We start from the raw sequence: 55,133 nt of genomic DNA, 5'->3' as shown, positions 1-55,133 counted from the left end.
AAAAAAGTTGCGCGTACAATCATGGGCCTGAACGCGTCGCTTGCGGCGCGGCCTCCCGTCTTCACCGCCACGCGCGCCGCGATGCGCGCGGGCTCCACTCCGGATACCCATGTCTCACGTCGTCCGCCGCCGGCCCGATGCCCGGCTGATCCTGTTGCTCGGCGCGCTCGCGGCCTGCGGGCCGATCGCCACCGACATGTACCTGCCGAGCCTGCCGTCGATCGCCGACGGCTTCTCCGTCAGCCCCGGCGCCGCGCAGCGCACGCTGACGAGCTTCATGGCCGGCTTCTCGGTCGGCATGCTGCTGTACGGCCCGCTGTCCGATACGTGGGGCCGTCGTCCCGTGCTGCTCGGCGGCATCGCGCTGTTCACGCTCGCGAGCATCGGCTGCTTCGTGTCAGGCTCGATCGACATGCTGATCGTCGTGCGCTTCCTGCAGGCGCTCGGCGCCGGCGCCGCATCGGTGCTCGCGCGGGCGATCGCGCGCGACGCGCACGAGCCGAGCGACGCGGCGAAGGTGCTGTCGATGGTCGCGATCGTCACCGCGGTCGGGCCGTTGCTCGCGCCCCTGATCGGCGGCCAGATCCTGCGCTTCTCGGGCTGGCGCGGCGTGTTCGTCGTGCTAGCCGTGTTCGGCGCGATCTGCGCGGCGACTGCCTACCTGCGCGTGCCCGAAACCTGGCCCAAGGAGCGACGCAAGAGCACGGCCGTGCTCGCGTCGTTCGCGTCGTACGGACGCATCCTGTCGGATCCCGTCGCGTGGGGGCACATGCTGTGCGGCGGGATGGCGTTCGCGGCGATGTTCTCGTACATCACCGCGACGCCGTTCGTGTACATCGAGTATTTCCACGTATCGCCGCAACACTACGGGCTGCTGTTCGGCCTGAACGTCGTCGGGATCATGATCGGCAACTTCGCGAACACGCGCCTCGTCGGCCGCATCGGCTCGCTGCGCATCATCGCGGCCGCATCGCTCGTGAGCGCCATCGCGTCGCTCGCGGTCGCGCTCGTCGCGCTGACTGGGTGGGGCGGACTGTGGTCGATCGTCGTGTGCCTGTTCTTCGTCGTCGGCGTGGTCGGGATCCTGTCCGCGAACTGCACGACCGACCTCATGCACCGCTATCCGCACAACGCGGGCGCGTCGGCGGCCGTGTTCGGTGCGATGCAGCTCGCGCTCGGCGCGCTCGCGAGCGTCGCGATCGGCGCACTCGCGGACGGCACGCCGTTCGCGATGGGCGTGACGATCGGCGTGTCGGGCGTGCTGTGTTTCGCCGGACGCTACCTCGTGCTGCGCTGGCATGGCCGGCCGGTGAAAGCGGGCGCGTGACACGGCAGCCGCGCCGCACAATGAAAAACGCCACCGGCGCATCGCGCGGTGGCGTTTTTCTTTGGGACGCAGGGAGCGGCTGGCGCCGCGCCGCGTCTCAATCCCGCGCGACGTCCTTCGCCGCCGGCGACGCGCCGTGGCTCAGCCAGTCGAGAACGTCGGCCGTTTCGTCGTCGCTCGCGCGCGCCTTCGCCTGCGCGACGGCCTCGGGCACCTCGCCGTTGGTCGACGCGCGACGGATCGCGACGCCGACCGCGAGGATGTCGATCATCAGCAGATGCAGGATCCGCGAGATCATCGACAACTGCGACTCGCGCATCTCGATGTGATCGGTCTCGAGCGCGACGGTCGCGCGCTTCGCGAGCGGCGTGTTGCTCGACGTGATCGCGATCACCTTGGCACCGGCCTGCATCGCGACGTCGAGCACGCGCAGCAGCTCGGGCGCGCGTCCCGACTTCGACACCGCGACGATCACGTCGCCCTTGCCGAGCAGCGCGGCCGACGCGGCCTGCATGTACAGGTCGCCGTATGCGATCGTCGGAATCCCGAAGCGGAAGAACTTGTAGTGCGCGTCCTGCGCGACGATGTTCGAATTGCCGAGCCCGTAGAACTCGATGCGCCGCGCGCCGTTCAGGATCTCGATCGCGTTCTCGACGTGCTCGAAATTCAGGTGCTCGCGCAACTGCAGGATCGCGGACACCGTGTTGTCGAGCACCTTCGCGCCGAAGTCGGTGGCCGTGTCGCCGAGATGCACCTGGCTGTGGCTCATCGGGATCGTGCCGGTGAGGCCGGTGGCGAGCTTCAGCTTGAAGTCCGACAGCCCCTGGCAGCCGAGCGAGCGGCAGAAGCGGATCACGGTCGGCTGGCTCACGTCGGCCTTGCGCGCGATGTCGACGATCGGATCGTTGATGATCGAGCGCGGATGGTTCAGCGCGAGATCGGCCACGCGGCGCTCGGCCGGCGTCAGCGCGTCGCGCATCTGGCGGATCCGCTCGAACACGGCCGACGACGCACCGCCCGAACGGTTCGACAGCTGCTCGGCGAGGATCGCCGATACGCCGAGGAACGCCGGGTATTCGGCGGTGATCAGGTAGGTCGGGATGTTCTCGAGGTAGTGCGTGAAGCGGCCCTTCGCCTCGAAGCGCGCGCGGAACGACGAGCGCGTGAACAGTTCACCGAGCTTCAGCGCGACGCCGCCGCCGATGTACACGCCGCCGAGCGCGCCGAGCGTCAGCGCGACGCTGCCCGCGAACGCGCCGAGAATCCCGCAGAAGCATTCGACCGTCTCGAGCGCGAGCGCATCGCCCGCATGCGCGCGCTCGACGATCTCGACCGTGTCGACGGTCGCGGCCACGCGCTTCTTGTCACGCGCGGCGAGCGCGCGATAGATGATCTCCATGCCGGGGCCCGCGCACACGCGTTCGAACGACACGTGCGGAAACTTCTTGCGCGCGTACTGCAGCACCAGATCCTCGCGCTCGTCCTGCGGCGCGAACGACGCGTGGCCGCCCTCGCTGCCGAGCGCGATCCAGCGGTCGTCGGCCGGAATCAGCCCCGACACGCCGAGCCCGGTGCCGGGCCCGAGCAGCCCGATCACGCTGTTCTGACGTCGCGCGCCGCCACCGACCTGCACGCGCTGCGCATCGGTCAGGCCAGGCAGCGCCATCGCGAGCGCGGTGAAATCGTTGACGACGAGCAGCGTGTCGAAGCCGAGCGCGCGGCGCGTCGCCTCGATCGAGAAGCTCCAGTCGTGGTTGGTCATCGTGACCTGGTCGCCGTCGACCGGATTGGCGATCGCGATCGCCGCGTGGTTCACGCGGCTGATCTTCACGTCCTTCAGGTACTTGCGGATCGCGTCGGTGATCGTCGGGTAATCGGCGCCGGGATACACGCGGATCTGCGTGATCTCGCCCGGGCCGGTTTCCAGCGCGAAGCGCGCGTTGGTGCCGCCGACATCCGCGAGCAGGCGCGGGCCGTCGGCATGCTGACTTGCGACGACCGCCTTACTTTGCGCACCAGTAGACATCGAGCTGGGTCCCCTTGTCGTTGGCCAGTTGGGAAATCGCGTTCTTCTGTAGCGACGCGGCCGCGGCGTCGAGCACGTCGCGTTTGCGGTCGCCCGCGATCAGCAGGAACAGCCGGTCGACGCGCTTCAGCGCATCGAGCGAATAGCTCACGCGCGCATGCGGCGCGGCGCCGGGATGCACGGCGACGAAACGCTCGGGCGTCGTGATCGCGTGGTCCCATTCGGGTGCGTCGGCGAAAATCGACGCGGTGTGGCCGTCCTCGCCCATGCCGAGCACGGCGACGGTCGGCACGCGGTAGTCGGCGTTCGCGTTCAGTGCGGCGACGTGCGCGTCGAGCGTGCTGCGCGTGTCGACGAGCGGCAGGAAGCGGGCAGGGGCCGCCGCGTGCTGCAGCAGCGTGTCGCGCACGAGTTGTGCGTTGCTGGCTGCGTCGTCGTCCGGCACCCAGCGGTCGTCGACCAGCGTCACGTCGACGCCGGCCCAGTCGAGCGCCGCGTGCGACAGCGTGTGCAGGAACGGGCGCGGGCTCGTGCCGCCGGACACCGCGAGCGTCGGGCGCGCGGGCCCGGCGAGCGCGGCGTGCAGCGCCTCGCCGACGGCGCGCGCGAGCGCTTCGCTTTGCGCTTCCTGGGTGTCGAAAGCGTGGATCTCGATCACATCTCCTCCGGACTGCTTTGTCTGTTCAAATCGTACGAATCGTGGAGCACGTAGCCGCGTGCGATGACGTGCGCGGCTACGTTTACATCAGTTCTCTTCTTCGAGCCAGCAGGTGTCGTGCTGCGCGAGCATCGCGCTCGCCGCGGCCGGCCCCCACGTGCCCGCCGCATACGGCTTCGGCGGCTTCAGCGTGCGCGCCCATTCGTTCAGGATAGGCTCGACCCAGCGCCATGCGGCCTCCTGTTCGTCGCGACGCACGAACAGCGCGAGCCGGCCGTTGATCACGTCGAGCAGCAGGCGCTGGTACGCCTCCATCTGCCCTTCCTTGAAGAATTGGTCGAACGCGAGGTCGAGGTGCACGCTCGCGAGGTTCATCCCTTCGCCCGGCTGCTTGGCGAGGCAGTACAGGCGGATCGTCTCGTTCGGCTGCAGCCGGATCACGAGGCGGTTCGAACCGGGGCGCAATGCCGTGGGCCCGAGCGCCGAGTGCGGCACCGGGCGGAAATTCACGACGATCTCGGCTACGCGATCGGCGAGACGCTTGCCGGTGCGCAGGAAGAACGGCACGCCGGCCCAGCGCCAGTTCTCGATCTCGACCTTCAGCGCGACGAAGGTTTCGGTCTGGCTGTCGGGCTTCACGCCCGGCTCGGTCGCATACGCCGGCACCTGCGCGCCCTTGATCACGCCCGCATGATACTGGCCGCGCACGGCCACCTTGCCGATGTCGCGCGGATCGACCGGTTTCAGCGCGCGCAGCACGCGCAGCTTCTCGTCGCGCACCGAGTCGGAATCCATCGAATGCGGCGGCTCCATCGCGACGATCGACAGCAGCTGCAGCAGGTGGTTCTGCACCATGTCGCGCAGCGCGCCCGTATTGTCGTAGAAATCGCCGCGCGCCTCGACGCCGAGTTCCTCGGCGATCGTGATCTGGATGCTCTCGACCCATTCGCGGCGCCACAGCGGTTCGAACAGCGCATTGCCGAAGCGCAGCGCGAGCAGGTTCTGCACCGGCTCCTTGCCGAGGTAGTGGTCGATCCGGTAGATCTGGCCCTCCGCGAAGATCTCGCCGACCGCGTCGTTGATCGCGTTCGACGATTTCAGGTCGTAGCCGAGCGGCTTCTCGAGCACGATGCGCGAGCCTTCGTTCAGGCCGACCGACGCGAGCGCCTTGCAGATCGGCACGAACAGCGACGGGCCCGTCGCGAGGTAGAACACGCGGATGCCGGGCAGCGATGCGATCGCGTCGCGCAGCACGACGTAGTCTTCCGCGCGGCCGAGGTCGAGCTTCACGTACTCGATGCGATCGAGGAAGGACTTCCACGCGGCTTCGTCGAACGCCTTGCCGGCGGCTTTCTCCGCATGCGGCTTCACGTGCGTGTCGACCCACTCGAGATAGCCCGCCCGATCCGATTCATGTCGTGCCACGGCGACGATCCGGCCGCTCTCCGCCAGCATGTTCGCGCGGTGCGCTTCGAACAGCGCGGGCAGTATCTTGCGCATCGACAGATCGCCGGTGCCGCCGAAAAGTACGAAGGTAAAGCTGGAATCGGTATGCATGTGTCTCCGCCGTGTTGGGGGTGCTGGGAAGCGATCCGTAGTGCGATAAAAATATTTTTGACACTGAATTGTAGTTTAACTACAATCCGCCGCAAGGGGTAGCACCTGGGTGAAGAAAAAAAGAAGTGCAGTCGATGAACTGCGCGAGCTTCACCTTCGGGGGCGCCTTGTGCCGAATGTTATCGGACATTGGCGGCGCGCATCGTCCGCGCGCCGTCGGCCCCGGGCTCGCGTCGCATCATCGCGGCGGGCCAGAAACACAAAGAGGAGACACGCCGTTGAATCTCGATTCACGCTTTCTGTAAGAGCCCGGCCGGTCATCGGCCCCGTACGCTGCATGCGTCCCGCGGCTCGATTTCCCCGTCGTTATCAAGAAGCCGGTTCCCGGTCAGGGAACCTCACGAGTTGATTCAGTCTGGAGGAGATAAGTAATGAAAGTTCGCTCGATCATGGGTGCGCTCTGCGCCGCGGGTCTGATGGCTGGCGCCGTGGCGGCGCAGGCGGCCGAGAATGTAACCGTGCTGCACTGGTGGACCTCGGGTGGCGAGTCGAAGGCCGTCGGCGTGCTGAAGGACGACGTGCAGAAGCAGGGCTACGTGTGGAAGGACTTCGCGGTCGCGGGCGGCGCCGGCGCCGCGGCGATGACTGCACTGAAGACCAAGGTGATCAGCGGCGACGCACCGTCGGCCGCGCAGATCAAGGGCCCGCTGATCCAGGACTGGGCCGACCAGGGCGTGCTCGTCAACATCGATTCCGCTGCCGGCGACTGGAAGCAGAACCTGCCGCCGGAAATCGACAAGATCATCAAGTACAAGGGCCATACCGTCGCCGCGCCGTTCTCGGTGCACCGCGTGAACTGGCTGTACATCAACAAGGCCGCGCTCGACAAGGTCGGCGCGAAGGTGCCGACCACCTGGCCCGAATTCTTCGCGGTGGCCGACAAGCTGAAGGCCGCGGGCATCCAGCCGGTCGCGATGGGCGGCCAGCCGTGGCAGGACCTGACGCTGTGGGAAGACGTCGTGCTGTCGCAGGGCCCCGCGTTCTACAAGAAGGCGCTGGTCGACCTCGACCAGGCGACGCTGACGTCGCCGCAGATGCTGTCCGTGTTCGACACGGTGCGCAAGATCCAGGGTTACTTCGATACCGGCCGCAACGGCCGCGACTGGAACCTCGCGACCGCGATGGTCATCAACGGCAAGGCCGGCATGCAGTTCATGGGCGACTGGGCGAAGGGCGAGTTCGAGAACGCCGGCAAGAAGGCGGGCAAGGACTACATCTGCGCAGCGGTGCCGGGCACCGCGAATTCGTACACGTTCAACGTCGACTCGTTCGTGTTCTTCCAGCAGAAGGGCGAGAAGGCCGCGACGCCGGGCCAGCTCGCGCTCGCGAAGACGATCATGACGCCGGACTTCCAGGAGCAGTTCAGCCTGCTGAAGGGTTCGGTGCCGGTGCGCCTCGGCGTGAAGATGGACAAGTTCGACGACTGCGCGAAGAAGTCGTACGCCGACGAGCAGACCGCGATCAAGTCGGGCGGCTTCGTGCCGTCGCTCGCGCACGGGATGGCGCAAAGCGACGCGACCGCCGGCGCGATCACGGACGTCGTGACGAAGTTCATGAACTCGCAGCAGGATTCGAAGAGCGCGGTCGCCGCGCTCGCGAAGGCCGCGAAGGTCAAGTAACGCGCGACAGGCGCCCGGCCGGAAGCGCTTCATCGGCCGGGCGTTTTTGCATGTGCAGCAAACGGGCTCGCCCGCGGGCCCGTGCCGTACCTGGCGCCGGCCCGGCCTGCGTCGCCCTCGTTCCAGGAGTCGAATCAAGTGGCTGCCCCTCTTAACGGAAACGGATCCGGCGCTGCCGCCGCGCGGCGTACGTCGCCGATGTCGGCCTTCGCCGATCGCTGGATTCCGAAGCTCGTGCTTGCGCCGAGCGTCGCGATCGCCGTGGTGTTCATCTACGGCTTCATCCTGATTACCGGCTATCTGTCGCTGACCAACTCGCGGCTGTTGCCGAACTACGAATTCGACGGCTTCGGCCGTTACACGGACCTGTTCCAGAACGACGTGTGGTGGACCTCCGCCGCGAACCTCGGCTGGTTCGGGATTCCGTTCATCGCGGTCTGCGTCGCGCTCGGCTTGTTCCTCGCGATCCTGCTCGACCAGCGGATCCGCAACGAAGGCGCGTTGCGCGCGATCTTCCTGTACCCGATGGCGCTGTCGTTCATCGTCACCGGCACCGCGTGGCAGTGGATCCTGAACCCGGGCCTCGGCCTCGAGAAGGTGATGCACGACTGGGGCTGGACGAGCTTCTCGTTCGACTGGCTCGGCGATCCGGACAAGGCGATCTTCTGCGTGGTGATCGCGGCCGTGTGGCAGTCGACCGGTTTCGTGATGGCGCTGTTCCTCGCGGGGTTGCGCGGTGTCGATGCGGAGATCTTCAAGGCCGCGCAGGTGGACGGCGCGACGCTGCCGACCATCTACCGCAAGATCGTGATCCCGAGCATGCGCCCGGTGTTCTTCTCGGTGCTGCTGATCCTGTGCCACATAACGATCAAGACCTTCGACCTCGTCGTCGCGCTGACGGCAGGCGGCCCCGGCACGTCGTCGTCGCTGCCGGCCATGTTCATGTACACGTTTTCGTTCAACCGCGGCCAGCTCGGCCTCGGCGCGGCGTCCTCGGTGATGATGCTCGCGACCGTGGTCGCGGTGCTGGTGCCGCTGATGTATATGGAATCGAGGAGCACCCGCAATGCAGCCTAAGATGACGATCAGCCGGGCAGTGATCTATGCGGCACTGATCCTGTTCGCGCTGTATTTCCTGTTCCCGATCTACGTGATGCTGTCGACGTCGTTCAAGGATCTCGACCAGCTGCGCACCGGCAACCTGCTGACGCCGCCCACGACCTGGACCATCGATCCGTGGGTGAAGGCATGGAGCGGAGCGTGCACCGGCGTGCGTTGCGACGGGATGAAGCCGTTCTTCCTGAACTCGCTGCAGATGGTGATCCCGGCCGTGCTGATCTCGTCGCTGATCGGCGCGTTCAACGGCTACGTGCTCACGCACTGGCGCTTTCGCGGCGCCGACGCGCTGTTCACGATGATGCTGGTCGGCTGCTTCATCCCGTTCCAGGTGATCCTGCTGCCGATGGCGCGCCTGCAGGGGATGCTCGGCCTCGCCAACACGATTCCGGGCCTCGTGTTCGTGCACGTCGTGTACGGGATCGCGTTCACGACGATGTTCTTCCGCAACTTCTACGTGAGCGTGCCGGCCGAGCTGGTGAAGGCCGCGCGCATCGACGGCGCGGGCTTCTTCACGATCTTCACGAAGATCCTGCTGCCGGTGTCGCTGCCGATCTTCATGGTGTGCCTGATCTGGCAATTCACGCAGATCTGGAACGACTTCCTGTTCGGGATCGTGTTCTCCGGTGTCGATTCGATGCCGATCACGGTGGCGCTGAACAACCTCGTCAACACGTCGACGGGCGTGAAGGAATACAACGTCGACATGGCCGGCGCGATCATCGCCGCGCTGCCGACACTGCTCGTCTACATCGTCGCCGGCCGCTACTTCGTGCGCGGGCTGACGGCGGGCGCGGTGAAGGGGTAGGCGCGGCTTTATCCGATACGACGAACCGGCCGCGCACGACGCGCGGCCCATCGAAACGAACCCGACGCGGCGCCCGAGTGCGCCGCGCGAGACGAGACAGAGGATTCACAGCATGGCAAGCCTTTCCATCCGTGACGTGTACAAGACCTACCCGAACGGGGTGCCGGTCCTGAAGGGTGTCGACATCGAGATCGAGGACGGACAGTTCCTGATCCTGGTCGGCGGGTCGGGCTGCGGGAAGTCGACGCTGCTCAACATGATCGCCGGGCTCGAGACGGTCACGAGCGGCGAGATCTGCATCGACGGCAAGGTCGTCAACGACCTGTCGCCGAAGGATCGCGACATCGCGATGGTGTTCCAGTCGTACGCGCTGTACCCGTCGATGACGGTGCGCGAGAACATCTCGTTCGGCCTGAACATCCGCAAGGTGCCGAAGAACGAACAGCAGCAGATCGTCGACCGCGTGTCGCAGATGCTGCAGATCCAGCACCTGCTCGACCGCAAGCCCGGCCAGCTGTCCGGCGGCCAGCGCCAGCGCGTCGCGATGGGCCGCGCGCTCGCGCGCGATCCGTCGCTGTTCCTGTTCGACGAGCCGCTGTCGAACCTCGACGCGAAGCTGCGTATCGAGATGCGCGCGGAAATCAAGCTGCTGCACCAGCGCCTCGGCACGACGATCGTCTACGTGACGCACGACCAGATCGAGGCGATGACGCTCGGCGACCGGATCGCGGTGATGAAGGACGGCGTGGTCCAGCAGTTCGGCGCGCCGCAGGAGATCTACGATTCGCCGTCGAACCTGTTCGTCGCGGGCTTCATCGGCGCGCCGCCGATGAACTTCATCAACGGCAAGCTGGTCGAGCAGGGCAGCGGGATCGCGCTCGAGATCGACACGGGCCTCGCGCGCAGCGCGCTGAACCTGCCGTTCGACGCGAAGCGGATGAACGGCCACGTGGGCCGCGAGGTGATCCTCGGGCTGCGCCCGGAGCGCATCACCGACGCGCGCAACGCACACCACGGCGAGGCGTCGACGCTGCAGCCGATCGACGTGCGCGTCGACGTGACCGAGCCGACCGGGCCGGATACGCACGTGTTCGCGCAGGTGAACGGCAAGCGGATCGTGAGTCGCGTGCATCCGGCCGCGAACCCGCAGCCGGGGCAGACGCAGTCGCTGCTGTTCGACGTGTCGAAGGCCGTGCTGTTCGATCCGGCATCGGAAGAGCGGATCGCGTGACGCGGCGGTTGCGCCGAACGAAAGAGCAAGGGGCCGTGTCGAACGGCCCCTTTTGTTTGCGTGATGCGGCCGACGTGGCCGCGGGCGTGGCGATCAGTGCGGCAGCCGCACGTCGAACTTGAACGTCGCGAGCCGCGCGACGAGGATGAAGCCGGTCGCGAGCAGCACGCTGTACACCGAGTCGAACTGCAGCCACACGAGCAGCAGATAGAACCAGCAGCCGACGAACGCGCAGGTCGCGTACGGCCGCGAATCGCGCAGGATCAGCGGGATATCGTTGCACAGCACGTCGCGGACGATCCCGCCGACCACGCCGGTGATCACGCCCATCATCACCGCGATGAAGCGCGGCATCTCGGCGTCGAGCGCGATCGCCGTGCCCGAGATGCTGAAGATGCCGAGCCCGATCGCGTCGGCGATCAGCAGCAGCCGTTCGGCCGACAGTCGCGACAGCATCCGCAGCACGAACGGCGCGAACAGCGCGAGCACGAAGATCGCGATCACGTAGTCGTCGTGCACGACCCAGTAGAACGGCCGGCGCTCGAGCAGGATGTCGCGCAGCGTGCCGCCGCCGAACGCGGTCGCGAGCGCGACGACGAACGTGCCGACCGAGTCGAGGCGGTTCTTGCGCGCCTCGATGAAGCCCGAAATCGCGAAGGCCAGCGTGGCGATCGCCTCCAGTATCGCGATCGCGAGCGTCAGCCTAGGATGCGGCACGCGGCCCCCGCTCGGCCGGCGCCGCATGCGGCTGCAGCAGTACGAGCACCGCGCCTGCACCGCCGTCGTTGCCGCGCGCCTCGCAGAACGCGATCACTTCTTCCTTCTGCACGAGCCACGCGCGCACCTTGCCTTTCAGCACGGGTTCCTTGCCGATCGAGCCGAGCCCCTTGCCGTGGATCACGCGCAGGCAGCGCAGCCCCTTCTTGCCGGCTTCGCGGATGAATTCGGCGAGCGCATCGCGCGCCTCGTCGCGCCGCATCCCGTGCAGGTCGATCTGCGCCTGCACGATCCACGCGCCGCTGCGCAGCTTGCGCACGACGTCGCGGCTGATGCCGGGGCGGTGGTAGTACAGCGAGTCGTCGCTGTCGAGCAGCGTCTCGGGATCGAATTCGTCGGACAGCGTCGCGTTCAGCACGGCTTCCTCGTCGCGCTGGGTCTGCTTCGGCACCGGGTCGGGCGGCGTGCGGCCCGACGACGCGCGCGGCGGCGCGTTCAGCGGCCGGATCGAGCCGATTTCGTTGCGGAACAGGTTCGCGTCGGCTTCCGCCTTGCGCTCTGCCTTCGCGGTTTCGACGCGCGTGCGTTCGCGGCGCTCGGCTTCGCCTTGCAGCGACTTGCGCAATGCGCCGAGGCCCGCGAGGCCCTGGCCGCGCAACGCGGCCGGATCGGGCGCGGGCGGCGGGGCGGCCGGCGCGGGGTTCGCGGGACGGGCGGCGATCTTCCGCTTCGCGGGATCGCTCGGATGGGGCTGGTTCTTCGCCATGATTCGGTAACGGGGCAGGCGCGTTCGGGCGCGCGGGCAAAAAAAAGCCGCTGCACGGCGGCAGCGGCTTTCCGGTCGGGCCCGCTTCGCGGCAGCGGACGCCATTGTAGCGCCCGGCGCGGTCAGGCTCGCGGCTTACTTCTTGTCGTGCAGGCTTTCGAGGTAGCGCTGCGCGTCGAGTGCGGCCATGCAGCCCGTGCCCGCGCTCGTGATCGCCTGGCGATACACGTTGTCCTGCACGTCGCCTGCAGCGAACACGCCGGCGACGCTCGTCGACGTCGCGTTGCCGTGCAGGCCGCTCTTCGTCAGGATGTAACCGTCCTTCATCTCGAGCTGGCCCTGGAACAGGTCGGTGTTCGGCTTGTGGCCGATCGCGACGAACACGCCCTGCACGGCGAGGTCTTCCGTCGCGCCGGTCTTCACGTTCTTGATGCGCAGGCCCGTGACGCCCGAATCCTCGCCCGTCACTTCGTCGAGCACGTGATCCCACTTGATCACGACGGCGCCTTCCTTTTCCTTCTCCAGCAGGCGGTCGATCAGGATCGGTTCCGCGCGGAACTTGTCGCGGCGGTGGATCACCGTGACCTTCTTCGCGATGCCCGTCAGGTAGAGCGCTTCCTCGACGGCCGTATTGCCGCCGCCGATCACCGCGACTTCCTGGCCGCGATAGAAGAAGCCGTCGCAGGTCGCGCAGGCCGACACGCCCTTGCCCATGAAGTGTTCTTCGGACGGCAGGCCGAGATACTGCGCGGACGCGCCGGTCGCGATGATCAGCGAGTCGCACGTGTATTCGCCCGAGTCGCCGATCAGGCGGATCGGCTGCTCGTGCAGCTTCGCGGTGTGGATGTGGTCGAAGACGATTTCGGTGTTGAAGCGCTCGGCGTGCTCGAGGAAGCGCGCCATCAGCTCCGGACCCTGCACGCCTTTCGCGTCAGCCGGCCAGTTTTCGACGTCGGTCGTGGTCATCAGCTGGCCGCCCTGCGCGATGCCGGTGATCAGCACCGGGGACAGGTTGGCGCGTGCCGCGTAGACGGCAGCCGTGTAGCCGGCGGGGCCGGAACCGAGAATCAGGACTTTGGCGTGTTTGGGCGTGGACATGTGCGAATCCGTAAAAGGCGGCCGTGGCGGGCGGGGTAGGGCTCGCCGTACGATCCGGGTTGACCGGGATGCCGTCATAGATGGGTATCAGACGCGCATTATAAAGGCCCCGTTGCTGCGTTGCCGAACGAGAGTTTCAATCGTCGCGATAGCGTTTCGCGGCGAGCCGCCCGTGCCGGCGCGGCAGGCCGGGCGTCCCGCCGGTGCGCGGCGGCGCGTTGTCGCACGCGTTCCGGGCCGGCACGGCCGGCCGGTCTCGAGCGTGCGCGGCCGGCCGGTTCGGCACCCCGTCCCTGTTATGTAACCGTCATTTACACTTGGTGGCCCGGTGCAGCGTTTACAATAAGCGGGATCGAACGACAGGCGGGCGCATGGCCCGTCCTCTTTATACGGATTCATGGCAAAAGCTCCTTATTCCGCCCAGGCACAGGCGTTGCCGCACCGGATGTCGAAGCTCCTCACGGAGATCCGCTGGATTCTCCAGGTCGCGCTCTGCGCCTTTCTGGTGATGGCCCTGCTGAGCTACAGCCGGCGCGATCCGAGCTGGACGCACGCCGCCCAGGTCGATCACATCTCGAACTGGGCCGGTCGCGTCGGCGCGTGGACGGCCGACATCATCCTGCTGCTGTTCGGCCTGTCGGCCTACTGGCTGATCGTGCCGCTCGGGCGGCGCATCGCCGTCAACTACCGCCGCATCACGCGCCACGAGGCGATTCCCGACGAACCCGAGCGGCCGATCGGCTGGCTCACCGAGATCTTTGCGTTCGTGCTGGTCGTGCTCGCGTGCGACGGCATCGAGGCGCTGCGCATGTGGTCGCTGAAGGTGCAGTTGCCGCGCGCACCGGGCGGTGTCGTCGGCGAGGCCGTCGCCGGTGCGATGTCGCACGCGTTCGGCTTCACCGGCGGCACGCTGCTGCTGCTGATCGCGCTTTCGATCGGCCTGTCGCTGTACTTCCGCTTCTCGTGGCTGTCGGTTGCCGAGCGCGTCGGCGGCGCGATCCTGTCCGCCGTCAACGTCGCGAAGCTGCGCCGCGAGGCCGAGCGCGACCGCAAGCTCGGCGAGGCCGCGGCCGTGCGCCGCGAAGGCAAGGTCGAAGAGGAGCGCGTGCGCATCGAGGATCACGAGCCAGTGACGATCGTGCCGCCGGTCGTCACGCCGGCGAAGTCCGAGCGCGTCGAGCGCGAGCGGCAGGTGCCGCTGTTCACCGACCTGCCGGGCGATTCGACGCTGCCGCCGGTGTCGTTGCTCGATCCCGCGCCGAAGACGCAGGAAGCGATTTCGGCCGATACGCTCGAATTCACGTCGCGCCTGATCGAGAAGAAGCTGAAGGACTTCGGCGTCGAGGCGAGCGTCGTCGCCGCGTATCCGGGCCCGGTCGTCACGCGCTACGAGATCGAGCCGGCCACCGGTGTGAAGGGCAGCCAGATCGTCAACCTCGCGAAGGACCTCGCGCGCTCGCTGTCGCTCGTGTCGATCCGCGTCGTCGAGACGATCCCCGGCAAGAACTACATGGCGCTCGAACTGCCGAACCAGCGCCGCCAGACGGTGCACCTGTCCGAGATCATCGGCTCCGAGGTGTATGCGGCCGCCTCGTCGGCGCTGACGCTGAGCCTCGGCAAGGACATCGGCGGCAAGCCCGTGTGCGCGGACCTCGCGAAGATGCCGCACCTGCTGGTGGCCGGCACGACCGGTTCGGGCAAGTCGGTCGGGATCAACGCGATGATCCTGTCGCTGCTGTACAAGGCCACCGCCGAACAGGTGCGCCTGATCCTGATCGATCCGAAGATGCTCGAAATGAGCGTCTACGAAGGCATTCCGCACCTGCTGTGCCCGGTCGTCACCGACATGCGCCAGGCCGGCCACGCGCTGAACTGGACGGTCGCGGAGATGGAGCGCCGCTACAAGCTGATGAGCAAGCTCGGCGTGCGTAATCTTGCCGGCTACAACAACAAGATCGACGATGCGGCGAAGCGCGAGGAGAAGATCCCGAATCCGTTCAGCCTGACGCCCGAGGATCCGGAGCCGCTCGGCCGTCTGCCGAACATCGTCGTCGTGATCGACGAGCTGGCCGACCTGATGATGGTCGTCGGCAAGAAGGTCGAGGAACTGATCGCACGGATCGCGCAGAAGGCGCGCGCGGCCGGCATCCACCTGATCCTCGCGACGCAGCGTCCGTCCGTCGACGTGATCACGGGCCTGATCAAGGCGAACGTGCCGACGCGGATCGCGTTCCAGGTGTCGTCGAAGATCGACTCGCGCACGATCCTCGACCAGATGGGCGCCGAGTCGCTGCTCGGAATGGGCGACATGCTGTACCTGCCGCCCGGCACCGGGCTGCCCGTGCGCGTGCACGGCGCATTCGTCGCGGACGACGAAGTGCATCGCGTCGTCGACAAGCTCAAGGAGCAGGGCGAGCCGAACTACGTCGAGGGCCTGCTCGAAGGCGGCACCGCCGACGGTGACGAGGGCTCGGCCGGCGCGGGAACCGGTGAAGGCGGCAGCGAGTCTGATCCGCTGTACGACCAGGCGGTCGAGATCGTCATCAAGAACCGCCGCGCGTCGATCTCGCTCGTGCAGCGCCACCTGCGGATCGGCTATAACCGTGCGGCGCGGCTGCTCGAGCAGATGGAACAGTCGGGGCTCGTGTCCGCGATGTCGTCGAGCGGCAACCGCGAAATTCTTGTGCCGGCGCGCGACGCGGAATGAGTCCGCGGCGTTCGCAGCGCCGGCCACCCAGGGAGAAAACCGCAATATGCAGCAACATTCGTTCGCAATGTCCCTTCGTTCGACGCGGCGCTGGCTCGGCGCGGCGCTCGCCGGCGCATCGCTGATGCTCGCGGCGACGCACGCGTTCGCGGGCGGCACCGAGCAGTTGAAGGCCTTCGTGTCGCAGGTGCGTTCGGCGAAGGGCGATTTCACGCAGCAGATCGTCAAGGCGCCGGCCAAGGGCGCGAGCGCCGTGCAGGCCGCGCCGAAGCCCACCGACAATTCGAGCGGCACGTTCGTGTTCGCGCGTCCCGGCAAGTTCATCTGGACGTACCAGAAGCCGTACCAGCAGGTGCTGCAGGCCGACGGCGAGAAGCTCTACGTGTATGACCGCGACCTGAACCAGGTCACCGAGCGCAAGCTGAACGGCGCGCTGGGCGCGAGCCCGGCAGCGATCCTGTTCGGCAGCAACGATCTCGACAAGAACTACACGCTGCGCGATGCCGGCGAGAAGGGCGGCATCGAGTGGCTCGAGATGTTGCCGAAGGCGCAGGACACGCAGTTCCAGCGGATCGGCATCGGCTTCCGGAACGGCACGCTCGCCGCGATGGAGCTGCATGACGTGTTCGGTAACGTCACGCTGCTGACGTTCACGAACATCCAGACGAACCCGCCGCTGAAGGGCGACACGTTCAAGTTCGTCGTGCCCAAGGGCGCGGACGTGATCACCGGCTGACCGGCGCCGCGCGCCGCTCTCCCGCAACGGGCCTGCCGGCGACGGCAGGCCCGTGTTGTTTCTGGGCGCGGGCACCGGGCGTGGGTACCGGGCGTGGGCACCAGGCGTGGGCACCAGGCGTGGGCACCAGGCGCGGGCCGCGGGAGCCAGGCGCGGCGGCGCCGTCGTGCGGCTGTCATAATGTCGGGTCCGGCGGCCGGTTCGGCCGCCATTGTTTGATGTGGAGCGAGGGTTCATGTCCGACCTGTTTCAAGTCGAACCGCGCCGCCCGCTCGCCGAGGCGCTGCGGCCGAAGACGCTCGCCGAGGTGATCGGCCAGACGCATTTGCTGGGCGAAGGCAAGCCGCTGCGGCTCGCGTTCGAATCGGGCAAGCCGCATTCGATGATCCTGTGGGGGCCGCCCGGCGTCGGCAAGACGACGCTCGCCCGGCTCACCGCGCTCGCGTTCGACTGCGAATTCATCGCGCTGTCGGCGGTGCTGGGCGGCGTGAAGGACATCCGCGAGTCGATGGAGCAGGCGAAGGACACGCTGAACCGTACCGGCCGCCACACGATCCTGTTCGTCGACGAGATCCACCGCTTCAACAAGGGGCAGCAGGATGCGTTGCTGCCGTTCGTCGAGTCGGGCCTCGTGACCTTCATCGGCGCGACCACCGAGAACCCGAGCTTCGAGGTCAACTCGGCACTGCTGTCGCGTGCGCAGGTGTACGTGCTGAAGTCGCTGAACGACGACGAGATGCGCCAGTTGCTGACGCGCGCGCAGGAAATCGCGCTCGACGGCCTCGCGTTCGACGACAAGGCGATCGACACGCTGGTCGGCTATGCGGACGGCGACGCCCGCCGCTTCCTGAACCTGCTCGAGCAGGCGCAGACCGCGGCGACGTCGGCCGGCGTCGCGACGATCGATGCCGACTTCGTCAGCAACGCGATGACGCTGAACGCGAGACGCTTCGACAAGGGCGGCGACAACTTCTACGACCAGATCTCGGCGCTGCACAAGTCGGTGCGCGGGTCGAGCCCGGACGGCGCGCTGTACTGGTTCTGCCGGATGATCGACGGCGGCGCCGATCCGAAGTATCTCGCGCGGCGCATCGTGCGGATGGCGTGGGAAGACATCGGCCTGGCCGATCCGCGCGCGCTGCAGATGGCGAACGACGCGGCCGAGACCTACGAGCGGCTCGGCTCGCCGGAAGGCGAACTCGCGCTCGGGCAGGCGGTGATCTATCTCGCGTGCGCGGCGAAGAGCAACGCCGGCTACAACGCGTTCAACCAGGCGATGGCGTTCGTGAAGCAGGACAAGTCGCGCGAGGTGCCCGTGCACCTGCGCAACGCGCCGACCAAGCTGATGAAGGAACTCGGCTACGGCCACGCTTACCGTTACGCGCACGACGAGCCGAATGCGTATGCGGCCGGCGAGACGTACCTGCCGGACGGGATGCGCGAGCCGCGCTGGTACCAGCCGGTGCCGCGCGGGCTCGAATCGAAGATCGCCGACAAGCTCGCGTGGCTGCGCGACCTCGACCGCGAGGCCGGCAAGAAGGACTGACGGCGTGTTGCGCGGGCCGGTTCGGCCTGCGCCGCCGCCGATCCGTCAGCGCTTGCGGCCCGGCTGCTGTTTCTTCCAGTATTCGAACGGCTCCTCGTGGCATTCGATGTCGAGTTCCGCGACGCGTCCATGCAGGCGCTCCTGCGCGTCGGCGATCGCGAGGTTGTAGATCGCCGGCGCGATCTCCTCGACGAAGAAGTGCAGCAGCGCGCCGGCCTGGATGTTGCCGATCGGCTCGTCCATGTTTTCTGTGAAATAGCGTTGCAGCGATGCGATTGCGCGGTCGCGGACATCCTTGTCGAGTTCGATGGCCATCGGGTTCCTCAGGGTGCGGTGAGGCGAAACCGGGTGCTTCGCCTGATTCGTTGCCGCCCGCCGGTGCCGCTGTTTTGCGATCCGCGAGGGTCGGGCGCGCCGCGATTCGCCGGCCGCCGGCGTGCGGGCCGGCCAGGCCATGTTGCCACGGCCGCCGCCCGTTTGCGGCATTGTCCGTCCGGCCGGTGCCGTGGCGGCCGCGCGGTGCGTTAGAATTCCCGTCTTACACAACGATTTTCCAAGTCCTCCCATGCTCGACATCCAGTTGCTGCGCAAAGACCTCGACGGCGTCGCGAAGCGCCTCGCCGATCGCGGCTACACCCTCGACGTCGCCGCGTTCTCCGCACTCGAAGCGGAACGCCGTGCGATCCAGACCCACACCGAAGAGCTCCAGGCGCGCCGCAACAGCCTGTCGAAGCAGATCGGCGCGATGAAGGGGAAGGGCGAGGACACGTCGGCCGTGATGGCCGAGGTCGGCGGGATCGGCGACGACATGAAGGCGTCGGAAGCCAAGCTCGGCGACATCCAGGCGCGCCTGTCCGACCTGATGCTGGGCATGCCGAACGTCGCGCACGACAGCGTGCCGGTCGGCAAGGACGAAGCCGACAACGTCGAGGCGCGCCGCTGGGGCACGCCGCGCCAGTTCGATTTCGCGGTGAAGGATCACGTCGATGTCGGCACGCCGCTCGGCCTCGATTTCGAGACGGGCGCGAAGCTTGCCGGCGCACGCTTCACGATGCTGCGCGGCCCGATCGCGCGCCTGCACCGCGCACTCGCGCAGTTCATGATCGACACGCACACGCAGCAGCACGGCTATACCGAAACGTACACGCCGTACATCGTGAACCCCGAGATTCTCTACGGCACGGGCCAGCTGCCGAAGTTCGCGGACGACATGTTCCGCGTCGAGAAGGGCGGCGCGGAGAACACGGTCACGCAATACCTGATTTCCACGTCCGAGATCTCGCTGACGAACACCGTTCGCGAGTCGATCGTCGAAGGCTCCGCGCTGCCGATCAAGCTGACCGCGCATTCCCCGTGCTTCCGCTCGGAAGCCGGCTCGTACGGCCGCGATACGCGCGGGATGATCCGCCAGCACCAGTTCGACAAGGTCGAGATGGTGCAGGTCGTCGCGCCGGAAACGTCGTACGCGGCGCTCGACGAAATGGTCGGCCATGCGGAAGCGATCCTGCAGAAGCTCGGCCTGCCGTACCGCGTGATCACGCTGTGCACGGGCGACATGGGCTTCTCGGCCGCGAAGACGTTCGACCTCGAAGTGTGGCTGCCCGCGCAGAACACCTATCGCGAGATCTCGAGCTGCTCGAACACCGAGGCGTTCCAGGCGCGCCGGATGCAGGCGCGTTTCCGCAACGCGCAGGGCAAGCCGGAGCTCGTGCACACGCTGAACGGTTCGGGGCTTGCAGTCGGCCGCACGCTCGTCGCGGTGCTGGAGAACTACCAGAACGCGGACGGCTCGGTCACGGTGCCGGAAGCGCTGCGTCCGTACATGGGCGGCATGGAGCGCATCGACGCGCCTGCCCAGGCGTCGTAACGCAGGCCGTCGAAGTCCTCGCAAAAAAATTTGCATAGAGGGCTTGTCAGCCAGGAAGAGATCGTCTTATAATCTTTTCTTTCGCGGAAACGACCAACCGCGAAATGCAGTAAGGAAGGAGAGGTGGCAGAGTGGTCGAATGTACCTGACTCGAAATCAGGCGTACGGTTTCCCCGTACCGTGGGTTCGAATCCCACCCTCTCCGCCAAAATACGAAGCCCCTTGATCCGGAAGGATCAAGGGGTTTTTCGTTTTGGGTCGGCGGTGCGCGTGTCGATTGCGACGTCAGGCTCGCTACCGGCACACCGGATCGTGCTGATACGTTAGCCACCAACTGCGCACACGATCGTGCCGCGCCTTCGATGCAGCGTCGCTGCATGACGAACCGACTGTCGAAAGTCCTGACGTCTTTCGCGCTGCTGATCGTTGTTTTCGTGTCGACACCGTTTCCCGCGCGAAGCCCGTTCGTCCATTTCGGCATCGCCGATTCCCATGCCGCATCGACCGTGTCTCGCTACGACCTGCTGCGCGCCGGTCTTCACCGCTTTCCTCAGCTTTAAGCCCTCGATTCCTGCGCCGTTAACACGGTGCGGCGGCCGGCACCCGTGCCGCGCCGCATCGTTCCCCGTCGATTCAAGGTCCCATGAAGCTGAGCTACAAGATTCCCCTCGCATTCGCTGTCGCGCTGTTGCTGATGTTCGGTGGCGCGCTGTACGGCATCCACATCCTCAACCGTTCGATCGATACGTTCGCTGAAGACGTGCAGACGAACGTCGGCGACGAACGGCTCGTGTCGGCCACGCTCGTGCAATTCAAGCTGCAGGTGCAGGAATGGAAGGACACACTGCTGCGCGGCAAGCAGCCCGACAAGCTCGACCGGTACTGGCAGGCGTTCCAGACGCGCAACTCGTCCGCCAGTTGCCGGCCGGCGAGAGCCGCTCGCTCGTCGAACAGTTCATGCGTGCGCACACCGCGATGGGCGACGGTTACCGGCGCGGCTTCGACGCGTTCAAGGCGGCCGGCTTCGAGCCGTCGGCCGGCGATGCGGCCGTGGCGGGCGTCGACCGTGAGCCCGCTGCGCTGCTGGAGCGGGCCGCGAAGTCGATTGCGGACGAAAGCGCGGCCGTGTCGGCGCAGGCGAGCCGCGACGCGCAGCATGCGACCATCGCAAGCCTCGCGCTGATGCTGGTCGTGCTCGGCGTCGCGATGGTCGGCGCGTTCCTGTTCAGTCGCGCGATCCTGCGCCCGCTCGATCGTGCGGTGGCGTGCGCGCAAGCCGTCGCGGGTGGCGACCTGACACGCGACGTCGACGCAACCGGCCGCGACGAGATCGCCGATCTGCTGCGCGCGTTGCAGACGATGCAGGCGAGCCTGTCGGGCGTCGTGCTCGAGGTGCGCACGCATGCCGAAGCCGTCGCGACCGCGAGCGCGCAGATCGCGTCGGGCAACCACGATCTGTCGGCGCGGACCGAGTCGCAGGCCGCTTCGCTCGAGGAGACGGCCGCCAGCATGACCCAGCTGACCGGCATCGTGCGCCAGTCGGCCGAGCATGCGCAGCACGCGGCGCAACTGGCGCGCGACGCGTCGCATATCGCGTCTGCCGGCGGCGGCGTGATGTCGGATGCCGTCCACACGATGAACGGCATCGCCGACAGCGCGGCGAAGGTCGGCGAGATCATCGCGGTGATCGACGGCATCGCGTTCCAGACCAACATCCTCGCGTTGAACGCGGCCGTCGAGGCGGCGCGCGCGGGCGAGCAGGGGCGCGGCTTCGCGGTCGTCGCGGCGGAGGTGCGCACGCTCGCGCAGCGCAGCGCGTCGGCCGCGAAGGAGATCAAGGGGCTCATCGAGCAATCGACGCAGCGGGTCGACGAAGGCGCGGTGCTGATCGGCCGCGCGGGGGAATCGATTCACGAGATCGTCGGCGCCGTGCAGCGCGTCACGACGATCGTCGGCGAGATCTCGTCCGCGTCGCAGGAGCAGAGCGGCGGCATCCAGCAGGTGAATGTCGCAGTCACGCAGATGGATGAAGCGACGCAGCGCAACGCGGCGCTCGTCGAGCAGGCTACGGCCGCGACGCAGGCGCTGGCCGAGCAGGCGAGCGCGCTGCGGCACGCGGTGGCCGTGTTCCGGCTGCCGGAAATGGCGTGATGGCTGTCAGCGGCGGGCGCGCGACGTGGCGAGCCCGCGCCCGTTCACGCGGACCGGTCACCGCCGATCACGCCGCGGCCGGATACTGCGCAAGCACCCTGGCGCGAATCGACGGCTTGATGTTCGATTGCGCCATGTCGCCGCCGTAGTGCGCGACGACGCGCGGGTTCATCACGCGATACCAGAGCGGCGGCACGTACGCGAACAGGATCATCGTCGCGTAGCCGGCCGGCAGTTGCGGCGAATCGTCGAAGTGGCGCAGTGCCTGGTACGAGCGCGTCGGATTCGCGTGATGGTCGGCGTGCCGCTGCAACTGGTACAGGAACAGGTTGGTGACGACGTGGTTGCTGTTCCACGAATGCTGCGGCGTGCAGCGTTCGTAGCGGCCGCTCGGCAGCTTGCGGCGGCCGAGCCCGTAGTGCTCGACGTAGTTCACGACTTCGAGCAGCGAGGCGCCGTAGACGGCCTGGATCACGAGGAACGGGATCACGACCTTGCCGGCCATCGCGATCGCGACGCCCCACACGACGACGGTCATCGCCCACGCGTGCAGCACCTCGTTGCGCCAGGTCCACGGCGAATGCCCGAGCCGTTCGAGACGCGCCTTCTCGAGCCGCCATGCCGAGCGGATACTGCCGGTCACGGTGCGCGGCAGGAATGCCCAGAACGACTCGCCGTAGCGCGCGCTCGCCGGATCCTCGGCCGTCGCGACGCGCACGTGGTGGCCGCGGTTGTGCTCGACGTAGAAGTGGCCGTATGCGACCGGTGCGAGCGTGATCTTCGCGAGCCAGCGCTCGAAGCGGTCGGTCTTGTGCCCGAGCTCGTGCGCGGTATTGATTGAGATGCCCGTCGAGGCGCCGAGCGACAGGGCGAAGCCGACGTAGTCGTACCACGCGAGCGCGTGCGTGCCGACGATCCACACGCACATGAAGAACGCGACGTATTCGACGAAGGTCGCCAGATAGACGATGAACCGGTAATAGCGCTCGCGTTCGAGGTGCGGCACGACGGCCTCGGGCGGATTGTCGCGATCGTCGCCGATCAGCGTGTCGAGGATCGGGATCACGCCGAATGCGAACAGCGGGCCGAACCACCAGAACACATGAAGGCCTGTCGACAGCGCAAGCTGGGCAGCGAGGATGGGTAGCGTGATCGTCAGTGCGCCGAGCAGCCACAGGTACCGCTTGCCATCCGACCAGCCCGCGGCCGATCCGTCGGTCATTGCCATTGTCTCCCTCCAGTCAGCGGGCCCGATGGGCGGCCGCATGCACGGTTGTTCGAATCCTCGTGAGCCCGCGACGCGCGCGCGGTGGCACCGGATCGTTGTCCGGTTCTGCCTGTTATACGACCCGTACGCCCGCTTGCCAAACACCGGCGCTAGGCGTGCGACTCCAAACGGCAGGGCGCGCGCGAGCCATGCCGGGAGGGGCCGGCACGCGCCGATTGAAACATGCGACGCAAGCCGGATCGGCTCGCGCATGCCGCGTGTTTGTCAGATGAATCGTGAAGCGTGCGTGCGAGTGTGTCGATCGTGCGCGTCCGCAACAAATGGTGCATTGCAATAAACCGGGTGGGCGGACACTGGAGGAGCGCGCTTTTTGTTTGCTTATATTACGCAGCATTACGGCGCAGGGAGGGACCTGCGACGCGCTCCGGAACGCGACTGCCATGCATCGCAAGGCACACCGGGCGGGACGCCGGACGGCGAATCTTCGACGGTTGTCCGTCGGCACGCATCGGCATGACGATGCTGCGCCTGCACACCGGTTGGCTCATGCCGCGGCTGGTGACGCCTGTTGCCTTTCGATCCGCGCCGTCATTTGAAAATAACGATTTGACTCATGCCCCGCTTTCGGTTGAAGCTAATAGCTTGCTGTCCGAAGGGGGCTGTGCCTGCATGAGTTCGACCTTGACCGTTCGTCGTATCGTTGCCAACCAGGGCAGCGTGTATCGCGAACTCCGCGCCGCATCGCTGCGTGAGCCTTACGCACCGGGTGAAGCGCCGGAGGCCGAATTGCTGAACGTCGAGACGGACGCAGCGTCGGCGATCGCCGCGCTGCGCGCCTTGTCCGACGAGTCGACGACTTTCCTGCTGTACACCGAAGGCCATCCGGCCGGCATGATCGGCGCGTATTTCGACAACACGCCCGATCGGCGCGCGTTCGTCAGCGAACTGTGGGTCGCGCACGCGGTGCGTCATCTGCGCGGCGGCGTGCTGCTGCTGGAGACGGCCACCGCATGGCTCGCCGAGCGTGGCGCCCGCGACATCTATGCGTGGATCGCCGATGCGAACCGCAACGCGATCCGGTTCTACGAGCGTGCGGGTTTCGGCAACACTGGCGAGCACGCGCCGATCGCGCGGATGCCCGGCGCGATGAAATCGCTGTTCGTGTCGCAGGTGAAGCACTGACGCACCCTCGAAACACGGGCCGCGCGGCGCGATGAAGGCCCGTTCGCCCGCTTGCCCGCCCGCCTGCCGGTCGTGTGCCCGCCCGGGCCGCCGCAACCCCGAGTCCCAAAAATAATGGCTGCGCGCGTGGACGCCTGTAAAATACGCAAAAATTTTTTGCAGAGTATCCATGTCGCTTAAAAAATCGCCATTCTTCGAGCTGCGCAGCGGATCGGTCGATACGTTGCTGTTCACCGTGAAGACGACCGATCTTGACGCGTTGCGTACCGAACTGGTCAAGCGCTTCGAAGCGACTCCCGAGTTTTTCGCCGACGATGTCGTCGCGATCGACGTCCGCCGCCTGGCTGACGGCGAACGCGTCGCGCTCGCGGACATCCGGCAGATGCTGAACGACGTGCGGATGCGCCCGGTGGGCGTCGTCGCACTGGCAACGCAGGGCTGGGCGGGGGAAGCCGGCCTGCCGTTGCTCGAGGCGCGCGATCGCCGTGTGCCGGCTGCAAGGCCGGCCGAGGGCGTGGAACCGTCGCCGATCGCCGAGGCCGTTGTCGCCGCGGCAGCCGCGGCGACGCCCGAACCGGCGTCGGAGCAGGCGTCGGCATCGAATCAGCCGGGTGGCCAGACGCTCGTGATCGACCGGCCGTTGCGTTCGGGACAGCAGATTTACGCGAAAGGAGACCTCGTGGTGCTCGCGCCGGTCAGTCACGGCGCGGAGATCATCGCGGAAGGCAATATCCACATCTACGCGCCGTTGCGCGGCCGCGCTCTCGCGGGCGTGCACGGCAATCACGACGCGCGCATTTTCTGCACGTGTCTCGAACCGGAACTGATTTCGATCGCGGGTATCTATCGAACAACCGAGAACCCGTTGCCCGCCGACGTACTGGGCAAATCGGTGCAGATCCGGCTCGAAGAGGAAAAACTGATGATCGAACCGCTGCGCCTGACGTAAATCACGCGGCACGCTCCGGATCGATCGGCTCTCATTGACGAACACAGGGTATTGGGTAAATGGCAAAAATCATCGTGGTGACCTCGGGCAAGGGCGGCGTGGGCAAGACGACGACGAGCGCGAGCTTCGCGTCCGGTATCGCGCTGCGCGGCCACAAGACGGCTGTGATCGACTTCGACGTCGGCCTGCGCAACCTCGATCTGATCATGGGCTGCGAGCGTCGCGTCGTGTATGACCTCGTGAACGTGATCCAGGGCGAAGCGAACCTGAACCAGGCGCTGATCAAGGACAAGAAGTGCGAGAACCTGTTCATCCTGCCGGCGTCGCAGACGCGTGACAAGGATGCGCTGACGCGCGACGGCGTCGAGAAGGTGCTGAACGACCTCGTCGCGATGGACTTCGAATACATCGTCTGCGATTCGCCGGCCGGTATCGAGGCCGGCGCGCTGCACGCGATGTACTTCGCGGATGAAGCGCTGATCGTCACGAACCCGGAAGTGTCGTCGGTGCGCGACTCCGACCGCATTCTCGGCATCCTGTCGTCGAAGACGAAGCGCGCGACCGAAGGCAAGGATCCGATCAAGGAGCACCTGCTGATCACGCGTTACAGCCCGAAGCGCGTGAGCGAAGGCGAGATGCTGTCGCTCGAGGACATCAGCGAGATCCTGCGCATCAAGCTGATCGGCGTGGTGCCCGAGTCGGAAGCCGTGCTGCATGCATCGAACCAGGGTCTGCCGGCCGTGCATATCGACGGTACCGACGTCGCCGAAGCGTACAAGGACGTCGTCTCGCGCTTCCTCGGCGAGGACAAGCCGCTGCGCTTCACCGATTACCAGAAGCCGGGCCTGCTGCAGCGCCTCTTCGGCAGCAAGTAACGGAGGCCGCCCATGTCCATCCTTTCGTTTCTCCTCGGCGAGAAGAAGAAATCCGCATCGGTCGCGAAGGAGCGCCTGCAGCTCATCATCGCGCACGAGCGGGTCGGTGGCCGGCCGCCGGCCGATTACCTGCCGGCGCTGCAGAAGGAGCTCGTCGCGGTCATCTCGAAGTACGTCCATATTTCGAACGATGATATCCGCGTGAGCCTCGAGCGCCAGGACGACCTCGAAGTCCTCGAAGTGAAGATCGAGATCCCGCAAGCCTGACGCTTGCCGGTGTCCCTCCGCACGGCGGCGCCTGCCGCCGTGCGCGTCTTACGCCCTGTTGCACTTTCGGGCACGCCGTAACACGGCGCCTGTCGGCCGTAATCGCCCCTCCCGCATTGAACGAATACGCTCGCGTAACTTGTTCAACCAGGAGGTTGTGATGGCTGTCTCTACCGTTCAACGTCGTATCGTTTCGCTCGCCCTGTTTGCCGCGGGCCTGTCAGCCGTCGTCGCGCCGTTTGCCGCGCATGCGGACGAGATTCTCGTCGGCACACCCGTGATCGCGCCGCAGGGCCGCGTGGTCATCGCCGAGCCGGTTGCCGTGCGCACCGAGGAGATCGTCGTCGTTTCGCCGAACGCGCCGCCGCCGGTGCGCTACGAGGTCGTGCCGACCGCGCGCGTGGGCTACGTGTGGGAGCGTGGGCACTGGCGCTGGGAGCATGGCCGCTACGTGTGGATCGGCGGCCACTGGGAAGCCGAGCGCGTCGGCATGCAATGGGTGCCGGGCCACTGGGACCAGCGCGGTCCGAACTGGTTCTGGACCCGTGGCCACTGGGCGTGATGGAGGCGCGTGATGAAAAGAACCGTCATTGCCATCGCGCTCGTCGCGATCACGCTGGCCGGGTGCATCGTCGTGCCGGCGCGGCCCGTCTACTACCGGCCGGCGCCGGTCGTGATCTACTGAGCGTCGCGCGGGCCGGGTTGCGCCGGGCCGTTCGCGCCGGCCGCAGCCGGTTCGTCGCCCTGCGGGGCCGGTGTGTGCGCCGAGCTTGCACCCGGCGTTGCAGCGACCGGCTCGTCGCCGCCTTGGTCGCGCAGCGTGTCGAGCGGATCGGCAGGCGCGGCGGCCGCGTCCTGCGGCTCCGTCACGCCGGTCACGCCGGTCGCAGCCGCCGTGCTCGCTGCCGCGCTCGCCGCCGATGCCGCGGCCGGTTCGGTGGCCGCGGCGGGCGGCGCGAGATAGCGCAGCGCGAGCGTTTCGTAGAGCGGCGGCGCGAAAAAGCGCGATATGCGGCTCGACACCAGTGCGGTCGCCATCAGCGAAATCACGAGCGCATGGCCGTTGATCATTTCCATCACGATCACGAACGACGTGATCGGCGACTGCGTGACGGCCGCCAGATAGCCGACCATCGCGAGTGCGATCAGCATCGGCAGGCTCATGTTGCTGAACACGACGTGCAGCAGGTTGCCGAATCCGGCGCCGATCGACAGCGACGGCGCGAAGATCCCGCCCGGGATGCCCGGCAGGTACGACGCGACCATCGAGATCATCTTCAGGAACGGATAGAACACCGACAGGTGCTGGCTGCCGTCGAGCAGGCCGCGCGCCTCGGCGTAGCCGCTGCCGAAGGTCGTGCCGCCCGACACCAGGCCGACGACGGCGATCGCGAAGCCGCACAGTGCGGCGAACGTGATCGGCCGCTCGCGGTACAGGCCCAGCAGTTGCGCGGGCAGCCAGCGCCCCGTGTTCAGCAGCAGCCAGCAGAACAGGCCGCCCGCGATGCCCGTGACGATCGCGGTGACCAGCACCGCGACCGCCAGCAGTTTCGGGAAATGGAGGCCGGCATCGATCGTGCCGAAATACGTGTAGTTGCCGTTCAGGCCGAGCGCGACGACACCGGCGAGGATGATCGCGGTGATCAGCACGCCGCTTGCGCGCGCGGAGAAGCTGCGCGTCAGCTCCTCGATCGCGAACACGATCCCGGCCAGCGGCGTATTGAACGCGGCCGACAGTCCGGCTGCCGCGCCGGCCAGCACGAGCTGCCGTTCGATCTGCGCGTTCGAGCGCGGGTAGAAGCGTCGAAGGTTGAACATCAGCGCCGCGCCGACCTGCACGGTCGGCCCCTCGCGACCGATCGTGAAGCCGCCCAGGATGCCCAGGAACGAAATCAGCACCTTGCCGAACAGGATGCGCAGCGTCAGCAACCGGGCGCCGAACGCGCTCGGGCGCGCATGCAGCGTCGCGATCACCTGCGGGATGCCGCTGCCTTCGGCACCGCGGAAGAACCGGCGCGTGAGCCATACCGACACGGCGGCGATCGCGGGCGTCAACAGCAGCGGCAGCCACACCGCGTGCTCGCGCATCGCGCGGAAGGACTCGTAGCCCCAGTCGATCAGCCGCGCGTAAAGTACGGCTGCGAGCCCGACGACGATCGCGCCGAGCCAGAAAATGCCGTACTGTCGCCAGATGCGCAGCGAGCGACGGGTGAGGGCCGGAAACAGGGCGGGAATGGCAGGGCGTGGCATCGGCGGTGGCCATCAGGCAAAGAACCGATTATAAAAAGAACCGGCGCCGCGCAGTCGGGCGACAACGTTTTGCAAGCTTGTAGCAATTCGTTGCAAATGTAATTCAGGAGTAATGTTCGCGACGGGCATCCGTCGTTAGCATCCCCAAATGGCTGGCTCTTCCCCGCAAACGTGAAACGCATCCTCATCGTGAAAGTGACGTCGCTCGGCGACGTCGTCCAGACGCTGCCCGTCGTCGCGGATCTGCATCGCGCCTTTCCGGGCGTGACGGTCGACTGGGCCGTGGACGAATCGTGTGCCGAGGTCGTGCGCTGGCATCCGGGCGTGAGCGCCGTGCTGTGCGCGCCGCTGCGCCGCTTCAAGAAGCTCCGCAACACCGGCGACCTGAAGGCGATTTCGTCGTCGATCGGCGCGTTGCGGGCGCATCGTTACGATGCGGTCATCGACCTGCACGGCGTGTACAAGAGCGCGATCATTTCGGCGCTGGCGCGTGCGGCGCGCCGTGTCGGCTACCAGACCCAGGATCTCGGCGAAACGGGCGCGCGTTTCGCGTATTCGCATCGTTTCGGCCCGCGGCCGGACTGCGATGCGTGGCACGGCATGCGCGTGAGCGCCGGCGAAGCGCTCGGCTACCGGCCTGAAGGCCTCGCCACCTACGGCATCGTCCCGCCGCAGGGCGCGAACCTGCCGGCGGCCGTGACCGATGGTGCACCGTTCATGCTGCTGTTCCATGCGACGTCCAATCCCGACAAGAAATGGCCGGCCGACCATTGGGCCGCGCTGGCCACGCAGATGATGGCGCGCGGCGTGCGGGTGCTGTTGCCGTGGGGATCGAGCGCCGAGCATGACGACGCGAAGGACATCGCCGCGCGTGCGCCGGGCGCAGTCGTATTACCGGCGATGACTGTGCGCGAACTCGGCGCGGCGCTCGGACGGGCCGCGCTGGTGGTGGGGGTCGATACGGGATTCGTTCACATGGCGCATGCGTTGCAGCGGCCGACCGTGATGATCTTCGTCGCGACTTCGCGCCACCATTGCGGTATCGGCGGTGCGCCGAATGCCCTGTCGATCGGCGAGCCGGGCGCGATGCCGTCCGTCGACGAGGCGCTGGACGCGATCGATGCGGTCGCCCCTGCCTATGGCGCGCTGCGTGCGCGCCTGACTGCCTGACGGCTGCCGCGGGCCGGTTCAGGCCAGCAGCGCCTCGATCGTGATGACGGCGGCGATGGCCGCCAGATTTGCCAGCAGCGCCTCGAACACGAGGCCGCGCCACGTTTTCGGCCGGAACCGCAGCGCGAGCAATAGCGCGCCACCCAGCGCGAGTGCGAGGATCAGGACGAGATCGGCATTGCCGAGGCGGATATTCATGGCGGCGGCTCCTTTCAGGGCGGGATCCCCGGGCGCGCAACGGCGCGCCCAGGATCGAGTATAGGCAGCGCCTGCCGCCGCACAACCCGGGTCGCCCCGGGGGCTCAGACGAGCGATGCGTCGCGCGTTTCGCGCATCAGCAGCACGCCGATCAGGCTGATCGCCGCCGCGACCGACACGTATCCGCCGACCCATGACAGCCCGCCGCGCGCCGCCAGCAGCTGTGCGATATACGGTGCGATCGACGCGCCGAGGATCCCGCCGAGGTTGTACGCCACGCCCGCGCCCGTATAGCGGACGTTGGTCGGGAACAGTTCCGGCAGCAGCGCGCCCATCGGCGCGAACGTCACACCCATCAGGAACAGCTCGATCGTCAGGAACAGCGCGACGAGCGGCATCGAGCCGCTGCCGAGCAACGGCTCCATCGCGAAACCCGACAGCAGCGCGGCGATCGCGCCGACGATCAGCACCGGCTTGCGGCCGAAGCGGTCCGACGCCCACGCGGAAAGCGGTGTCGCGAGCCCCATGAACACGACGGCGAAACACAGCAGCCCGAGGAAGCTCTGGCGCGGAATATGCAGCGCCGACACGCCGTACGACAGCGAGAACACCGTCGAGATATAGAACAGCGTGTAGCAGACGACCATCGCGAGCGCGCCGAGCAGCGTCGGCTGCCAGTGCTGCGTGACGAGCGTCGCGACCGGCACGCGCACGCGCTCGTTGCGGTCGAGTGCGGCCTGGAACGCGGGCGTTTCGGTGATCTTGAGCCGCACGTACAGGCCGAGCGCGACGAGCACCGCGCTGACGAGGAACGGAATGCGCCAGCCCCAACTGCGGAACTGCTCGTCGGACAGCGACAGCGCGAGCGCGAAGAACAGGCCGTTCGACATCAGGAAGCCCACCGACGGGCCGAGTTGCGGGAACATCCCGAACCAGCCGCGCTTGCCCTGCGGTGCGTGCTCGGTCGCGAGCAGCGCCGCGCCGCCCCATTCACCGCCGAGGCCGATCCCCTGGCCGAAGCGCAGCACGCACAGCAGCACCGGTGCGAGCGCGCCGATCGCGTCGTAGCCGGGCACGAAGCCGATCGCGGTGGTCGACACGCCCATCACGAGCAGCGACGCGACGAGCGTCGACTTGCGGCCGATGCGGTCGCCGAAGTGCCCGAACAGGAACGAGCCGATCGGGCGGGCAATGAATGCGATGCCGAACGTGACGAACGCGGACAGCGCCTGCGCGGTCGCAGAGCCGTGCGGGAAGAACACGGGGCCGATGACGAGCGCGGCGGCCGTCGCGTACACGTAGAAATCGTAGAACTCGATCGCGGTGCCGATGAAGCTCGCGAACACGATGCGCCGGTGGCTGACGGCGCCGGCCGAACCGGTTGCGTGAGCAACGGTCGGGGGGGATGCGGACATGGATGTCTCCGTTTTGTCGTTGGGGCGGTCGGCTGAGCGTGCGGTCGGGCAGGCGGATGCCTGCCGGGTGTAGCCGAGCGGATGATGCGGATGATGCGATGGCGGCGTGGGCGCGCGCCGTGGCGCGGACGTCACCCGCCGGTCGACGATGGAGACGGGTACGTCGCCGCCGCCCGGTGCCGGCGTGGTCGGCTCGCATGCCGGGTGGGGCGCGCGAACGCGCGCGCGGCGTGATGGCCGCGCGGTTGCGGAAAATTATAGCCAGCGCCGCCGCACACCGGCAATCGCGCGGCGGCGGCGCATCAGTCGATCGATTGCGCCTGCGCGGACGCTGTGCTTTGCAACTGGAAGTGGCCGTCGTCGTTGAAGAGCCAGCCTTCCATCAGTTCGAGCCGGCCGTTGCCGTCGAGCAGTCGCGACGGTGGCGGCGGCAGCGGCGCCGAGCGGCGCAGCGACGCGAGGGCGAGCGCTTCCGCCTCGCTGTCGCCGTTGCTGCGATAGACGGACGCATTGACGAGCCGGCCACCGCCATCGACGGTGAAGGACACAACCACGAGCGAACGGAGCATCGCCTGCGGCGTGCCGTGCAGCATGCCGGATGGATTGCGTTCGGCGACACGCTGCGCTACCTCGACGCGATACTGGTCGAGACTGCCGCTACGCGTGATCGAGGGAATCGTCAGGATCGAATGCAGTGAAGACGGCGGCGTGATCGTGCACGCCGAGAGCAGGGCGGCGACGGCCAGCGCGGCAACACGCAGCCGGTCGACGCGCAAACGGAGAAGGGGGCGCATGGGAGGCTGGCCGGGAGTGACTATAAAAAAATGATAGGCGCACGGACGCGAGTCGATATCGGGACAAACGCATAACGCGCGACGCAGGGCGTTGCGATTGCTGATGACGAGGCGGCGTGCGCCCGCGTACCGCGATGTGACGTGACATGTGACGGCACGCTCGCGCGGCCGCCGCACGCGCGCATCCCGGCGTGCGTGTTGCAAGGTTGAAAGCAAGGCGACGAATGCAAGTGGCGCGCAGGCGCGTGACGACGGTTTGGCCCGGCGCGTCGGTTGCCGCTGGCTGCACCGAGGCAGGCACCCGCGCAAGCGTCGGCGATGCGTGCCGCCCGGTTCAGAATCCGTGCGTGACGAGCGACAGCACCGACAGGTCCGGGTGCGTCCCGTCGATGATGCTCTTGCCGATGTGCACGGCTTCGTGGACAGCCTCATCGACGCTCGCGAAGCTTTCCTCGCCGTCCGCGTGGAACGGTACCGCGTGGCCGGGCAGCGCGGGGTTCGCGCCCGGATGGCACACGTAGCCGGTGTAGGTATGGCGCGTGTCGCTGCCGGGCACGGCGGCCGGCACGACATGGATCTCGAAGCCTTCGTAATCGACGGGTTCCGTCGCGCTCGACAGTTCGGTCATGGCGATCTCCGTGTGCCGCGCGCAGGGTTGGCGCGTGCGGCATCGAGTACGCGGCGGCGGTCGTGTCGCCGTGTTGATCGAATTCTAGGTGATCGAGCGACCGGCCGGGAGGCTTCCGGCGCGGTGATGGGGCGAGCCCGTGGCCGCGGCTCAGCTGCCGCGCGAAGTACCGACGCGAGCGCGATGGCTTCGCGCGCGGCGCTGCATCATTGTTTGCAGCGCGCGTCCTTGCGTTGCACCACGATGATCACCGGGTATTTCTGGCCGTGGTCGAGCTCCACGCGCGCGACGACGGTGAGCGTCGCCGGATCGGAATCGTCGTACACGCTGACCTGTTCGTTGCGCAGGTAGGTCACGCCGGTGCAGTTCGACGTGCGTCCGTCGTCGCCCACCTTGCACTGGAGGTCGTTGTCCTTCAGGTAGTTGTAGGGCGACGGGCTCGCGAGGTATTCGCTCAGGCCGCGCGGCGAACCGCCGACGCCGCTGACGGTTGCGATCGCGCACGATGCCGGTGTGCCGCTGCCGGACGCAGTGTCGGCGGCCGCATGCGTGCTGACGGCACCCAGCAGGGCGACGAGCGACGAGACGATGAGGGGCTTCATGAAGTGGGTTTCCCGTTTCGCGAATCGGAGCGCGGGATTGTAACGGCATCCGGCGCGACGCGTCGGGACGTGCGGGGAGGGCGCGCACGGACAAACCGATAAGCAAAAACCCCGTCATTCAACGAATGGACGGGGCTTGGCGAACTTCCTGGCGGAAGCGGTGAGATTCGAACTCACGGACAGTTTCCCGTCGCCGGTTTTCAAGACCGGTGCCTTAAACCGCTCGGCCACGCTTCCACACGAGGCGGCATTGTAACCGAAATGCCGCCTCGCTCATTCCTTCAATCGTCGCGCAGGAACAATTCCTGCAGGTCGTTGAGGAAACGCTGGCCGAGCGGCGTCGGCGCGATCTGCGCGAAATCGCGCGCGATCAGCCCGTGTTGCTCCGCTTCCTGCAGCGCCGGCTCGATCGTGCTCATCGGCAGGCCCGTGCGTTCGGCGAAGCTGTGCACCGGGAAGCCCTCGACGAGCCGCAGCGTGTTCAGCATGAACTCGAACGGCAGGTCGCGCGCACCGACTTCACGCTCTTCCTGCACGGCCGTGCCGGCCTTTGCCTGCTCGATGAAGGTCGCCGGATGCTTGTAGCGTGCCTGCCGCAGGATCCGGTTCGGGAACGACAGCTTCGTGTGTGCGCCCGCGCCGATCCCGAGATAGTCGCCGAAGCGCCAGTAGTTCAGGTTGTGCTTGCACTGATGATTCGGCTTCGCATACGCGGACACTTCATAGCGCCCGTAGCCGGCCTCGGCCGTGCGCGCATGGATCCACTCCTGCATGTCGGCCGACGCGTCGTCGTCGGGGACGACGGGTGGGAACTTCGCGAACATCGTATTCGGCTCGAGCGTCAGGTGGTACAGCGACAGATGCGGCGGCGCGAACGACAGCGCGGTTTCGATGTCGGTGCGGCATTCGTCGAGCGTCTGGTTCGGCAGCGCGAACATCAGGTCGAGGTTGAAGTTGTCGAAGTTCTTTGCGGCGATCTCGACGGCCGCGCGTGCTTGCGCCGTGTCGTGAATCCGGCCGAGCGCCTTCAGGTGCGCTTCGTTGAAGCTCTGGATGCCGACCGACAGGCGGTTCACGCCGCTCGCACGAAACTGCGCGAACTTCGCGGCTTCGAACGTGCCCGGATTCGCCTCGAGCGTAATCTCGGCATCGGCGTCGAGCGGCAGCAGCGCGCGGACGTCGGAGAGCATCCGGTCGAGGCCGGCCGCCGACAGCAGGCTCGGCGTGCCGCCGCCGATGAACACGGTATGCACCTGGCGCCCCCAGACGAGCGGCAGCGCCTGCTCGAGGTCGGCGCGCAGCGCATCGAGGTATTCGGTTTCCGGAAACCGTTCGCCTTTCCATTCGTGCGAGTTGAAATCGCAGTACGGGCACTTGCGCACGCACCACGGGAAATGCACGTACAGCGCGAGCGGCGGCAGCGACGTGAGTCGCACCTGGCCGGGCGACGTGAAGGTCGCGACGACACGCGCACCGGTTTCCGCGGCCTGACTCATGCAACCCCCTGCAGCGAACGGGTATCGGGCACGCTCATGCTTCCTCCGCGAGCCGCGCCAGCAGCGCCTTGAGCGCCAGCGCGCGATGGCTGTGCGTGTTCTTCACGGCCGGATCGAGTTCCGCGGCCGTCGCGCCGAGCGCCGGCAGGTAGAAATACGGGTCGTAGCCGAATCCGTGCTCGCCGCGCGGCGTGTCGACGATTTCCCCGGTCCAGCGCCCTTCGGCGAACAGCGGTTCGGGATCGTCCGCGTGGCGCACGAGCGCGAGCACGCAGCAATAGTATGCGCGCCGGTCGTCGACGCCGCGCAGTTGCTCGACGAGATACGCGTTGTTCGCCGCGTCGCCCTTGTCGCGACCCGCGCGCTGCGCATAGCGCGCCGAGTAGACGCCCGGCGCGCCGCGCAGCACGCGCACGCACAGGCCCGAGTCGTCGGCGATCGCCGGCAGCCCGGTGAGCCGCGACGCGTGGCGCGCCTTCGTCAGCGCGTTCTCGATGAACGTGCCGAACGGCTCTTCCGCTTCGGGCACCGCGAGCTCGCCCTGCGGGACGATCTCGATGCCGACCGTCGAGAACAGCGCGGTGAATTCGCGCAGCTTGCCGGCGTTGTTCGACGCGAGAACGATGCGCGACAGCGGCGCGATGGTGTGGTCGTCAGGCATGTCAGGCGCCCAGCACGTCTTTCTGAAGCTGCACGAGCTCGGCGATGCCGCCTTGCGCGAGGTCGAGCAGCGCGTTCATCTCGGCGCGCGAGAACGGCACGCCTTCGGCCGTGCCCTGGACTTCGACGAAGCCGCCGGCGCCCGTCATCACGACGTTCATGTCGGTGTCGCACTGCGAATCTTCCGCGTAGTCGAGGTCGAGCACCGGCGCGCCTTCGTACACGCCGACCGAGATCGCGGCGACGTGGTCGGTGATCGGCGAGCGCGTGAGCTTGCCGGCCGCGATCAGCTTCGACACGGCGTCGTGCGCGGCGACGAAGGCGCCGGTGATGCTCGCAGTGCGCGTGCCGCCGTCGGCCTGGATCACGTCGCAGTCGATGTGGATCGTGCGCGGGCCGAGCGCCTCGAGATCGAACACCGCGCGCAGCGCGCGGCCGATCAGACGCTGAATTTCCTGCGTGCGGCCCGTCTGCTTGCCGCGCGCGGCTTCACGGTCGCTGCGCGTGTGCGTCGCGCGCGGCAGCATCCCGTATTCGGCCGTCAGCCAGCCTTGCCCGCGGTCGCGCAGGAAGTCGGGCACGCGTTCGGAGACGCTCGCGGTGCAGAGCACCTTGGTGTCGCCGAATTCGACCAGCACCGAGCCTTCGGCGTGTTTCGTGTAGTGGCGCGTGAGGGCGACCTTGCGCAGTTCGTCGGCGCGGCGGCCGCTCGGGCGGGAAACGGAAGACGTCATGGGGAAATCGCGGAAGGAGAGGAAACCCCGATTTTAGCGCCGAACGGCGGGCTTGCCCGGCGGGGTGGTCCGCAAAATGGGATAATGCGCGCTTCCCGCCCCGCGCTTTCCGATGCGCCGGGCGCCTCGACATATCCCCGCCCGCGAGGGCACCCAGACGGCGAGACGAACCATGATCTACAGCATGACGGGCTACGCGAGCGCGACGCGCGAACTCGCGACGGCCACCGGCAACGGCGGCACCAGCGTGTCGGTCGAACTGCGCACCGTGAACTCGCGCTTCCTCGACCTCAATTTCCGGATGCCGGACGACGTGCGCGCGTGCGAACCCGCGCTGCGCGAAATGCTGATGAACAAGCTGTCGCGCGGCAAGGTCGATATCCGCATCAACCTGCAGCGCGGCGAACAGAGCATCGGCGCGGGCGCGCTGAACCAGTCGGCGCTCGGCCAGCTCGCCGAGCTCGAGCGCTCGGTGCTCGATTCGTTTCCGGGCGTCGGCCGCCTGCGCGCGGGCGAGATCCTGCGCTGGCCCGGCGTGATCGCCGAGAGCGGCGTGTCGGCGGAAGCGATCCGCGATGCGGTGCTCGCGTGCGGCAAGGAAGCGATCGGCGAGCTCGTCGTCGTGCGTTCGCGCGAAGGCGCGCAGCTGGCGACGATGCTGCTGTCGAACGTCACCGAGATGGAAGCGATCGTCGCGCGCATCACGCCGCTCGTGCCGGAGCTGATCGCGAAGCATCAGCAGAAGATCGTCGAACGGCTGCAGGAAGCGCTCGGCATCGCGGCGCCCGAAGGCAGCGCGCCGATCGTCACGCGCGAGGAAGCCGCGGAACGCATTCGTCAGGAAGTGACGATGTACGGGATCCGGATCGACATCGCGGAAGAGCTTTCGCGTCTTACCGCGCACCTGAACGAAACGCGCCATGTCATCGAGAAGGGCGGCCGCGTCGGCAAGCGTCTCGACTTCATGATGCAGGAACTGAATCGAGAAGCAAACACGCTCGGCTCGAAGGCGGCGGCGAAGGAACTGGCCGACGCATCGATGGCGCTCAAGCTGTTGATCGAGCAGATGCGCGAGCAAGTGCAAAACCTGGAGTAACGCAAGATGATCCACCCCACTCACGACGCGCATACGCTTCACGCGGGCGTCTATCCCGGCAACCTGTTCATGGTCATTGCGCCGTCGGGCGCCGGCAAGTCGACGCTCGTGAACGCGTTGCTGTCGAAGGACAGCGACATCTGCCTGTCGATCTCGTACACGACGCGCAAGCCGCGCCCCGGCGAACAGGACGGCCAGCACTATCACTTCACGACCGTCGAGGATTTCCGCACGCGTCATGCGGCGCACGAATTCCTCGAGAGCGCGGAAGTGCACGGCAACTACTACGGCACGTCGCGCGTCTGGATCGAAGAGCAGATGAAGAGCGGCCATGACGTGCTGCTCGAGATCGACTGGCAGGGCGCACTGCAGGTGAAGAAGCAGTTCCGTAACGCGGTCGGCATCTTCATCCTGCCGCCGTCGCTCGATGCGCTCGAGGAGCGTCTGAAGAAGCGCGGCCAGGACGAACCGAACGTGATCACGCGCCGCCTGCTGGCTGCCGGCAGCGAGATCGCGCACGCGTCGGAAGCGGAATACGTGGTGATCAACGAGAATTTCGAGCGTGCGCTCGCGGAGCTCGAATGCATCGTCGCCGCGACGCGCCTGCGCTTTGCTTCGCAGTACGCGCGACACACGGAGCTGTTCATCGAGCTCGGCATCCATCTGCCCCACGCGGAATGACGCGGGGGCCGAGGGACATAAGGTAGAATAACGACTATATTCAGAAGGAATTACCACCATGGCTCGCATTACCGTCGAAGACTGCCTGAAGCAAATCCCGAACCGCTTCGAACTGGCGCTCGCCGCCACCTACCGCGCGCGGCAGCTCGCGCAAGGCCATACGCCGAAGATCGAAAGCCGCGACAAGCCGACCGTCGTCGCGCTGCGCGAAATCGCTGCCGGCCAGGTCGGCGTCGAGATGCTGAAGAAGGTGCCGGTGTAACGCGCATCCGGCCCGTTCCAGCCATGTAATCCACGCGCGCAACGACCCGACCTGGAGGCGAATATGAGCACCACCCCATCGTCCGCCTCCGCGGATTCGACCACCGAAGCCACGGCCCAGTCGCCTGCGCGCCAGTACATCGACGCGGTCCTCGAACAGTCCTTCCGGCATCTGTTCGGGCCGACCGCCACTCCGGAGCAGCCTCGCAAGCACGGCGTCGTTTCGATCGCGAAACTGACGACCGTGCTTGCCGAGTATCTACCTCCGGAAGAAATCAAAGAGGTCAAGGCGGCGTTCCACTTCAGCGACGAAGCCCACCTCGGTCAATATCGCCAGAGCGGCGAACCCTACATCACCCATCCTGTCGCCGTCGCGGAAATCTGCGCCGGCTGGAAGCTCGACGCGCAGGCCGTGATGGCAGCGCTCCTGCACGACGTGATGGAAGACCAGGGCGTGACCAAGAGTGAGCTGGCCGAACGGTTCGGCCCGAAGGTCGCCGAACTGGTCGACGGCCTGTCGAAGCTCGACAAGATGGAGTTCCGCAGCCGCGAGGAAGCGCAGGCGGAAAACTTCCGCAAGATGCTGCTCGCGATGGCGCGCGATGTGCGCGTCATTCTCGTCAAGCTCGCCGACCGCCTGCACAACATGCGTACGCTCGGCGCGGTGCCGATGGAAAAGCGTCGTCGCGTCGCGCGCGAAACGCTCGACATCTACGCGCCGATCGCGCACCGCCTCGGGTTGAACAACACGTATCGCGAGCTGCAGGACATGAGCTTCGCGAACTTCAACCCGCATCGCTACGCGACGCTCGAGAAGGCCGTGAGGGCCGCGCGCGGCAATCGCCGCGAAGTGATCAGCAAGATCCTCGAGGCCGCGCAGCGCGCGATGGCCGACGCGAAGATCGACGCCGAGATCACCGGCCGCGAGAAAACCATCTACAGCGTGTACCGCAAGATGCGCGACAAGCAGTTGTCGTTCTCGCAGGTGCTCGACGTGTACGGTTTTCGCGTCGTCGTTGATAGCCCGCTCGACTGCTACACGTGCATCGGCGCGCTGCACGCGCTGTACAAGCCCGTGCCCGGCAAGTTCAAGGACTACATCGCGATCCCGAAGATCAACGGCTATCAGTCGCTGCACACGACGCTCGTCGGCCCGTTCGGCGCGCCGATCGAATTCCAGGTGCGCACGCGCAAGATGCACGAGATCGCCGAGGCAGGGGTCGCCGCACACTGGCTGTACAAGAACGGCAGCGCGGATCTCAGCGACGTGCAGAAGCGCGCGCACCAGTGGCTGAAGTCGCTGCTCGACATCCAGAGCGAAGCCGGCGATTCGAGCGAATTCCTCGAGCACGTGAAGATCGACCTGTTCCCCGACGCGGTCTACGTGTTCACGCCGAAGTCGAAGATCATGGCGCTGCCGCGTGGCGCGACGGCGCTCGATTTCGCGTATTCGATCCACAGCGATCTCGGCAACCAGTGCGTGGCCGTGAAGATCAACAACGAATTGCTGCCGCTGCGCACCGAGCTGAAGAGCGGCGACATCGTCGAAGTGATCACCGCGCCGTATTCGAAGCCGAATCCCGCATGGCTCGGTTTCGTGCGTACCGGCAAGGCGCGTTCGGCGATCCGCCACTACCTGAAGACGATGCGCCTGAACGAGTCGGTGCAGCTGGGCGAGCGGCTCGTCGACCAGAGCCTGAAGGGCTACGGTCTCGCGCTGGCCGATGTCGAGCCGGAAGTGTGGGAGAAGCTCGTGCAGTGGACGGGCAACAAGAGTCGCCAGGAAATTTTCGCGGACATCGGCCTCGGCCGCCGCGTTGCCGCGGTAATGGCCAAGCGCATCGAGGTGCTGATGAGCGGCCGCGACGCGGACGACGACCTGCCGAAGTCCGAGCGGCATCCCGCGCATCATGCGCCGCCGGTCGTGATTACCGGCACCGAAGGGATGTCCGTGCAGTTGTCGGCATGCTGCCGGCCGATTCCGGGCGATGCAATCATGGGTTACATCGGCATCGGCCTGGGGATGGCGATTCATACGACCGATTGCCGCGTCGCACAGCGGATTCATCGCCGCGACCCGGGCCGCTGGATCGATGTCGAATGGGCGCCGCAGCCGGGCCGCCTGTTCGATGTCGCGGTGAAGGCGCTCGTGAAGAACACCAAGGGCATCTTCGCGCGTGTCGCGGCGGACATCACGTCGGCCGACGCGAACATCGTGCATATCGCGATGGACGAGGATCTGACGCACGAATCGACGGTGCTGCGCTTCGTGATCCAGGTCAGCGACCGCGTGCATCTCGCGAACGTGATGCGGCGCGTGCGAACCAACCCGGATGTGATGCGGATCATGCGCGAGCGCTCGACCGACGACGGTGCGCATGCGCGCCACGACGGCGGCATGCGTATCGAGCGCGAACGGCAGGATTACTGACGCGGCTCGGTGCGCGGGTGCTCGATCGACTGACGGCGGCCAATGGCCGCCGTTTTCACGAGTGCTGCGGCACGAACCTGCGATGGCGCGAGCGAGAGAAGAGGGGGAGGCGAAAAAGAAAAAGGGCTTTCCCGGAGGAAAGCCCTTTTAAGGTGGCGCGGCTGGCAGGATTCGAACCCACGACCCCTTGGTTCGTAGCCAAGTACTCTATCCAACTGAGCTACAGCCGCACGCAAAACGGTACTGCTTCAACTGTCGGAACCTTCTGCGATGGGAAGGCCCCCCAAAAAAGTGGCGCGGCTGGCAGGATTCGAACCCACGACCCCTTGGTTCGTAGCCAAGTACTCTATCCAACTGAGCTACAGCCGCACGCAAAACAAAACTTCTACTGCTTTGAACTGAAAGGGCCTTCGGTTCTGAAGGCCCTCGAAAAAGTGGCGCGGCTGGCAGGATTCGAACCCACGACCCCTTGGTTCGTAGCCAAGTACTCTATCCAACTGAGCTACAGCCGCACGCAGAAGCGAAATTATAGCAGGGTTGTATAAAAAGGGAAGCCTTATTCGCGAATTAGGTTGCGTGGCCCGGGCGGTGGCCCTTCGTGTACCCTTGGAGGATCAGTCATCCATGTTGAATCTGCATCATGAACAAGGCGTTTGTCAAAGAGTCGGACGGTGACGACGACGATCTCGACCAGGCTCAACCCGCGATTCCGGCGGGCGCGAAGAACTACATCACGCCGGCCGGCCACAAGCGGCTGAGAGACGAGCTGTTGAGCCTGATCGACGTCGAGCGCCCCGAGGTCGTGCGGCTCGTGTCGTGGGCCGCGTCGAACGGCGACCGGTCGGAGAACGGCGACTACATCTACGGCAAGCGGCGGCTGCGAGAGATCGACCGCCGTATCCGTTTCCTGACGAAGCGGCTCGATCTCGCCGAAGTCGTCGACGCGAGCCGGCAGGAGAACGTCGACCAGGTGTTCTTCGGCGCAACGGTCGATTACGAGACGCCGGACGGCGTGGATCACACGATCACGATCGTCGGGATCGACGAGGTCGATCTCGACCACGGCTGCGTCAGCTGGATTTCGCCGGTCGCGCGTGCGCTGATCAAGGCGAAGATCGGCGATACCGTCACGCTGATGACGCCGGCCGGCCCGCAGCCGATCGACATACTCGACGTCCGCTATCCGGCGCGGGGCACCGCCTGAGCATCGGCCCGCGCGCACGGCAATGAAAAAGCGCCCCGGCGGGGCGCTTCGTCATCCGGCTTGCGGCCGTGTATCGCTCAGAAGCGATGGCGCATGCCGGCCGTGACCGCGATCTGCTTGTTGGTCGACGATGCGGCGCCGAGCCCGTTGATGTTGGCGCCGAGGTCGAGGCCGTCGTTGTTGACCTTCTGGAATTCACCCTGCAGATAGACGTCGGTGCGCTTCGACAGTGCATAGTCGGCCTGCAGGTTGAACTGGTGCCAGGTCGGCTTGTCGCCGGCCAGGCGGCCCTGCGTGTACGTGTACGAGCCGGCGAGCGACAGCGCGGGCGTCAGCGCGTAGCGGCCGTTGACTTCATAGTTGCTGAAACGCGCGGTTCCGCCAAGGCCCGTGATACCGCCGGACACGCCGGATTGACCCGCGCTGATCGCGCGGATGCCGGTCAGGCGCGTCTGCGTGAATACGAAACCGACCGTGGCGGGGCCGAAGCCGTAATTCAGGCCCGCGCCCCAGGTGCGCTGCACGCGCGACGCGAAGGTCCAGTCGCCGGTCACCGCGCCCGGATCCGAGGCGGCCTGTGCGAGCGCATTCACGTCGCTGTTCAGCTGCAAGTAGGCCGCGGCGAAGTTGAAGCCCAGGTAGCTGTACGACACGCCGCCGCTATACGCGCGGTTGTTCGCGAATGCCGTCGAGTTCGAGAACCCGTACAACGCGCCGAACTTGAGGCCGCCATAGTTCGCGCTCTGGTATTTGACCGAGTTGTTGATCCGGAACGAATTGTTCAGGTTGTCGTTGTCGAACGGGTGGGCGAACTGCGTGCCGCCGTATTGCGTACCGGTCAGCGACAGCGGCCCGAGGTAGTCGACGACGCTGTCGTACTGCCGACCCAGCGTCAGCGAGCCGTAGCTGTCGTGCGCGAGGCCGACGAACGCTTGCCGGCCGAATTCGCGGCCGTTCTGCTTCAGCGCGCCGTTATTGATGCCGAAACCATTCTCCAGCGTGAAGATCGCTTTCAGGCCGCCGCCGAGATCTTCGGTGCCGCGCAAGCCCCACCGGCTGCCGTTGACCGAACCGCTCGTTTCCTGCCAGGCGCTGTGACCGCCCTGATTGTTCGTATAGGTGATGCCTGCGTCGATCAGGCCGTATAGCGTCACGCTGCTTTGCGCGTGTGCGGCGGTAACGAATACACCCGACAACGCGGTGACGATCAGGGTTTTTTTCATGGATCTGTCTCCAAACAGGATGATGTCGATCGAACCTGCTGCCGGGCTGTTTTGCTTGACGCTTTTGCTTGACGCCGTGACCGGCAGAGCGGCGGTACGCTTGTCAGAAAGCCATCTGCAGTGTACGGAGTGCGGGAAGTGCGGAAGGGGCGCGCTTTAAGCAATAATGTATTTTGGAATTCGCAACGATCGGTCGGATCGCGCAAACGATTACCCATCAAGGGTTTGCGGCAGTGCAGCGAAGGAAAGTGGCGTTCAGGACTGCGTAACGGGCGTTGCGCGATCGCGACAGATAATCAGCGGCAGGCGGGGGAGCTCATAGCGCGATTATTGACACATCGGCAATAGAGGTTTGTGTGGAGCATGGCTAATGAAAGGTTGATCTCTCGTTATACTGCGATCTCTGCTTTCCGAAGCAGACTTTTTCGTTGACGGAAAAGATCTCCAAACCTTTGTCGGCGCGACTTCCCAGTCGCGCTTTTTTTTGCCCCGCCGGTCCGTGCGCTACTGCGCGTACGAGCGCCGCTTGCGCTTGGCCGCAGGCGCGGCTTCCTCGGCATCGGTCGGCGGCGGCGTATAGGTCCAGTCTTCCATCACGTAGTGACGGGCATCCAGTGGCGATGCAAGCAGGTTCTGCCAGTGGTCGCCATGCCAGGTCGTATCGAATTCGGTATCGCACGGCGCTTCGCGCACGGACTCGGCCAAGGCGCGGGACTTGCGACGTACGCGTCCGAGCCGGCTCGCGAAGCGCTTGATTCCGTCCAGCCACATGACCGTCTCCTTCCTTTCGGCGTTGCGTCAGCATCTCAATGTCCCCGGATTTCCGCAACCCGGAAAAAACCCGAGGAATTTACCGAGCCGATTTGTCCCCGGTAGAAATTGCATTGCCGCGATTATTATCGATCGGATCCCGGTAATGTTGACAGGTTTTTGATGCGAATCAATTAATCAAAGGCGATGGTGTACCGATTCCATTGGCATTAGCGCTTTTTTGATAAAACAACTGTTAAAAATTTTCTTGACGCACCCGGATTGTCCAATTTATAAAGTCAGCACTCCGTCCTCGGGCGGCGTGCTGGTGCGGGTGCTGGCGCAATGTTTCGGGATTTCGGGAAACGGCTATAAAAATAGCTTTTTTGATCTAATCGAGTGGGGAACGAAGACATGGATACCGGTATCGTGAAATGGTTTAACGATGCTAAAGGTTTCGGCTTTATTACGTCGGACAATGGTGGTGAAGATTTGTTTGCGCACTTTTCCGAAATCAAGATGGACGGCTTCAAGACGCTGAAGGAAAACCAGCGTGTTTCGTTCGACGTGAAAGTCGGGCCGAAAGGCAAGCAGGCAGCGAATATCCAGGCGGCCTGACGCGCCACGCATTGCCGATCACGTCCGGCCCCCGCATGGCGGGGGCTTTTTGTTTTCCGGGGACGGAACACGTGGGTCCGCGCTGGCCGCGACCCTGCTTGCCGGTGCATACTCACGGAAGCATCGTTTTCCAGTCTTTTCATGTCCGATTCCCGTCCGTCCGATCCCGCCAGCGAACAACCGCTCGTCTTCGTCGATCTTGAAACCACCGGCGGCTCGCCCGCCGAGCACCGCATCACCGAAATCGGCGTGGTCGAGATCGGCCCGCTCGGCGTGTCGACGTGGACGAGCCTCGTCAATCCGGGGCAGGCGATACCGCCGTTCATCCAGCAACTCACGGGCATTTCGGACGCGATGGTGCGCGACGCGCCGTCGTTCGCGTCGCTCGCGCCGGCGCTGTTCGAGCGGCTCGACGGCAAGCTGTTCGTCGCACACAACGCGAGCTTCGATCGCGGTTTCCTGCGTGCCGAATTCGAGCGCATCGGCCTCGCGTTCAATCCCGACGTGCTGTGTACGGTGCGGCTGTCGCGCGCGCTGTTCCCGCGCGAATCGCGGCACGGGCTCGATGCGTTGATCGAGCGGCACGGTCTCGTTCCGGCGGCGCGCCACCGCGCGCTGGCGGATGCCGACCTTCTGTGGCAGTTCTGGCGTCAGTTGCACGACATTGTGCCGCTCGAGCGGCTGCGCGACCAGATCGCGCGCACGACGCGCCACTTCCGCCTGGGCGGCGATCTGACCGAGGCGTGGCTCGACACCGCGCCTGCCGGGTGCGGTGCCTATGCGTTGTTCGGGGAGGGTGACGCGCCGCTGTATGTCGGCCGCAGCGTGAGGGTGCGGCAGCGGCTGCGCGCGCTGCTGACCGGCGAACGCCGTTCGTCCAAGGAAATGCGACTGGCGCAGCAGGTGCGGCGCGTCGAATGGCGCGAGAGCGGTAATGAACTGGGCGCGATGCTGGCGGAAGCGCAATGGATTGCCCAGCTGCGGCCGTCGTACAACCGGCGCCCGGCAGCCGATGGCGCCCGTGGCGGCAATGCACCCTGGCCGTTCGACGGCGCCGTTGCGTTCGAGGCGAACGGCGAGCGCCGCCTGTTTCATGTGATCGATGGCTGGCGTTACCTTGGCGCGGCCGAGTCGCTCGACGCGGCCGCACGGCTCGTCGCCGAGGCGGCGGACGGCGCGTTCGAACCCTTCACCCATCGCCTGCTGCAGACGCATCTCGCGCGCGGGCTGCAGCTGATTCCGCTCGCCGCGCTCACGCCGGCAGGTTGAGGGCGGCCGCGCGTCACGCGCGCGGCGCCCGCTGCGTCAGCCGATCGCGCTTGCGCCGCCGCCCGAGCAGACGTGCGACAGCGCGGTGTCGAGTGCCTGCGTCTGCTTCGAGTCATACCGCGTCAGCGTTTTCCAGTTCGCGATGCTGCGCGCGAGGCGTGCCTGGCAATCGGGCGCATTGCGCAGTGGTTCGACCTGCGCGAGGCCCGCGAGCATTTTCTGCGTCAGACGGTCGAGCGCCGGGCGCGTGCTGGTCGCGAGGTCGGGGGGCGTGCCCTCGGGCGGCCGTGTCGCACGCCAGGTTGCGAACAGTGCGTTCTGCACGTCCTTGCTCGCGGCGATCTGATCCTCGAAAAACGTCCGTGCGAATGCCGGATCGACCCCGGCCGGTGCCGCGCGCTTTTCGACCGACGTGAGCAGGGCTGCTTCGCGCGGCTGGTCCTCGATTGCCTTGTGATTCGCCCATTTCCATCGCGCGACCGGTTCGGCGAGCGCGAGGCGCTGCGACGCGAGGGCGACGATGTTGGTGAGCGCGGTGTCGTCACCGTCGGCACGAGCAACGTGGGGCGACGCAAAGAGGGCGACGCCGAGCGCGGCGACAGCGACGCTGGCACGAATGGCTTGCTTCATCGGAATGATCGGGAGAGCCGGGCGGGCCGGACGTGGAAAACCAGAAGAATAGACGAAGACAGTCGCGCGGCGTAGCGTCGCGACAGGAGAATCAGCAGGCGAGCTGATCCGGCACCGTCAGGCTCTTGCGGCCCGGGTGCGAGGCGAATTGCGCGCGATGCGCAGTGATGAACCGCACGATAGCGATGATCGACACGTGGCGGTTACAGAACCGGACGGGCGTTCACTTCGGCGAGTACAGCTTGTGCTGCTCGTCGAAGAATGCCCGCACGTACTCGGGCAATTCGGCGAGGAATTCCACGCCGACGGGTTCCGGATCCGGGCTCATCACTTGCTCGGGCGGTGGCATGCGAGTGGGTCTTTCGTCCATGGTCATTTCTCCAGCAGGTTCAATGATTATCAACCTCGCGCTTGGATTTATGCCAGAGGCGAATCGTTAGATTTTGTCTCTGTTGTATTAACGGCACATGCGCTGCGACGCGAAGTGTGATGGCCGCTATTGCATCCAGCGCAATCGGCAACAATCGGGTCGCTTGTTATACTTGCGCGCACTTTTTCCTGGACCGCGATGAGACGAACGACGCGATGGATCGGCCTCGTATGGCTGGCGCTGGTACTGAACGTACTGTCGCCCGTCGTCGGCTACGCGCGTCTGGCGTCGAGCGGTTCAGGCGCGCTCACGCTCGAATTGTGCAGTGCAGCGGGCGCACGCCAGGTCGTGCTCGCCCAAGCGGGCGACCAGCGCGACACGTCGTCGTTCGATCATGCCGGCGTGCCGCACTGCGTGTACTGCCCGGGCTTTGCGGCGAACCTGGCGCTCGGCACGCGTCTGCCCGAGATGCCGGGCTTCGTGCGGACGTTCGCGTATCGCATGGCCGTGCCGGCCGTTCCCGATTTTCCCCGCAAGGGCATCCGTCTCGCGCAGCCGCGGGCCCCGCCTGAAAACTTCCCGATCTGATTGATGTCGTTCGCGCGCCCCGGTGGCGCGCGTGCCGCCCGCGGCCCGATCCGCGTGCCGCGCCGTGCGTGCGCGGCGCGCGCGCTCGCGTCCGGCGGCGTCCGATCAAGTTTTCAGGAATTCATTCATGTCGTCTCCCTACGTCGCGCGGCTGCCGCGCGGCCGGCTCGCGCTCGCATGCGCGGCCGCTTTCGCGTGGCCCGCTGCTCACGCCGCATCCGCGGACGATGCGCGTGCCGATTTCGCCCTCGGTGGCGTCGAGCGCCCGGCCGGTGGCGCCGTGCCGGCTTCCGCGGTTGCCACCGTGCCGCCGGCACCGGCCGGCGATACGCTGACCGCCGTCAGCGTGACCGCCCAGCGCCAACCGGTCGATCCGGATACGCCGGCCGTCGTGACGTCGATCACGCGCGAGCAGATCGAGTCGCACACCAACGTCACCACCGAGGACGCGCTGAAGTACGCGCCGAACCTGATGGTCCGCAAGCGCTACATCGGCGACCGCAACAGCGTGTTCGCGGGCCGCGATTTCAACGAGCTGCAGAGTGCGCGCGGGCTCGTGTACGCGGACGGCGTGCTGCTGTCGAACCTGCTCGGGTCGAGCTATGCGTATCCGCCGCGCTGGTCGCTGATTCCGCCTGACGACATCGCGCGCGTCGACGTGCTCTACGGCCCCTTTTCCGCGCTGTATCCGGGCAACTCGATCGGCTCGACCGTGCTGCTCACGACGCGCCGCCCGGACACGCTCGAGGCGTCGTTGTCGACGCAGTTCTTCACGCAGCGCTACCACGACGGCTACGGATTCGCGGACAGCTTCGGCGGCAATCACCAGACCGCGCGGATCGCCAACCGTGTCGGCCGGTTCTGGTTCGCGCTGTCGCTCGACCGGCTGGAGAACAACGGCCAGCCGATGCAGTATGCGAGCCCCAATTCGGCCTACAACCCGAAGCTGGGCGCCGCCGTGCCCGTGACGGGCGCCGCGGCCGACATCGGGCCCAATGGCAAGCCGCGGACGATCGTCGGCGCGCAGACGATCGAACGGACCGAGCAGCTCAACGAGACGGTCCGGATGGGGTACGCGTTCACCGACCACGTCGACGCGACGCTCACGCTCGGGCATTGGGAGAACCATTACCGGCAGCACGGCGAAACCTTCCTGCGCGACGCGGCCGGTAATCCCGTCTACGGCGGCAACGTATCGATCGGCGGCCAGAACATGACCGTCGCGCCGAACGCGTTCGCGCCGCAGCGCGGCGACCAGGAGAACTGGCTGTACGCGCTCGGCCTGAACGGCCGGCTCGATTCGGGCTGGCGGCTGTCGGGCGTCGTGTCCGCGTACGATGTGTCGCGCGACGTGCTGCGCGCGGCGTCGACCGTGCAGGGCGGTGCGGGCACGCTGTTCCAGGGCGACGGCACCGGCTGGCGCACGCTCGACCTGAAGGCCGAGGCGCCGGAGGTGAAAGGCCACACGTTCACGTTCGGCTATCACTACGACAACTACTTCCTGCGCAACGTCACGTACAACACGGCCGACTGGCTGGCCGGGCCGACCACGTCGCTCGCGAGCGTCTATCGCGGCGACACGCGCACGCAGGCGCTGTTCGGGCAGGACGCGTGGCGCTTCGCGCCCGGCTGGCTCGCGACGCTCGGGTTGCGCTACGAGCGCTGGGACGCGTATGGCGGCGCGCTCGGCAACGCGAGCGGCACGCTCGGCTATGCGGACCGCGGCGCGAATGCGCTGTCGCCGAAGGTCGCGCTGCAATGGGACGCGACGGACGTGTGGCGCTTCCGGCTGTCGTTCGCGACCGGCACGCGGTTCCCGACGGTCGGCGAACTGTTCCAGGGCACGATCTCGAACAACGCGATCGTCAACAACAACCCGAACCTGCGGCCGGAAAAGGCGATCGACTGGGACTTCACGGCCGAGCGCGACGTGGGTGTCGGCGTCGTGCGCGCGAGCGTGTTCCAGAGCGACCTGCGCGATTCGATCTATAGCCAGACGACCGTCTCGGGCGCGACGACCGTCACCAACATCTCGAACGTCGACCGCGTGCGCGTACGCGGCGTCGAACTCGCGTTCAGCGGCGAGAACGTCGGGCTGAGGGGGCTCGCGATCGACGCGAACGTGTCGGCAAGCAATGCGCAGATCCTCGCCGACGCCGCGAATCCGGCCTATGTCGGCGCGCGCTTCCCGCGCATTCCGCGCATGCGCGCGAACCTGCTCGCGTCGTACCGCTTCGACGAACACTGGCTCGCGAGCGTCGGCGTGCGCTACTCGGGCCGGCAGTTCAACACGCTCGACAACAGCGACGTGAATCCGGACGTGTATGGCGGCACGAGCTCGTTTACGGTCGTCGACCTGAAGGCGCGCTATCGCCTCGATCGTCACTGGACCGCGTCGCTTGGCATCGACAACCTGACGGACCGCCGCTACTACGTGTTCCACCCGTATCCGGGGCGCACTTTCTATGGAGAACTGAAATGGTCGCTGTGAAGTCGATCGCGGCGGGCTGTGCGCTGTGGCTCGTGGCGCTGTCGCCCGCCGGCGCGCATGATGCGAGCGACGCGTCGAAAGCCGCCGATCCGCATGCCGCGCACATGAGCATGCAGGCCGCGCCCGCACAGCAGAAGCAGCCGCTCGCGACGGGCGCCGCGTTCGATGCGCGTCACCGGCTGTGGGTCGCGTGGGTCGAAGGCGCGCACGTCGTCGTCGCGCACTCCGACGATGCGGGCCGCACGCTGTCGGCACCCGTCACCGTCAACGCGATGCCGGAGCCGGTCTACACGAGCGCCGAGAATCGTCCGAAGCTCGCGACGAGCCCTGACGGACGCGCGGTGTACGTGTCATGGTCGATGCCGCTCGATGCGCCGTACACGGGCATGGTGCGTTTCTCGCGCTCGCTCGACGGCGGCGCGACGTGGAGCGTGCCCGTGACCGTGCATCGGGACCGCCAGGCGATCACGCATCGTTTCGACATGATGGCCGTCGATCCGGCCGGCGACATCGCGATCGCGTGGATCGACAAGCGCGATCTCGTCGCGGCGAAAGCGGCGGGGCAGGCGTACGAAGGCGCGGCCGTCTACTACGCGGTGTCGCGCGACGGCGGTGCGTCGTTCGAGCCCGAGCGCAAGGTGACCGATCACACGTGCGAATGCTGCCGGATCGCGATGGCGATCGATCCGGCCGGACGCATCGAGGCCGCGTGGCGCAACGTGTTCCCGGGGCAGATCCGCGATCACGCGCTCGCGGTGCTGCCCGTCGCGGCGTCGGAGCCGGTCGTGCCGGTGCGGGCGACGTTCTCGAACTGGCACGTCGAGGCGTGTCCCGAGCACGGGCCCGCGCTCGCGATCACGCCGGACGGCACGCGTCACCTTGCATGGTTCGGCGTCGTCGACGGCCGGGCCGACGTGTTCTATTCGCGCATCGGCGCCGACGGCCAGCCGCGCGGCACGCCTTGGGCATTCGGCGCGAATCCGGCGGTGCCGGGCGAGCAGGCGTCGCATGCGGCGCTCGTCGCGCGCGGCGACGTCGTGTGGCTCGCGTGGAAGGCGTTCGACGGCGACACGATGCAGATCAAGCTGCGCCGGTCGGACGATCGCGGCGAGCACTGGGCGGCGCCGCGCGTGATCGCGGCGACGTCGGGCGCAAGCGATAACCCGCAATTGCTCGACGATGCGGGCCGCGTCTATCTGTCGTGGCGCACGCGTAACGACGGTTATCGGCTGATCGCGGTGGAGGGGGCGCAATGAAGCGGCTGATCGTGTTGCTCGGCGTTGTGCTTGCGAGCATGCCGGCGTGGGCCGGCGGTGAACCGCAGCCGTTGCGTGCGGCCGACGTCGCGCGGCTGGTTGCGGCCGCAAATGGGCGGCCGCTGGCAATCGAGATCTGGTCGCTCGATTGCGGATACTGTCGCGAGAACGCCGCGCATCTGGTTGCGTGGCAGCGCCGTCACCCCGACGTGCAACTGGCGATGGTCGCGATGGATGCGTACGACGACAACGGTGCGGCGATCGCGCAGGCGCTCGCGCAGATGAACCTGCCGCCGCACGTTGCGCAGTATGCGAACGCGGAACCGATGCCCGAGCGTTTGCGCGCGGCACTGGATGCGGGATGGAGAGGGGAAATGCCGCGCACCGTGTGGATCGGGCGCGATGGCGCACGCGAAGCGCGCAGCGGGGTGCTGACGACCGACGTGCTCGATGGCTGGTTGCAGCACGCGAAGCGTTGAACGAGCGGGTGGCGCGCGGCAAACGAGCCGCGCGCCGGCCTGATGCGAAAACGCGCCCGAAGGCGCGTGGAGAGTAGCGTCAGGCCGCTCGCTTGAATAGCCGGATCACGAACAGCAGGATCACCGCACCGACGACCGCGACGATCACCGAGCCGATGAAGCCGCTGCCGACACTGATGCCGAGTATCCCGGCGAGCCAGCCGCCGATCACCGCGCCGACGATCCCGACGATGATGTCGACGATCAGCCCGAAGCCGCCGCCTTTTACGAGCAGGCCGGCAAGCCAGCCGGCGATCGCGCCGATGATGAGCCACATAATCAAGCCATGAGTCATGGTGGTCCTCTCCTTGGGTTGAGTCGAAATGACCGGACGCCGGCTGTCGTGCGCCGCAAGCTGGGTGAAAGCGGCATGCGACCCGCCGCGCCGCCCACGCAATGTAACGCGATAGGCGGGTCAGGATCGTTAAGTAATGTTATGCACCCTCAAGCGGATTTTCCAGGGAATTCGTCTGCTTACGACACGGTTCGTGCGGCGACGATGCGTGGCGAAATGATTCTGTAAGAAATAAATGAAGGTGAACCGGGCCGGTCAGTCGTCTCGCCGTCCGTGCGTCGCTGCCGGCCCGTTTGTCTCGGGCAGTCCTTCGCCTGCACCGGCGATCAGCCGGGCGACGGTCGCGGGTTCGCCGATCGTCTCGATCGCCAGGAGTGCGAAGCGGGCGAGAAAGAGCGACGCATCGGCTTCGCCGATCCGGGTCATCGTCCGGCAAAGGTCGGTATAGAGCATGTCGCGTTCGGTGTCCGTCATCATGCGGTCTCCTGAAGATCGGTTTCGGTGGACGTGCGTGGATGGAGCACGCGTTCGAGCGCGGCGGCGAGATCGTCGGCGTGCGCGTCGTGCCAGCGGCCGAGTACGTGCCCGTCCGGCCGTACGAGATAGACGGTGCCGTTGCGTGCGCCGTAAAGGTCGAACAGCCGGCCGTCGTCGTCACGGCCGCCGCAGGCCGGGTGCCGCGGCGCCGCATGTCGCGCGAGCGTGACGAGCGCGAACGGCACGTGCGCCTCCTGCAGGCGTCGCTCGAGATCGTCGAGCGATGGATCGGGCACGCCATCGCTCGTGAAGCAGAACGCGGTGAAGCACGGCGCGACGAGATCGGTCAGATGGCCGCGGCGTGTGTCGCTGCCGTGTGCCGCATACAGTGTCAGCGGACATTCGGCGAGTACCGTGCCGGGCGCCGGGCCGGCCACGAACGTGTCGCGTTCGGCCGCGTTGAGCGGCGACGCCGCATAGGCGATGGCCGATGTCTGACGCGGGTTGATCAGCGAACGCAGCGCCGGATGCCGGACCGCGAGCGTCAGCACGGCCTTGCGCATCAACTCGAATGCAAACGACGGCGGCGCCATGAACTCGGTGCTCTTCGTGCCATAGCGCAGGTTCTCGTGCGTTGCGAACACGCGCTCGTCCGAGTAGCTGTCGAGCAGTGCGTCCGACGCGATGCCGCGGATCGCGTACGCGAGTTTCCACGCGATGTTGTCGGCATCGTCGATGCCCGAATTGGCGCCGCGCACGCCGAAGATCGGCACGAGGTGCGCGGCGTCGCCGCAGAACATCACGCGGTCGTGCCGGTAGCGTTCCAGCGTCAGTGCGTTCGCCTTGTAGATCGTGATCCAGATCGGCGACCATGCGCCGCGCTCGCCCATCATGTCGAGCAGGTTCTGCACGCGCGGAATCACGTTGTCGGGCTTCACGGCAGCCTCGGCGTCCTCATCGTCGCGCAACTGGTAGTCGATCCGCCACACGTTGTCGGGCTGCTTGTGGACGAGCACCGTCGAGCCGGGATTCGACGACGGATCGAAGTACGCGAGCCGTTCGGTCGGCCGGTTGCTGTCGAGCGCGATGTCGACGATCACGTAGCGGCCCTCGTAGCTCGTACCCTGGAGCGACAGGCCGAGCGCATCGCGCATCGTGCTGCGTCCGCCGTCGCATGCGACGACCCAGTCGGCATCGAGCGCATAGCCGCCGAGCGGCGTGTCGACGTCAAGGCGCACGCCATCCGGTTGCCGCGTCACGCCGGTGACCTTCGTCTGCCAGCGGATTTCGATGAGATCGGGGCGGCGCCGCGCGGCGTCGAGCAGGAACTGCTCGATGTGATACTGCGCGAGGTTCACCATCGGCGGCAGTTTCTGGTTCTCGTCCTGCGGCATCGTGAAATGCAGCACTTCGTCGTGACGATAGAAACTGCGTCCGCCGGTCCACGGCAGCCCCGTGCGCAGGAAATCGTCGAGCGCGCCGAGCCGTTCGATGATTTCGAGGCTGCGGCGCGAGATGCAGATCGCGCGGCTGCCATGGCAGACCGAATCGTCGGCTTCGATCAGCACGCTGCGGATGCCGTGATTCGCGAGGCCGAGCGCGACGGCGAGGCCCACGGGGCCGCCGCCGACGATCGCGACGCGATGCCGGTGCGTATCGATGCCGTCGATGCGGTCCGGCAGATGCGCGGGATAGCGTTCGGCGACGAACGGATAGGGTTTGAACGCGATGGTCATCGTTGGCTTCCACGGTGGTCTGGTTCGACGTGCGCGCATCGGCGATGCGATGGGGCAACGGGTCGATGCAGTATGGAAGCCGGTGGTGCCACCGTTGTCCCCATTTCGGGTACAGCGGGGCATGGCAGGCGCGGCGGCGCTACGTTCGGCGCGAACCGGGACGCATCAGGGCTGCATGCACAGCGCAAACAGCTCGCGCTGGCTCGAAATGCCGAGGCGCCGATACGCGCGCTTCTGATAGGTGACGACGCTCGATGCCTTCACGCCGATCGTCTCGCCGATCTCGTGCGCGCTCTGGCCTTCGAGTACGCCGCGCAGCACGTCGAGTTCGCGCTTGGACAGTTCGGAGCATGCATGGCGTAACCGCGCGAGCATCCGTTGCGGGATGCCGATCTGCGTCGCGCCGGCGAGTGCGTAGTGATGTTTCGCGGCCTGCGCGATCAGCGGCGCGAGCGTTTCGATCGCCGCGATCTCGCGTGGCTGGAACGCGCCGCTGCGATGTGCGCGATACAGGTTGATCGACAGCCATGTCGCATCGTCGGGCTGCATCAGCAGCGCCAGCCGGTCGGATACGTCGGGGCCGCGATAGCATGCGGAGCGATACGCTTCGTGATCGATCTCGTCGCCTGCCTGCTGGTGCAGCAGCAGGTCGTGCCGGTGCGCGCCGCGATGCGCGGTCGATACGATCTGCTGGTTGCCGTCGAGTGCGTAGAAGTGTCGTGCGTAGGTGTCGGCGACGTCGCGCAGGTAGCGGCCGCCACGATGATCGGCAACCGACATCGTGCGTGGGCGATTACCGAA

Annotated in this window: 52 protein-coding genes, 5 tRNA genes and 1 pseudogene (1 of these 58 only partly in view); 29 read left to right on the top strand and 29 right to left on the bottom strand. The window is 66.6% G+C overall.

All coding sequences use genetic code 11. The features are described from left to right. The first annotated feature begins 109 nt into the window (after window positions 1-109). A complete protein-coding gene (locus U5809_RS08715; RefSeq protein WP_176049333.1) occupies window positions 110-1,327 on the top strand; it encodes a Bcr/CflA family multidrug efflux MFS transporter in 1,218 nt (405 codons plus the stop codon). A gap of 97 nt (window positions 1,328-1,424) precedes the next feature. Here U5809_RS08715 and U5809_RS08710 read toward each other — a convergent pair whose 3' ends face one another. From U5809_RS08710 to zwf, 3 genes are all read right to left on the bottom strand, one after another. Further along, window positions 1,425-3,353: a bifunctional transcriptional regulator/glucokinase gene (locus U5809_RS08710; RefSeq protein WP_282506930.1), complete on the bottom strand. Its 1,929-nt coding sequence runs from the start codon at window positions 3,351-3,353 to the stop codon at window positions 1,425-1,427. Further along, complete coding sequence (gene pgl, locus U5809_RS08705) at window positions 3,331-4,011, bottom strand: 6-phosphogluconolactonase (RefSeq protein WP_322086172.1); 681 nt, start codon at window positions 4,009-4,011, stop codon at window positions 3,331-3,333. The genes U5809_RS08710 and pgl overlap by 23 nt, the downstream gene beginning before the upstream one ends. A gap of 87 nt (window positions 4,012-4,098) precedes the next feature. After that, window positions 4,099-5,568, bottom strand: coding sequence for a glucose-6-phosphate dehydrogenase (gene zwf, locus U5809_RS08700; RefSeq protein WP_322086171.1), 1,470 nt, complete (start codon window positions 5,566-5,568; stop codon window positions 4,099-4,101). 431 nt (window positions 5,569-5,999) lie between these two features. Between zwf and U5809_RS08695 the strand changes: the two genes are divergently transcribed. From U5809_RS08695 to U5809_RS08680, 4 genes are all read left to right on the top strand, one after another. Further along, the gene (locus U5809_RS08695) at window positions 6,000-7,247 is read left to right on the top strand and encodes an ABC transporter substrate-binding protein (protein ID WP_060229382.1); all 1,248 of its coding nucleotides are present in this window, start codon (window positions 6,000-6,002) and stop codon (window positions 7,245-7,247) included. A 138-nt stretch (window positions 7,248-7,385) separates the two neighbouring features. Then, entirely contained in the window at window positions 7,386-8,324 is a 939-nt protein-coding gene (locus U5809_RS08690; protein WP_176049328.1) for a carbohydrate ABC transporter permease, read from the top strand. Next, window positions 8,314-9,171, top strand: a complete 858-nt coding sequence (locus tag U5809_RS08685; protein ID WP_043181722.1) for a carbohydrate ABC transporter permease — start codon at window positions 8,314-8,316, stop codon at window positions 9,169-9,171. Before U5809_RS08690 ends, U5809_RS08685 begins: the two co-directional genes overlap by 11 nt. 112 nt (window positions 9,172-9,283) lie before the next feature. Further along, window positions 9,284-10,402, top strand: a complete 1,119-nt coding sequence (locus U5809_RS08680) for an ABC transporter ATP-binding protein (RefSeq protein WP_176049327.1) — start codon at window positions 9,284-9,286, stop codon at window positions 10,400-10,402. 93 nt (window positions 10,403-10,495) lie between these two features. Here the strand turns inward: U5809_RS08680 and U5809_RS08675 are convergent, their stop codons facing one another. The 3 genes from U5809_RS08675 to trxB form a co-directional block, all read right to left on the bottom strand. Continuing rightward, window positions 10,496-11,146 carry a trimeric intracellular cation channel family protein gene (locus tag U5809_RS08675; protein WP_176049326.1) on the bottom strand — a complete coding sequence of 217 codons (651 nt, stop codon included), beginning with the start codon at window positions 11,144-11,146 and terminating at the stop codon, window positions 10,496-10,498. Further along, window positions 11,106-11,885: a Smr/MutS family protein gene (locus U5809_RS08670; RefSeq protein WP_176049325.1), complete on the bottom strand. Its 780-nt coding sequence runs from the start codon at window positions 11,883-11,885 to the stop codon at window positions 11,106-11,108. The genes U5809_RS08675 and U5809_RS08670 overlap by 41 nt, the downstream gene beginning before the upstream one ends. Window positions 11,886-12,020: 135 nt before the next feature. Next, on the bottom strand, window positions 12,021-12,983 hold the full coding sequence (gene trxB / locus U5809_RS08665; RefSeq protein WP_166957305.1) for a thioredoxin-disulfide reductase: 963 nt from the start codon (window positions 12,981-12,983) through the stop codon (window positions 12,021-12,023). A 397-nt stretch (window positions 12,984-13,380) separates the two neighbouring features. On the opposite strand from trxB, the gene U5809_RS08660 reads away from it, so the two are divergent. From U5809_RS08660 to U5809_RS08650, 3 genes are all read left to right on the top strand, one after another. Continuing rightward, window positions 13,381-15,690, top strand: coding sequence for a DNA translocase FtsK (locus U5809_RS08660; RefSeq protein WP_322086170.1), 2,310 nt, complete (start codon window positions 13,381-13,383; stop codon window positions 15,688-15,690). Between the two features lie 46 nt (window positions 15,691-15,736). Continuing rightward, on the top strand, window positions 15,737-16,426 hold the full coding sequence (gene lolA, locus U5809_RS08655) for an outer membrane lipoprotein chaperone LolA (RefSeq protein WP_176049323.1): 690 nt from the start codon (window positions 15,737-15,739) through the stop codon (window positions 16,424-16,426). 235 nt (window positions 16,427-16,661) lie between these two features. Beyond that, complete coding sequence (locus U5809_RS08650) at window positions 16,662-17,972, top strand: replication-associated recombination protein A (protein ID WP_176049322.1); 1,311 nt, start codon at window positions 16,662-16,664, stop codon at window positions 17,970-17,972. 45 nt (window positions 17,973-18,017) lie between these two features. Here U5809_RS08650 and U5809_RS08645 read toward each other — a convergent pair whose 3' ends face one another. After that, entirely contained in the window at window positions 18,018-18,287 is a 270-nt protein-coding gene (locus U5809_RS08645) for a DUF2164 domain-containing protein (protein WP_282506937.1), read from the bottom strand. A 250-nt stretch (window positions 18,288-18,537) separates the two neighbouring features. Between U5809_RS08645 and serS the strand changes: the two genes are divergently transcribed. From serS to U5809_RS08625, 4 genes and pseudogenes are all read left to right on the top strand, one after another. Then, entirely contained in the window at window positions 18,538-19,839 is a 1,302-nt protein-coding gene (serS, locus tag U5809_RS08640) for a serine--tRNA ligase (RefSeq protein ID WP_282506938.1), read from the top strand. A 117-nt stretch (window positions 19,840-19,956) separates the two neighbouring features. Beyond that, a tRNA-Ser gene (locus U5809_RS08635) sits at window positions 19,957-20,047 on the top strand. 169 nt (window positions 20,048-20,216) lie between these two features. Beyond that, window positions 20,217-20,399: a hypothetical protein gene (locus U5809_RS08630; RefSeq protein WP_322086169.1), complete on the top strand. Its 183-nt coding sequence runs from the start codon at window positions 20,217-20,219 to the stop codon at window positions 20,397-20,399. An 83-nt stretch (window positions 20,400-20,482) separates the two neighbouring features. After that, a pseudogene (locus U5809_RS08625) lies at window positions 20,483-21,990 on the top strand (methyl-accepting chemotaxis protein). A 67-nt stretch (window positions 21,991-22,057) separates the two neighbouring features. Here the strand turns inward: U5809_RS08625 and U5809_RS08620 are convergent. Beyond that, on the bottom strand, window positions 22,058-23,218 hold the full coding sequence (locus U5809_RS08620) for an alkane 1-monooxygenase (protein WP_322086168.1): 1,161 nt from the start codon (window positions 23,216-23,218) through the stop codon (window positions 22,058-22,060). Between the two features lie 669 nt (window positions 23,219-23,887). Between U5809_RS08620 and U5809_RS08615 the strand changes: the two genes are divergently transcribed. From U5809_RS08615 to U5809_RS08595, 5 genes are all read left to right on the top strand, one after another. Then, window positions 23,888-24,400 carry a GNAT family N-acetyltransferase gene (locus U5809_RS08615; protein ID WP_322086320.1) on the top strand — a complete coding sequence of 171 codons (513 nt, stop codon included), beginning with the start codon at window positions 23,888-23,890 and terminating at the stop codon, window positions 24,398-24,400. A gap of 169 nt (window positions 24,401-24,569) precedes the next feature. Beyond that, entirely contained in the window at window positions 24,570-25,349 is a 780-nt protein-coding gene (gene minC / locus U5809_RS08610) for a septum site-determining protein MinC (protein ID WP_322086167.1), read from the top strand. 59 nt (window positions 25,350-25,408) lie between these two features. Beyond that, window positions 25,409-26,224, top strand: coding sequence for a septum site-determining protein MinD (gene minD / locus U5809_RS08605; RefSeq protein ID WP_176049316.1), 816 nt, complete (start codon window positions 25,409-25,411; stop codon window positions 26,222-26,224). A gap of 12 nt (window positions 26,225-26,236) precedes the next feature. Continuing rightward, window positions 26,237-26,491: a cell division topological specificity factor MinE gene (minE, locus tag U5809_RS08600; protein ID WP_006486661.1), complete on the top strand. Its 255-nt coding sequence runs from the start codon at window positions 26,237-26,239 to the stop codon at window positions 26,489-26,491. Window positions 26,492-26,651: 160 nt separating this feature from the next. Continuing rightward, entirely contained in the window at window positions 26,652-27,053 is a 402-nt protein-coding gene (locus tag U5809_RS08595; protein ID WP_176049315.1) for a YXWGXW repeat-containing protein, read from the top strand. Between the two features lie 116 nt (window positions 27,054-27,169). Here U5809_RS08595 and U5809_RS08590 read toward each other — a convergent pair whose 3' ends face one another. Beyond that, complete coding sequence (locus U5809_RS08590) at window positions 27,170-28,741, bottom strand: chloride channel protein (protein WP_322086166.1); 1,572 nt, start codon at window positions 28,739-28,741, stop codon at window positions 27,170-27,172. Window positions 28,742-28,912: 171 nt separating this feature from the next. Here U5809_RS08590 and waaC point away from each other — a divergent pair, with 171 nt between their 5' ends. After that, complete coding sequence (gene waaC, locus U5809_RS08585) at window positions 28,913-29,911, top strand: lipopolysaccharide heptosyltransferase I (RefSeq protein WP_282506947.1); 999 nt, start codon at window positions 28,913-28,915, stop codon at window positions 29,909-29,911. An 18-nt stretch (window positions 29,912-29,929) separates the two neighbouring features. Here the strand turns inward: waaC and U5809_RS08580 are convergent, their stop codons facing one another. The 9 genes from U5809_RS08580 to rph all read right to left on the bottom strand — a co-directional run bounded on the left by U5809_RS08580 (window position 29,930) and on the right by rph (window position 36,438). Continuing rightward, entirely contained in the window at window positions 29,930-30,109 is a 180-nt protein-coding gene (locus tag U5809_RS08580; protein ID WP_282506948.1) for a hypothetical protein, read from the bottom strand. A 104-nt stretch (window positions 30,110-30,213) separates the two neighbouring features. Beyond that, window positions 30,214-31,524 carry an MFS transporter gene (locus U5809_RS08575; protein ID WP_176049312.1) on the bottom strand — a complete coding sequence of 437 codons (1,311 nt, stop codon included), beginning with the start codon at window positions 31,522-31,524 and terminating at the stop codon, window positions 30,214-30,216. 302 nt (window positions 31,525-31,826) lie between these two features. Beyond that, window positions 31,827-32,318: an energy transducer TonB gene (locus U5809_RS08570; RefSeq protein ID WP_322086165.1), complete on the bottom strand. Its 492-nt coding sequence runs from the start codon at window positions 32,316-32,318 to the stop codon at window positions 31,827-31,829. Window positions 32,319-32,652: 334 nt separating this feature from the next. Then, window positions 32,653-32,946: a hypothetical protein gene (locus U5809_RS08565; RefSeq protein WP_282506950.1), complete on the bottom strand. Its 294-nt coding sequence runs from the start codon at window positions 32,944-32,946 to the stop codon at window positions 32,653-32,655. Between the two features lie 206 nt (window positions 32,947-33,152). Continuing rightward, a complete protein-coding gene (locus U5809_RS08560) occupies window positions 33,153-33,548 on the bottom strand; it encodes a hypothetical protein (RefSeq protein WP_322086164.1) in 396 nt (131 codons plus the stop codon). Window positions 33,549-33,697: 149 nt separating this feature from the next. After that, window positions 33,698-33,785, bottom strand: a tRNA-Ser gene (locus U5809_RS08555). 44 nt (window positions 33,786-33,829) lie between these two features. Then, a complete protein-coding gene (gene hemW / locus U5809_RS08550) occupies window positions 33,830-35,044 on the bottom strand; it encodes a radical SAM family heme chaperone HemW (RefSeq protein WP_322086163.1) in 1,215 nt (404 codons plus the stop codon). Window positions 35,045-35,078: 34 nt separating this feature from the next. Continuing rightward, complete coding sequence (rdgB, locus tag U5809_RS08545) at window positions 35,079-35,705, bottom strand: RdgB/HAM1 family non-canonical purine NTP pyrophosphatase (RefSeq protein ID WP_322086162.1); 627 nt, start codon at window positions 35,703-35,705, stop codon at window positions 35,079-35,081. A gap of 1 nt (window position 35,706) precedes the next feature. Further along, complete coding sequence (gene rph / locus U5809_RS08540; protein WP_122944747.1) at window positions 35,707-36,438, bottom strand: ribonuclease PH; 732 nt, start codon at window positions 36,436-36,438, stop codon at window positions 35,707-35,709. A 172-nt stretch (window positions 36,439-36,610) separates the two neighbouring features. Between rph and U5809_RS08535 the strand changes: the two genes are divergently transcribed. The 4 genes from U5809_RS08535 to U5809_RS08520 all read left to right on the top strand — a co-directional run bounded on the left by U5809_RS08535 (window position 36,611) and on the right by U5809_RS08520 (window position 40,907). Beyond that, complete coding sequence (locus U5809_RS08535) at window positions 36,611-37,534, top strand: YicC/YloC family endoribonuclease (protein WP_282506954.1); 924 nt, start codon at window positions 36,611-36,613, stop codon at window positions 37,532-37,534. A 6-nt stretch (window positions 37,535-37,540) separates the two neighbouring features. Beyond that, window positions 37,541-38,215, top strand: coding sequence for a guanylate kinase (gmk, locus tag U5809_RS08530; protein WP_176049304.1), 675 nt, complete (start codon window positions 37,541-37,543; stop codon window positions 38,213-38,215). Window positions 38,216-38,273: 58 nt separating this feature from the next. After that, a complete protein-coding gene (gene rpoZ / locus U5809_RS08525) occupies window positions 38,274-38,477 on the top strand; it encodes a DNA-directed RNA polymerase subunit omega (RefSeq protein ID WP_006025620.1) in 204 nt (67 codons plus the stop codon). A gap of 63 nt (window positions 38,478-38,540) precedes the next feature. Then, window positions 38,541-40,907, top strand: a complete 2,367-nt coding sequence (locus U5809_RS08520) for a bifunctional (p)ppGpp synthetase/guanosine-3',5'-bis(diphosphate) 3'-pyrophosphohydrolase (protein WP_322086161.1) — start codon at window positions 38,541-38,543, stop codon at window positions 40,905-40,907. A gap of 153 nt (window positions 40,908-41,060) precedes the next feature. Here the strand turns inward: U5809_RS08520 and U5809_RS08515 are convergent. From U5809_RS08515 to U5809_RS08505, 3 genes are all read right to left on the bottom strand, one after another. Next, window positions 41,061-41,137: transfer RNA gene (locus U5809_RS08515), tRNA-Arg, on the bottom strand. 62 nt (window positions 41,138-41,199) lie between these two features. Then, window positions 41,200-41,276 (bottom strand) — tRNA-Arg (locus tag U5809_RS08510). A gap of 66 nt (window positions 41,277-41,342) precedes the next feature. Next, window positions 41,343-41,419, bottom strand: a tRNA-Arg gene (locus U5809_RS08505). Between the two features lie 128 nt (window positions 41,420-41,547). Between U5809_RS08505 and greB the strand changes: the two genes are divergently transcribed. Then, the gene (gene greB / locus U5809_RS08500; RefSeq protein WP_282506956.1) at window positions 41,548-42,111 is read left to right on the top strand and encodes a transcription elongation factor GreB; all 564 of its coding nucleotides are present in this window, start codon (window positions 41,548-41,550) and stop codon (window positions 42,109-42,111) included. A 77-nt stretch (window positions 42,112-42,188) separates the two neighbouring features. On the opposite strand, the gene U5809_RS08495 is transcribed toward greB, so the two are convergent. Both U5809_RS08495 and U5809_RS08490 read right to left on the bottom strand, forming a co-directional pair. After that, on the bottom strand, window positions 42,189-43,334 hold the full coding sequence (locus U5809_RS08495) for a porin (RefSeq protein WP_034187388.1): 1,146 nt from the start codon (window positions 43,332-43,334) through the stop codon (window positions 42,189-42,191). A 504-nt stretch (window positions 43,335-43,838) separates the two neighbouring features. Then, a complete protein-coding gene (locus U5809_RS08490; RefSeq protein ID WP_322086160.1) occupies window positions 43,839-44,105 on the bottom strand; it encodes a hypothetical protein in 267 nt (88 codons plus the stop codon). 393 nt (window positions 44,106-44,498) lie between these two features. On the opposite strand from U5809_RS08490, the gene U5809_RS08485 reads away from it, so the two are divergent. Together U5809_RS08485 and U5809_RS08480 are read left to right on the top strand one after the other, a co-directional pair. Then, window positions 44,499-44,702, top strand: a complete 204-nt coding sequence (locus U5809_RS08485; protein ID WP_322086159.1) for a cold-shock protein — start codon at window positions 44,499-44,501, stop codon at window positions 44,700-44,702. 141 nt (window positions 44,703-44,843) lie between these two features. Continuing rightward, window positions 44,844-45,971: an exonuclease domain-containing protein gene (locus tag U5809_RS08480; protein WP_322086158.1), complete on the top strand. Its 1,128-nt coding sequence runs from the start codon at window positions 44,844-44,846 to the stop codon at window positions 45,969-45,971. 36 nt (window positions 45,972-46,007) lie between these two features. Here U5809_RS08480 and U5809_RS08475 read toward each other — a convergent pair whose 3' ends face one another. Beyond that, complete coding sequence (locus tag U5809_RS08475; RefSeq protein WP_322086157.1) at window positions 46,008-46,601, bottom strand: chorismate mutase; 594 nt, start codon at window positions 46,599-46,601, stop codon at window positions 46,008-46,010. A 223-nt stretch (window positions 46,602-46,824) separates the two neighbouring features. Then, window positions 46,825-46,971 carry a hypothetical protein gene (locus tag U5809_RS08470; protein ID WP_167359231.1) on the bottom strand — a complete coding sequence of 49 codons (147 nt, stop codon included), beginning with the start codon at window positions 46,969-46,971 and terminating at the stop codon, window positions 46,825-46,827. A gap of 198 nt (window positions 46,972-47,169) precedes the next feature. On the opposite strand from U5809_RS08470, the gene U5809_RS08465 reads away from it, so the two are divergent. From U5809_RS08465 to U5809_RS08450, 4 genes are all read left to right on the top strand, one after another. Next, on the top strand, window positions 47,170-47,559 hold the full coding sequence (locus U5809_RS08465) for a DUF2946 domain-containing protein (protein WP_322086156.1): 390 nt from the start codon (window positions 47,170-47,172) through the stop codon (window positions 47,557-47,559). 127 nt (window positions 47,560-47,686) lie between these two features. After that, window positions 47,687-50,050: a TonB-dependent receptor gene (locus U5809_RS08460; RefSeq protein ID WP_322086155.1), complete on the top strand. Its 2,364-nt coding sequence runs from the start codon at window positions 47,687-47,689 to the stop codon at window positions 50,048-50,050. Further along, entirely contained in the window at window positions 50,038-51,306 is a 1,269-nt protein-coding gene (locus U5809_RS08455) for a sialidase family protein (RefSeq protein WP_322086154.1), read from the top strand. Before U5809_RS08460 ends, U5809_RS08455 begins: the two co-directional genes overlap by 13 nt. Then, window positions 51,303-51,785, top strand: a complete 483-nt coding sequence (locus U5809_RS08450) for a TlpA disulfide reductase family protein (RefSeq protein WP_322086153.1) — start codon at window positions 51,303-51,305, stop codon at window positions 51,783-51,785. The genes U5809_RS08455 and U5809_RS08450 overlap by 4 nt, the downstream gene beginning before the upstream one ends. A 79-nt stretch (window positions 51,786-51,864) precedes the next feature. On the opposite strand, the gene U5809_RS08445 is transcribed toward U5809_RS08450, so the two are convergent. The 4 genes from U5809_RS08445 to U5809_RS08430 all read right to left on the bottom strand — a co-directional run. Continuing rightward, window positions 51,865-52,119, bottom strand: a complete 255-nt coding sequence (locus tag U5809_RS08445) for a GlsB/YeaQ/YmgE family stress response membrane protein (RefSeq protein WP_059235555.1) — start codon at window positions 52,117-52,119, stop codon at window positions 51,865-51,867. A 255-nt stretch (window positions 52,120-52,374) separates the two neighbouring features. Next, window positions 52,375-52,596: a hypothetical protein gene (locus U5809_RS08440; RefSeq protein WP_322086152.1), complete on the bottom strand. Its 222-nt coding sequence runs from the start codon at window positions 52,594-52,596 to the stop codon at window positions 52,375-52,377. After that, on the bottom strand, window positions 52,593-54,332 hold the full coding sequence (locus U5809_RS08435; RefSeq protein WP_322086151.1) for an FAD-dependent oxidoreductase: 1,740 nt from the start codon (window positions 54,330-54,332) through the stop codon (window positions 52,593-52,595). Before U5809_RS08435 ends, U5809_RS08440 begins: the two co-directional genes overlap by 4 nt. 165 nt (window positions 54,333-54,497) lie before the next feature. Continuing rightward, window positions 54,498-55,133 carry the 3' portion of a helix-turn-helix transcriptional regulator gene (locus tag U5809_RS08430; protein WP_322086150.1) on the bottom strand. It continues 174 nt past the right edge of the window, so the window shows 636 of its 810 coding nt (coding positions 175-810); its start codon lies beyond the right edge, outside the window; its stop codon occupies window positions 54,498-54,500.

The sequence above is a fragment of the Burkholderia sp. BCC1999 genome, from assembly GCF_905339975.1.
Taxonomy (GTDB): domain Bacteria; phylum Pseudomonadota; class Gammaproteobacteria; order Burkholderiales; family Burkholderiaceae; genus Burkholderia.
The sequence above is the reverse complement of the archived record's forward strand: the minus strand, read 5'-3'. Positions and strand labels throughout refer to the sequence as shown.

What these genes read in the sequence shown, in the direction of transcription:
- U5809_RS08455 (WP_322086154.1), top strand. Translation starts at nt 50,038, where the DNA reads ATGGTCGCTGTGAAGTCGATCGCGGCGGGCTGTGCGCTGTGGCTCGTG.
- U5809_RS08450 (WP_322086153.1), top strand. Translation starts at nt 51,303, where the DNA reads ATGAAGCGGCTGATCGTGTTGCTCGGCGTTGTGCTTGCGAGCATGCCG.
- U5809_RS08580 (WP_282506948.1), bottom strand. Translation starts at nt 30,109, where the DNA reads ATGAATATCCGCCTCGGCAATGCCGATCTCGTCCTGATCCTCGCACTC.
- U5809_RS08460 (WP_322086155.1), top strand. Translation starts at nt 47,687, where the DNA reads ATGTCGTCTCCCTACGTCGCGCGGCTGCCGCGCGGCCGGCTCGCGCTC.
- U5809_RS08650 (WP_176049322.1), top strand. Translation starts at nt 16,662, where the DNA reads ATGTCCGACCTGTTTCAAGTCGAACCGCGCCGCCCGCTCGCCGAGGCG.
- U5809_RS08685 (WP_043181722.1), top strand. Translation starts at nt 8,314, where the DNA reads ATGCAGCCTAAGATGACGATCAGCCGGGCAGTGATCTATGCGGCACTG.
- U5809_RS08570 (WP_322086165.1), bottom strand. Translation starts at nt 32,318, where the DNA reads ATGCGCCCCCTTCTCCGTTTGCGCGTCGACCGGCTGCGTGTTGCCGCG.
- U5809_RS08680 (WP_176049327.1), top strand. Translation starts at nt 9,284, where the DNA reads ATGGCAAGCCTTTCCATCCGTGACGTGTACAAGACCTACCCGAACGGG.
- U5809_RS08645 (WP_282506937.1), bottom strand. Translation starts at nt 18,287, where the DNA reads ATGGCCATCGAACTCGACAAGGATGTCCGCGACCGCGCAATCGCATCG.
- U5809_RS08675 (WP_176049326.1), bottom strand. Translation starts at nt 11,146, where the DNA reads ATGCGGCGCCGGCCGAGCGGGGGCCGCGTGCCGCATCCTAGGCTGACG.
- U5809_RS08485 (WP_322086159.1), top strand. Translation starts at nt 44,499, where the DNA reads ATGGATACCGGTATCGTGAAATGGTTTAACGATGCTAAAGGTTTCGGC.
- U5809_RS08470 (WP_167359231.1), bottom strand. Translation starts at nt 46,971, where the DNA reads ATGGACGAAAGACCCACTCGCATGCCACCGCCCGAGCAAGTGATGAGC.
- hemW (WP_322086163.1), bottom strand. Translation starts at nt 35,044, where the DNA reads ATGAGTCAGGCCGCGGAAACCGGTGCGCGTGTCGTCGCGACCTTCACG.
- U5809_RS08495 (WP_034187388.1), bottom strand. Translation starts at nt 43,334, where the DNA reads ATGAAAAAAACCCTGATCGTCACCGCGTTGTCGGGTGTATTCGTTACC.
- U5809_RS08435 (WP_322086151.1), bottom strand. Translation starts at nt 54,332, where the DNA reads ATGACCATCGCGTTCAAACCCTATCCGTTCGTCGCCGAACGCTATCCC.
- lolA (WP_176049323.1), top strand. Translation starts at nt 15,737, where the DNA reads ATGCAGCAACATTCGTTCGCAATGTCCCTTCGTTCGACGCGGCGCTGG.
- U5809_RS08520 (WP_322086161.1), top strand. Translation starts at nt 38,541, where the DNA reads ATGAGCACCACCCCATCGTCCGCCTCCGCGGATTCGACCACCGAAGCC.
- U5809_RS08620 (WP_322086168.1), bottom strand. Translation starts at nt 23,218, where the DNA reads ATGGCAATGACCGACGGATCGGCCGCGGGCTGGTCGGATGGCAAGCGG.
- minE (WP_006486661.1), top strand. Translation starts at nt 26,237, where the DNA reads ATGTCCATCCTTTCGTTTCTCCTCGGCGAGAAGAAGAAATCCGCATCG.
- greB (WP_282506956.1), top strand. Translation starts at nt 41,548, where the DNA reads ATGAACAAGGCGTTTGTCAAAGAGTCGGACGGTGACGACGACGATCTC.
- zwf (WP_322086171.1), bottom strand. Translation starts at nt 5,568, where the DNA reads ATGCATACCGATTCCAGCTTTACCTTCGTACTTTTCGGCGGCACCGGC.
- U5809_RS08565 (WP_282506950.1), bottom strand. Translation starts at nt 32,946, where the DNA reads ATGACCGAACTGTCGAGCGCGACGGAACCCGTCGATTACGAAGGCTTC.
- U5809_RS08695 (WP_060229382.1), top strand. Translation starts at nt 6,000, where the DNA reads ATGAAAGTTCGCTCGATCATGGGTGCGCTCTGCGCCGCGGGTCTGATG.
- U5809_RS08710 (WP_282506930.1), bottom strand. Translation starts at nt 3,353, where the DNA reads ATGTCTACTGGTGCGCAAAGTAAGGCGGTCGTCGCAAGTCAGCATGCC.
- trxB (WP_166957305.1), bottom strand. Translation starts at nt 12,983, where the DNA reads ATGTCCACGCCCAAACACGCCAAAGTCCTGATTCTCGGTTCCGGCCCC.
- U5809_RS08715 (WP_176049333.1), top strand. Translation starts at nt 110, where the DNA reads ATGTCTCACGTCGTCCGCCGCCGGCCCGATGCCCGGCTGATCCTGTTG.
- U5809_RS08475 (WP_322086157.1), bottom strand. Translation starts at nt 46,601, where the DNA reads ATGAAGCAAGCCATTCGTGCCAGCGTCGCTGTCGCCGCGCTCGGCGTC.
- U5809_RS08630 (WP_322086169.1), top strand. Translation starts at nt 20,217, where the DNA reads ATGACGAACCGACTGTCGAAAGTCCTGACGTCTTTCGCGCTGCTGATC.
- U5809_RS08440 (WP_322086152.1), bottom strand. Translation starts at nt 52,596, where the DNA reads ATGATGACGGACACCGAACGCGACATGCTCTATACCGACCTTTGCCGG.
- U5809_RS08575 (WP_176049312.1), bottom strand. Translation starts at nt 31,524, where the DNA reads ATGTCCGCATCCCCCCCGACCGTTGCTCACGCAACCGGTTCGGCCGGC.
- minC (WP_322086167.1), top strand. Translation starts at nt 24,570, where the DNA reads ATGTCGCTTAAAAAATCGCCATTCTTCGAGCTGCGCAGCGGATCGGTC.
- U5809_RS08465 (WP_322086156.1), top strand. Translation starts at nt 47,170, where the DNA reads ATGAGACGAACGACGCGATGGATCGGCCTCGTATGGCTGGCGCTGGTA.
- serS (WP_282506938.1), top strand. Translation starts at nt 18,538, where the DNA reads ATGCTCGACATCCAGTTGCTGCGCAAAGACCTCGACGGCGTCGCGAAG.
- rph (WP_122944747.1), bottom strand. Translation starts at nt 36,438, where the DNA reads ATGACGTCTTCCGTTTCCCGCCCGAGCGGCCGCCGCGCCGACGAACTG.
- U5809_RS08445 (WP_059235555.1), bottom strand. Translation starts at nt 52,119, where the DNA reads ATGACTCATGGCTTGATTATGTGGCTCATCATCGGCGCGATCGCCGGC.
- U5809_RS08560 (WP_322086164.1), bottom strand. Translation starts at nt 33,548, where the DNA reads ATGAAGCCCCTCATCGTCTCGTCGCTCGTCGCCCTGCTGGGTGCCGTC.
- gmk (WP_176049304.1), top strand. Translation starts at nt 37,541, where the DNA reads ATGATCCACCCCACTCACGACGCGCATACGCTTCACGCGGGCGTCTAT.
- rdgB (WP_322086162.1), bottom strand. Translation starts at nt 35,705, where the DNA reads ATGCCTGACGACCACACCATCGCGCCGCTGTCGCGCATCGTTCTCGCG.
- U5809_RS08490 (WP_322086160.1), bottom strand. Translation starts at nt 44,105, where the DNA reads ATGTGGCTGGACGGAATCAAGCGCTTCGCGAGCCGGCTCGGACGCGTA.
- U5809_RS08535 (WP_282506954.1), top strand. Translation starts at nt 36,611, where the DNA reads ATGATCTACAGCATGACGGGCTACGCGAGCGCGACGCGCGAACTCGCG.
- U5809_RS08480 (WP_322086158.1), top strand. Translation starts at nt 44,844, where the DNA reads ATGTCCGATTCCCGTCCGTCCGATCCCGCCAGCGAACAACCGCTCGTC.
- rpoZ (WP_006025620.1), top strand. Translation starts at nt 38,274, where the DNA reads ATGGCTCGCATTACCGTCGAAGACTGCCTGAAGCAAATCCCGAACCGC.
- U5809_RS08590 (WP_322086166.1), bottom strand. Translation starts at nt 28,741, where the DNA reads ATGCCACGCCCTGCCATTCCCGCCCTGTTTCCGGCCCTCACCCGTCGC.
- minD (WP_176049316.1), top strand. Translation starts at nt 25,409, where the DNA reads ATGGCAAAAATCATCGTGGTGACCTCGGGCAAGGGCGGCGTGGGCAAG.
- U5809_RS08670 (WP_176049325.1), bottom strand. Translation starts at nt 11,885, where the DNA reads ATGGCGAAGAACCAGCCCCATCCGAGCGATCCCGCGAAGCGGAAGATC.
- U5809_RS08660 (WP_322086170.1), top strand. Translation starts at nt 13,381, where the DNA reads ATGGCAAAAGCTCCTTATTCCGCCCAGGCACAGGCGTTGCCGCACCGG.
- U5809_RS08615 (WP_322086320.1), top strand. Translation starts at nt 23,888, where the DNA reads ATGAGTTCGACCTTGACCGTTCGTCGTATCGTTGCCAACCAGGGCAGC.
- U5809_RS08595 (WP_176049315.1), top strand. Translation starts at nt 26,652, where the DNA reads ATGGCTGTCTCTACCGTTCAACGTCGTATCGTTTCGCTCGCCCTGTTT.